At 62.5% G+C, this 54876-nt stretch carries 56 protein-coding genes (2 of these 56 running past the window's edge); 25 read left to right on the top strand and 31 right to left on the bottom strand.

What is annotated here, in order from left to right; all coding sequences use genetic code 11:
- Positions 1-423, top strand: partial view of a DNA-3-methyladenine glycosylase family protein gene (locus KHO53_RS17295; RefSeq protein WP_010223094.1) — the 3' portion only. The gene continues 207 nt to the left of window position 1, outside the view; the window shows 423 of its 630 coding nt (coding positions 208-630); its start codon lies beyond the left edge, outside the window; it ends in the stop codon at positions 421-423.
- Between the two features lie 76 nt (positions 424-499).
- On the top strand, positions 500-1561 hold the full coding sequence (ada, locus tag KHO53_RS17290; protein ID WP_010223095.1) for a bifunctional DNA-binding transcriptional regulator/O6-methylguanine-DNA methyltransferase Ada: 1062 nt from the start codon (positions 500-502) through the stop codon (positions 1559-1561).
- 6 nt (positions 1562-1567) lie between these two features.
- Here the strand turns inward: ada and KHO53_RS17285 are convergent, their stop codons facing one another.
- Both KHO53_RS17285 and KHO53_RS17280 read right to left on the bottom strand, forming a co-directional pair.
- A complete protein-coding gene (locus KHO53_RS17285; protein ID WP_159388241.1) occupies positions 1568-2197 on the bottom strand; it encodes a lytic polysaccharide monooxygenase auxiliary activity family 9 protein in 630 nt (209 codons plus the stop codon).
- A gap of 98 nt (positions 2198-2295) precedes the next feature.
- Complete coding sequence (locus KHO53_RS17280; RefSeq protein WP_010223098.1) at positions 2296-2553, bottom strand: DUF2790 domain-containing protein; 258 nt, start codon at positions 2551-2553, stop codon at positions 2296-2298.
- A 366-nt stretch (positions 2554-2919) separates the two neighbouring features.
- Between KHO53_RS17280 and KHO53_RS17275 the strand changes: the two genes are divergently transcribed.
- Entirely contained in the window at positions 2920-3291 is a 372-nt protein-coding gene (locus KHO53_RS17275; protein WP_081839619.1) for a GNAT family N-acetyltransferase, read from the top strand.
- On the opposite strand, the gene def is transcribed toward KHO53_RS17275, so the two are convergent.
- On the bottom strand, positions 3243-3782 hold the full coding sequence (gene def / locus KHO53_RS17270; protein WP_010223100.1) for a peptide deformylase: 540 nt from the start codon (positions 3780-3782) through the stop codon (positions 3243-3245). The genes KHO53_RS17275 and def overlap by 49 nt on opposite strands.
- Positions 3772-4755 carry a YihY/virulence factor BrkB family protein gene (locus KHO53_RS17265; RefSeq protein ID WP_010223101.1) on the bottom strand — a complete coding sequence of 328 codons (984 nt, stop codon included), beginning with the start codon at positions 4753-4755 and terminating at the stop codon, positions 3772-3774. Before KHO53_RS17265 ends, def begins: the two co-directional genes overlap by 11 nt.
- A 321-nt stretch (positions 4756-5076) precedes the next feature.
- On the opposite strand from KHO53_RS17265, the gene KHO53_RS17260 reads away from it, so the two are divergent.
- Positions 5077-5457 (top strand): hypothetical protein, encoded by a 381-nt coding sequence (locus KHO53_RS17260; protein WP_010223102.1) that lies wholly within the window; start codon positions 5077-5079, stop codon positions 5455-5457.
- Here KHO53_RS17260 and KHO53_RS17255 read toward each other — a convergent pair whose 3' ends face one another.
- The gene (locus tag KHO53_RS17255; protein WP_010223103.1) at positions 5458-6294 is read right to left on the bottom strand and encodes a CvfB family protein; all 837 of its coding nucleotides are present in this window, start codon (positions 6292-6294) and stop codon (positions 5458-5460) included.
- 145 nt (positions 6295-6439) lie between these two features.
- Here KHO53_RS17255 and KHO53_RS17250 point away from each other — a divergent pair, with 145 nt between their 5' ends.
- Positions 6440-7309 carry a DUF6279 family lipoprotein gene (locus tag KHO53_RS17250; RefSeq protein WP_036994197.1) on the top strand — a complete coding sequence of 290 codons (870 nt, stop codon included), beginning with the start codon at positions 6440-6442 and terminating at the stop codon, positions 7307-7309.
- 167 nt (positions 7310-7476) lie between these two features.
- Here the strand turns inward: KHO53_RS17250 and aceK are convergent, their stop codons facing one another.
- The gene (aceK, locus tag KHO53_RS17245; RefSeq protein ID WP_010223105.1) at positions 7477-9198 is read right to left on the bottom strand and encodes a bifunctional isocitrate dehydrogenase kinase/phosphatase; all 1722 of its coding nucleotides are present in this window, start codon (positions 9196-9198) and stop codon (positions 7477-7479) included.
- 186 nt (positions 9199-9384) lie between these two features.
- Here aceK and KHO53_RS17240 point away from each other — a divergent pair, with 186 nt between their 5' ends.
- On the top strand, positions 9385-10287 hold the full coding sequence (locus tag KHO53_RS17240) for a DMT family transporter (protein ID WP_036994194.1): 903 nt from the start codon (positions 9385-9387) through the stop codon (positions 10285-10287).
- A gap of 66 nt (positions 10288-10353) precedes the next feature.
- Here KHO53_RS17240 and KHO53_RS17235 read toward each other — a convergent pair whose 3' ends face one another.
- From KHO53_RS17235 to cysK, 3 genes are all read right to left on the bottom strand, one after another.
- Positions 10354-11244, bottom strand: a complete 891-nt coding sequence (locus KHO53_RS17235) for a DMT family transporter (RefSeq protein ID WP_213570547.1) — start codon at positions 11242-11244, stop codon at positions 10354-10356.
- Positions 11245-11635: 391 nt separating this feature from the next.
- Positions 11636-12571, bottom strand: coding sequence for an aspartyl/asparaginyl beta-hydroxylase domain-containing protein (locus KHO53_RS17230; protein WP_036994191.1), 936 nt, complete (start codon positions 12569-12571; stop codon positions 11636-11638).
- Between the two features lie 161 nt (positions 12572-12732).
- The gene (gene cysK, locus KHO53_RS17225; protein ID WP_213570546.1) at positions 12733-13707 is read right to left on the bottom strand and encodes a cysteine synthase A; all 975 of its coding nucleotides are present in this window, start codon (positions 13705-13707) and stop codon (positions 12733-12735) included.
- Between the two features lie 130 nt (positions 13708-13837).
- Here cysK and KHO53_RS17220 point away from each other — a divergent pair, with 130 nt between their 5' ends.
- The 3 genes from KHO53_RS17220 (at position 13838) to KHO53_RS17210 (ending at position 17090) form a co-directional block, all read left to right on the top strand.
- A complete protein-coding gene (locus KHO53_RS17220) occupies positions 13838-14911 on the top strand; it encodes a DUF748 domain-containing protein (protein ID WP_010223110.1) in 1074 nt (357 codons plus the stop codon).
- 138 nt (positions 14912-15049) lie between these two features.
- Entirely contained in the window at positions 15050-15895 is an 846-nt protein-coding gene (locus tag KHO53_RS17215) for an AAA family ATPase (protein ID WP_010223111.1), read from the top strand.
- Positions 15896-15911: 16 nt separating this feature from the next.
- The gene (locus KHO53_RS17210) at positions 15912-17090 is read left to right on the top strand and encodes a vWA domain-containing protein (RefSeq protein WP_159388239.1); all 1179 of its coding nucleotides are present in this window, start codon (positions 15912-15914) and stop codon (positions 17088-17090) included.
- 99 nt (positions 17091-17189) lie between these two features.
- Here KHO53_RS17210 and KHO53_RS17205 read toward each other — a convergent pair whose 3' ends face one another.
- Genes KHO53_RS17205 through KHO53_RS17190 form a run of 4 tightly spaced genes read right to left on the bottom strand, consistent with a single transcriptional unit; the run spans position 17190 to position 20875 of the window.
- Positions 17190-18113, bottom strand: coding sequence for a 5-oxoprolinase subunit C family protein (locus KHO53_RS17205; protein WP_100783158.1), 924 nt, complete (start codon positions 18111-18113; stop codon positions 17190-17192).
- Positions 18110-18814: a 5-oxoprolinase subunit PxpB gene (gene pxpB, locus KHO53_RS17200; RefSeq protein ID WP_010223114.1), complete on the bottom strand. Its 705-nt coding sequence runs from the start codon at positions 18812-18814 to the stop codon at positions 18110-18112. The genes KHO53_RS17205 and pxpB overlap by 4 nt, the downstream gene beginning before the upstream one ends.
- A complete protein-coding gene (locus tag KHO53_RS17195; RefSeq protein WP_010223115.1) occupies positions 18811-19563 on the bottom strand; it encodes a 5-oxoprolinase subunit PxpA in 753 nt (250 codons plus the stop codon). The genes pxpB and KHO53_RS17195 overlap by 4 nt, the downstream gene beginning before the upstream one ends.
- 25 nt (positions 19564-19588) lie before the next feature.
- Positions 19589-20875, bottom strand: coding sequence for an MFS transporter (locus tag KHO53_RS17190; RefSeq protein WP_010223116.1), 1287 nt, complete (start codon positions 20873-20875; stop codon positions 19589-19591).
- Positions 20876-21017: 142 nt separating this feature from the next.
- Between KHO53_RS17190 and KHO53_RS17185 the strand changes: the two genes are divergently transcribed.
- On the top strand, positions 21018-21929 hold the full coding sequence (locus tag KHO53_RS17185; RefSeq protein ID WP_010223117.1) for a LysR family transcriptional regulator: 912 nt from the start codon (positions 21018-21020) through the stop codon (positions 21927-21929).
- Here KHO53_RS17185 and KHO53_RS17180 read toward each other — a convergent pair.
- Genes KHO53_RS17180 through KHO53_RS17170 form a run of 3 tightly spaced genes read right to left on the bottom strand, consistent with a single transcriptional unit; the run spans position 21926 to position 23749 of the window.
- Positions 21926-22447 carry a DUF2937 family protein gene (locus KHO53_RS17180; RefSeq protein WP_036994182.1) on the bottom strand — a complete coding sequence of 174 codons (522 nt, stop codon included), beginning with the start codon at positions 22445-22447 and terminating at the stop codon, positions 21926-21928. The two genes, KHO53_RS17185 and KHO53_RS17180, sit on opposite strands and share 4 nt — an antisense overlap.
- An 11-nt stretch (positions 22448-22458) precedes the next feature.
- Positions 22459-23235 carry a class II glutamine amidotransferase gene (locus KHO53_RS17175; protein WP_010223119.1) on the bottom strand — a complete coding sequence of 259 codons (777 nt, stop codon included), beginning with the start codon at positions 23233-23235 and terminating at the stop codon, positions 22459-22461.
- A gap of 22 nt (positions 23236-23257) precedes the next feature.
- Positions 23258-23749, bottom strand: a complete 492-nt coding sequence (locus tag KHO53_RS17170) for a hypothetical protein (RefSeq protein ID WP_010223120.1) — start codon at positions 23747-23749, stop codon at positions 23258-23260.
- Positions 23750-23833: 84 nt separating this feature from the next.
- Between KHO53_RS17170 and KHO53_RS17165 the strand changes: the two genes are divergently transcribed.
- Both KHO53_RS17165 and KHO53_RS17160 read left to right on the top strand, forming a co-directional pair.
- Positions 23834-25885: a S9 family peptidase gene (locus tag KHO53_RS17165; protein ID WP_100783161.1), complete on the top strand. Its 2052-nt coding sequence runs from the start codon at positions 23834-23836 to the stop codon at positions 25883-25885.
- 137 nt (positions 25886-26022) lie between these two features.
- The gene (locus KHO53_RS17160) at positions 26023-26496 is read left to right on the top strand and encodes a cyclic nucleotide-binding domain-containing protein (protein WP_100783162.1); all 474 of its coding nucleotides are present in this window, start codon (positions 26023-26025) and stop codon (positions 26494-26496) included.
- On the opposite strand, the gene KHO53_RS17155 is transcribed toward KHO53_RS17160, so the two are convergent.
- Entirely contained in the window at positions 26493-26765 is a 273-nt protein-coding gene (locus tag KHO53_RS17155; RefSeq protein WP_010223123.1) for a hypothetical protein, read from the bottom strand. The two genes, KHO53_RS17160 and KHO53_RS17155, sit on opposite strands and share 4 nt — an antisense overlap.
- A 126-nt stretch (positions 26766-26891) precedes the next feature.
- Here KHO53_RS17155 and KHO53_RS17150 point away from each other — a divergent pair, with 126 nt between their 5' ends.
- The 3 genes from KHO53_RS17150 to KHO53_RS17140 all read left to right on the top strand — a co-directional run bounded on the left by KHO53_RS17150 (position 26892) and on the right by KHO53_RS17140 (position 28238).
- Positions 26892-27263: a YajD family HNH nuclease gene (locus tag KHO53_RS17150; protein ID WP_010223124.1), complete on the top strand. Its 372-nt coding sequence runs from the start codon at positions 26892-26894 to the stop codon at positions 27261-27263.
- A gap of 72 nt (positions 27264-27335) precedes the next feature.
- On the top strand, positions 27336-27806 hold the full coding sequence (locus tag KHO53_RS17145) for an RNA methyltransferase (protein WP_010223125.1): 471 nt from the start codon (positions 27336-27338) through the stop codon (positions 27804-27806).
- A 66-nt stretch (positions 27807-27872) separates the two neighbouring features.
- Positions 27873-28238: a YgaP family membrane protein gene (locus tag KHO53_RS17140; RefSeq protein ID WP_010223126.1), complete on the top strand. Its 366-nt coding sequence runs from the start codon at positions 27873-27875 to the stop codon at positions 28236-28238.
- On the opposite strand, the gene KHO53_RS17135 is transcribed toward KHO53_RS17140, so the two are convergent.
- Entirely contained in the window at positions 28235-29449 is a 1215-nt protein-coding gene (locus tag KHO53_RS17135) for a hypothetical protein (protein WP_036994290.1), read from the bottom strand. The genes KHO53_RS17140 and KHO53_RS17135 overlap by 4 nt on opposite strands.
- Before the next feature lie 56 nt (positions 29450-29505).
- On the bottom strand, positions 29506-29955 hold the full coding sequence (locus tag KHO53_RS17130; RefSeq protein ID WP_010223128.1) for a YcgN family cysteine cluster protein: 450 nt from the start codon (positions 29953-29955) through the stop codon (positions 29506-29508).
- A 148-nt stretch (positions 29956-30103) separates the two neighbouring features.
- On the opposite strand from KHO53_RS17130, the gene KHO53_RS17125 reads away from it, so the two are divergent.
- The gene (locus tag KHO53_RS17125) at positions 30104-30697 is read left to right on the top strand and encodes a nitroreductase family protein (RefSeq protein ID WP_010223129.1); all 594 of its coding nucleotides are present in this window, start codon (positions 30104-30106) and stop codon (positions 30695-30697) included.
- A gap of 91 nt (positions 30698-30788) precedes the next feature.
- Here the strand turns inward: KHO53_RS17125 and KHO53_RS17120 are convergent, their stop codons facing one another.
- The 5 genes from KHO53_RS17120 to KHO53_RS17100 all read right to left on the bottom strand — a co-directional run bounded on the left by KHO53_RS17120 (position 30789) and on the right by KHO53_RS17100 (position 35478).
- The gene (locus KHO53_RS17120; protein ID WP_010223130.1) at positions 30789-31721 is read right to left on the bottom strand and encodes a D-2-hydroxyacid dehydrogenase; all 933 of its coding nucleotides are present in this window, start codon (positions 31719-31721) and stop codon (positions 30789-30791) included.
- Between the two features lie 64 nt (positions 31722-31785).
- On the bottom strand, positions 31786-32079 hold the full coding sequence (locus tag KHO53_RS17115; RefSeq protein ID WP_010223131.1) for a YcgL domain-containing protein: 294 nt from the start codon (positions 32077-32079) through the stop codon (positions 31786-31788).
- Positions 32076-33209, bottom strand: coding sequence for a ribonuclease D (gene rnd, locus KHO53_RS17110; RefSeq protein ID WP_010223132.1), 1134 nt, complete (start codon positions 33207-33209; stop codon positions 32076-32078). The genes KHO53_RS17115 and rnd overlap by 4 nt, the downstream gene beginning before the upstream one ends.
- A gap of 99 nt (positions 33210-33308) precedes the next feature.
- On the bottom strand, positions 33309-34943 hold the full coding sequence (locus tag KHO53_RS17105) for a phosphoethanolamine transferase (RefSeq protein ID WP_213570545.1): 1635 nt from the start codon (positions 34941-34943) through the stop codon (positions 33309-33311).
- Positions 34944-35112: 169 nt separating this feature from the next.
- Complete coding sequence (locus KHO53_RS17100; protein ID WP_010223134.1) at positions 35113-35478, bottom strand: 5-carboxymethyl-2-hydroxymuconate Delta-isomerase; 366 nt, start codon at positions 35476-35478, stop codon at positions 35113-35115.
- A 119-nt stretch (positions 35479-35597) separates the two neighbouring features.
- Between KHO53_RS17100 and KHO53_RS17095 the strand changes: the two genes are divergently transcribed.
- Positions 35598-35822 (top strand): HP1242/YdcH family protein, encoded by a 225-nt coding sequence (locus KHO53_RS17095; RefSeq protein WP_010223135.1) that lies wholly within the window; start codon positions 35598-35600, stop codon positions 35820-35822.
- 84 nt (positions 35823-35906) lie between these two features.
- On the opposite strand, the gene KHO53_RS17090 is transcribed toward KHO53_RS17095, so the two are convergent.
- Positions 35907-36710, bottom strand: coding sequence for a phytanoyl-CoA dioxygenase family protein (locus KHO53_RS17090; protein ID WP_213570544.1), 804 nt, complete (start codon positions 36708-36710; stop codon positions 35907-35909).
- A gap of 204 nt (positions 36711-36914) precedes the next feature.
- Here KHO53_RS17090 and KHO53_RS17085 point away from each other — a divergent pair, with 204 nt between their 5' ends.
- Complete coding sequence (locus KHO53_RS17085; RefSeq protein ID WP_213570543.1) at positions 36915-38312, top strand: L-histidine transporter HutT; 1398 nt, start codon at positions 36915-36917, stop codon at positions 38310-38312.
- Here KHO53_RS17085 and KHO53_RS17080 read toward each other — a convergent pair whose 3' ends face one another.
- The 6 genes from KHO53_RS17080 to KHO53_RS17055 all read right to left on the bottom strand — a co-directional run bounded on the left by KHO53_RS17080 (position 38313) and on the right by KHO53_RS17055 (position 44551).
- Positions 38313-39209, bottom strand: coding sequence for a LysR substrate-binding domain-containing protein (locus KHO53_RS17080; RefSeq protein WP_010223140.1), 897 nt, complete (start codon positions 39207-39209; stop codon positions 38313-38315).
- A gap of 41 nt (positions 39210-39250) precedes the next feature.
- Positions 39251-39904, bottom strand: a complete 654-nt coding sequence (locus KHO53_RS17075) for a DUF1266 domain-containing protein (RefSeq protein WP_010223141.1) — start codon at positions 39902-39904, stop codon at positions 39251-39253.
- Positions 39905-39914: 10 nt separating this feature from the next.
- Complete coding sequence (locus KHO53_RS17070; protein WP_213570542.1) at positions 39915-41135, bottom strand: hypothetical protein; 1221 nt, start codon at positions 41133-41135, stop codon at positions 39915-39917.
- Complete coding sequence (locus tag KHO53_RS17065) at positions 41126-43453, bottom strand: tetratricopeptide repeat protein (RefSeq protein WP_213570541.1); 2328 nt, start codon at positions 43451-43453, stop codon at positions 41126-41128. The genes KHO53_RS17070 and KHO53_RS17065 overlap by 10 nt, the downstream gene beginning before the upstream one ends.
- A 198-nt stretch (positions 43454-43651) precedes the next feature.
- A complete protein-coding gene (locus KHO53_RS17060) occupies positions 43652-44044 on the bottom strand; it encodes an ANTAR domain-containing protein (protein WP_010223145.1) in 393 nt (130 codons plus the stop codon).
- A gap of 129 nt (positions 44045-44173) precedes the next feature.
- Positions 44174-44551: a hypothetical protein gene (locus KHO53_RS17055; protein ID WP_010223146.1), complete on the bottom strand. Its 378-nt coding sequence runs from the start codon at positions 44549-44551 to the stop codon at positions 44174-44176.
- Between the two features lie 210 nt (positions 44552-44761).
- Here KHO53_RS17055 and KHO53_RS17050 point away from each other — a divergent pair, with 210 nt between their 5' ends.
- The 7 genes from KHO53_RS17050 to KHO53_RS17020 all read left to right on the top strand — a co-directional run.
- Positions 44762-47590, top strand: coding sequence for an ATP-binding protein (locus KHO53_RS17050; protein WP_159388229.1), 2829 nt, complete (start codon positions 44762-44764; stop codon positions 47588-47590).
- The gene (gene pvrR / locus KHO53_RS17045; RefSeq protein WP_010223148.1) at positions 47577-48770 is read left to right on the top strand and encodes a response regulator cyclic di-GMP phosphodiesterase PvrR; all 1194 of its coding nucleotides are present in this window, start codon (positions 47577-47579) and stop codon (positions 48768-48770) included. Before KHO53_RS17050 ends, pvrR begins: the two co-directional genes overlap by 14 nt.
- 79 nt (positions 48771-48849) lie before the next feature.
- On the top strand, positions 48850-52080 hold the full coding sequence (locus KHO53_RS17040) for a hybrid sensor histidine kinase/response regulator (protein ID WP_213570540.1): 3231 nt from the start codon (positions 48850-48852) through the stop codon (positions 52078-52080).
- 71 nt (positions 52081-52151) lie between these two features.
- Entirely contained in the window at positions 52152-52799 is a 648-nt protein-coding gene (locus KHO53_RS17035) for a response regulator (RefSeq protein WP_010223150.1), read from the top strand.
- A 171-nt stretch (positions 52800-52970) separates the two neighbouring features.
- Positions 52971-53567: a fimbrial protein gene (locus KHO53_RS17030; protein WP_026001321.1), complete on the top strand. Its 597-nt coding sequence runs from the start codon at positions 52971-52973 to the stop codon at positions 53565-53567.
- 87 nt (positions 53568-53654) lie between these two features.
- Positions 53655-54398 (top strand): fimbrial biogenesis chaperone, encoded by a 744-nt coding sequence (locus KHO53_RS17025; protein WP_026001322.1) that lies wholly within the window; start codon positions 53655-53657, stop codon positions 54396-54398.
- 86 nt (positions 54399-54484) lie between these two features.
- Positions 54485-54876: the start of a fimbria/pilus outer membrane usher protein gene (locus tag KHO53_RS17020; RefSeq protein WP_249684329.1), read on the top strand. The gene runs 2173 nt beyond the window's last position; the window shows 392 of its 2565 coding nt (coding positions 1-392); the start codon lies at positions 54485-54487; its stop codon lies beyond the right edge, outside the window.

The raw sequence follows: 54876 nt of genomic DNA, 5'->3' as shown, positions 1-54876 counted from the left end.
TACCCGGACACCGGGTTTCCCAGCCCCGAGCAGGTGCTGGCAACCACCCCTGAGCAATTGCGCGGTTGCGGCTTCTCGGCGAACAAACTGGCGACCATCCAGGGCATCGCCCGGGCACGGGTCGAAGGGCTGGTGCCGGACTATCAACAAGCCTCGGCACTGGCAGATGAAGCGCTGATCGAGCGCCTGGTCAACCTGCGTGGAGTAGGCCGCTGGACTGTCGAGATGCTGCTGATCTATACCCTGGAACGCATGGACATCCTGCCGGCCGACGACTTCGGCGTGCGCGAGGGCTATCGCCGCTTGCAGGGCCTGGAGAAGCAACCGACGCGCCGGCAGATGATCGATCTGGGCAAGCGCTGGAGCCCTTACCGGACCGTGGCCGCCTGGTACCTGTGGCGGGTACCGGCCAAGCGAGTTTGAACGCAAGACCCGGAGTTCTTCCCGTGAGCCGCAGCCGTAGCCTGAACCCATCGATCAACGCCAGGAGCACCCCGTCATGAGTACAGGCAAACCACGGATCAGCGAATCCGACCCGCGCTGGCAGGCCATACTGGCCCGCGACCCGGCCGCTGACCAGGCCTTTGTCTACGCCGTGCGCACCACCGGTGTGTACTGCCGGCCGAGCAGCACCTCGCGCCTGCCGCGCATCGACAATGTCGAGTTCTTCGACAGCGCCGAACAGGCCGAAGCCGCCGGCTACCGGCCGAGCAAGCGCCGCGGCGCCGACCAGACCCATGTCGCCGAACAGCACCGGGCCCAGGTCACCCGCGCCTGTGCCTTGATCGAAAGCGCCGACCCGGCGCCGAGCCTGAACCAGCTGGCCGAACAGCTGAAGATGAGTCCGTTCCACTTTCACCGGGTGTTCAAGGCGGTGACCGGGCTGACGCCCAAGGCCTACGCCTCGGCCCACCGCGCGCGCAAGGTACGCGTTCAATTGCAGCAGTCGGCAACGGTCACCGACGCCTTGTACGAGGCCGGGTTCAACTCCAACAGCCGCTTCTACGAATCGAGCAATGCCCGCCTGGGCATGACCCCGGGCACCTATCGTGACGGTGGCGCCAACACCGACATCCGCTTTGCCATCGGCCAGTGTTCGTTGGGGGCGATTCTGGTGGCGCAGAGCGAACGGGGGATCTGCGCAATCCTGCTCGGTGACGACCCGCAGGCGCTGCTCAATGACCTGCAAGACAAGTTTCCCAAGGCCAACCTGATCGGTGGCGACGCCGGGTTCGAAACCCTGGTGGCCAGGGTCGTGGGCTTTATCGAGGTGCCGGGCATCGGCCTGGACTTGCCACTGGACCTGCGCGGCACAGCGTTCCAGGAGCGGGTCTGGCAGGCTTTGCGGGCGATCCCGGCCGGCAGCACTGCCAGCTATGCCGAGATCGCCCAGCGGATTGGCTCCCCCAGGGCTGTGCGCGCCGTGGCCCAGGCCTGCGCGGCCAACGCCCTGGCTGTGGCCATCCCGTGTCACCGGGTGGTGCGCAGCGATGGCAACCTCTCGGGCTACCGCTGGGGCGTGGAGCGCAAGCGTGAGCTACTGGCGCGCGAGAGCCAGTGAGGCGGGTTACTGGAAGTTGACGTCGAAGGCCTGGTAGAAGGCGTTGCCGGTATCGGCGACCAGCCACAGCAGGACGATCACATGATGGCCGTGCTTGTTGCTGGGTAGCTTGACCTCATGTTCGACCTTGGCCTTGAGCTTGTCCTTATGCTCGTAATACGGCGTGTAGGGATAGAGGTCTTCGGCAAACGGCGCAGCCTCGAGCTGGGCGCGACTGACGCGCTTGTTCACATCCCAGCCATCTTTGGTAATAAACCAGCGATAGCCCCGGGTGGTATGTGCTGCGGTATATTCCCACTTCACCTGGAAGGTCTGGCCCGGCGTCACATTCAACAACGGCCAGTTAAAGGGCGTGCCGAGTTTGGCGGACATTTCCGCGTTCGTGTAATTGACGACGTCGCGAGCGTCCTGTTTGCCACCACTTAGAATATATCCATCCGCGGGTGGCACGACACTGGGGGCATCCGTCTGGAAGGGCGCAGGCACCGGCCCGGCCACCAAACTTGGGAAGTTTTTACCGCCTTCCATTTCATTGACTTGCCAGTTGCCGAGCAATCCCAGTTCAACGGTCTTGGAACCACGGCTGGCCGGTGAAATAACGCGGCCGTGCCGCAGGTTTTTCTCAGGGCTGTTCATTGCATTCACTCCATGTGAGATAGGAAAACTGTCCACCCTGGACACGATTGACCCTAGCTCAAGCCCTGCAATGCGCAACCCAGAGGTGCCGAACGGTATCAGCCGTTGCTGCAGCCGTCACCCATGGCGCGGTACTCGATGGTGTGGCGCTGCCCCTGGTGGTCTTCGTAGGTCATGGTTGCCGGTACCACTTCACAAACATTGGGAATGGTCGACAAACTGATGACTTTGGCAATATCCAGGTTGCTGCTGTAGTCATACTGTTCAACAACAGGTTGCGCAGCCGCAGTATTGATTTCATCCGCCAGGGCGAACGAAGAAACAGCCACCAGGGCAAGTGCAAATAAACGTTTCATGATAATAGGCCTGCAAAGCAATCAAACTAATCGATTGACTTCATTTACCTTGAACGGCGCGGAGAAGTTGTTATATCAAACAAGGGGACATAACACGAAGTACCGACCCCACTGTAACTTTCTGTGTGGGATGTGGTTAGTCTACAAGGTACTTCGGGCGGTTAAATCACGAAGCCGGACATTCACTGTTACTGCTTTTGCAACAATAGCCTCGGTACAACGCTCTCGACAGTTTTTGCCTTCCAGTGTAAAAGCCCGGTGTAGAGCCTTTGCCAGATCAAACCAGTGACCCGATTACGCTACTGCCGGCTGCTTGCGCCCGAGCGGCCCTTGCTGAATAAATTCTACCGAAACCACGGTTCGCCCATGCGCGCGGCTGCCCAGGGCCAGCTGTGGGTGGCCAGGGCCGAGGAAATCGTCGCGGCGTTGTGCCTGAGTGACGTGCCCGGCGGCCATTGGCTGACCGGCTTGTTCGTCGCCCCCGCGTGGCGCGGCCAGCAGGTCGCCCGCCAACTGATCGAAGCGGCAGCGGCCGAACTGCCAGGGAATATCTGGCTGTTCTGCCACCCGGCCCTGGAGGGCTTCTATGCCCGCCAGGCGTTCAGCAGCACCGGCGCCCTGCCCGCGCCCTTGGCCGAGCGCCTGGCCCGCTACCAGCGCAGCAAGCCCTTGTTGGCAATGCTGCGGGGTCAGTCGTCGCTGGCCGGGTCCAGCCCGGGGAACAGCACCTCGGTATAACCGAAGCGGCTGAAGTCGTGGATGCGCGAGGGATAAAGGCGGCCGATCAGGTGATCGCATTCATGCTGCACCACCCGGGCATGAAAGCCCTCGGCGTTGCGCACAATTGGCTGCCCTTGCGGGTCAACGCCTTCGTAGCGAATCCGCTGGTAGCGCGGCACCACGCCACGCAGCCCCGGCACCGACAGGCAGCCTTCCCAGCCGTCCTCGACCTCGGTGCTCAACGGCGTGATCAGCGGGTTGAGCAGAATGGTCCGCGGCACCGCCTCGGCCTCCGGGTAGCGTTCACTGCGCTCGAAACCGAAGATCACCAATTGCAGGTCGACACCGATCTGCGGCGCGGCCAGGCCCACCCCGCCGACATGTTCCATGGTTTCGAACATATCGGCGATCAGCCGTTCAAGCTCGGCGCTGCCGATCATGTGTTGCGGCACGGGCGGGGCGATGCGCAGCAAGCGCTCATCGCCCATTTTCAGGATGTCATGAATCATGGCTTCGACTCAGGGGTTCGCTGGCAGGTGTGGTTTGATGATCAAGCGAATGATCACGGCCAAGCCCGGAGACATGCTTTTTTTCATGCTCATGGGCGACGCCATCAACGTCTTTTTCGCCGGGCTCTTTGCTTTCCTCCGACATGCGTTCGATCACCGCATTCATTTCAGCCCCCAACAGCAAGACGGCAGCGGAAATATAGAAGTACAACAGCAGGACAATGATCGCTCCGATACTGCCGTACATGGCGTTGTAGTCGGCGAAGGTCTTGACGTAGTAGCCAAAACCCAGCGAAGCGATGATCCACACTACCACCGCCAGCACCGAGCCCGGGGTAATCAAGCGAAACGTCTGCTTCACATCGGGCATGACGTAATAGATCAACGCCACCGCGACCATCATCAGGATGATGATCGCCGGCCAGCGCAGCACGGTCCACAGGGTGACGATGAACTCCTGCATGCCAATCTGCGAGGCAATCCACTCCATCACCTGCGGCCCCAGCACCATCAGCGCGGCGGCAGCCAGGAGCATGCCGGCGATGCCGACGGTGTAGATCACCGACAGCGGAAAGCGCTTCCACACCGGGCGCCCCTCGACCACGTCGTAAGCTGCGTTCATCGCGCTCATCATCAGCCGCACACCGGCCGATGCGGTCCACAGGGCAATGACGATACCCACCGAGAGCAAACCGCCCTTGGACTGCTGCAACTGGTCGATTACCGGGTTGACCTGCTCCAGCGCCTGGGGCGGCAATACCAGTTCCGACTGCAGGCGCAACCAGGAGAAAAAGTCCGGTAAATGCAGGAAGCCGATCAGGGCGATCAGGAACAGCAGGAAGGGAAACAACGAAAACAGCATCTGGTAGGCCAGCGCCGAGGCATAGGTGGACATCTCGTCATCGAGAAATTCCTTGACCGTGCGCACCAGCACACGGTGCAACGGCAAGCCGCGCAGGTCGGGGAAAATCATAGCGTCTCCTTTCGCCGCTCGAGGGTCATTGGCAGGCTCCTCACAGCACTCATCAGGCAGGTACGTCCTGAAGTCTAATCGACGATCGCCTCAAAGTTGCGATTGATTACGGCAGATAGCACAACGGCCACCCGAAGATGGCCGTCGTCCTGTCCGTGTTCTCAGGGTTCAAGGCTTCTGCAGCGCATCCTTGACCTTGCCAACGTTCTCGTTAGCCATGCCTTTGGGGCAATCGATACGCCGGCGAGTAACGTCGCTTTATGTTTCATCGAGTTGCCAGCACAATAAGCGACCTTTCAAGCGTCACCCGTAGGAACCTGCATGAAACTCGACAAACCCACCGCCATTGCCCGCCGCAACCAGGAACTGGAACGACCAGTGCTCAACAGCGACAACACCCTGTTTGCCGTGCTCGACACCAAGCGCAGCCTGTGGTGGTTCGATGTGCCGGTGAAGCTGCTGCGCAAGGGCCAGCCCGACTGGGTCAACCTGCTGCTGCACACCCCGGAAACTGACGAGCTGCAGCATTTGAAGGTGCCGGTGAACTACCTGCAGGCCCATCAGGAAAAAATGGAAATCCGCCACCCGGGCAAGCGCCGCTCGACCATCAGCCTGGCGCTGAGTGCCGATCGCGATTCGCTGCTCAAAGACCTGCGCCCAGGCGGTGAGAACCTGAGTTTCGCAGGCTTCAAGCAGGTCTGATCAGGCCAGTTCGATGCGGTCGGCGTGGATGACGATGCGGCCATCCTTGTACAAGGCGCCGATGGCCTTCTTGAAGTTGCCCTTGCTGACCCCGAACAGGTCGCTGATCAACTGCGGGTCGCTCTTGTCGCTGACCGGCAGCACGCCGTTGGCGTCCTTGAGCTTGGCGAGGATCTTGTCGTGCAGGCTGTTGGCCAGGTCCTGGCCGATGGGCTGCAGGCTCAGGGCGATCTTGCCGTCGCTGCGCAGTTCCTTGATGTAGCCCTTCTCCTGCTTGCCCGAACGCAGGAACTTGAACACTTCATTCTTGTGAATCAGGCCCCAGTGCTTGTTGTTGATGATCGCCTTGAAGCCCATCGGGGTTTCTTCGACCACCAGCAAGTCAACCTCCTGGCCAACCTTGTAGTTCGCCGGCACCTTGTCCAGGTAACGGTCCAGGCGCGCGGTGGCGGTGATGCGGCGGGTGCGCTTATCGAGGTAAGCGTGCACCACGCAGTACTCGCCGGCCTTCATCTGGCGTTTTTCTTCGGAGTACGGCATCAGCAGGTCTTTGGGCAGGCCCCAGTCGAGGAAAATGCCGATACTGTTGATTTCCTTGACCTTGAGGCTGGCGAAGTCACCCACCTGCAACTTGGTCTTTTCCGTGGTGGCGATCAGCTTGTCTTCGCTGTCGAGGTAGACGAAGACGTTCAGCCAGTCTTCAACCTCGGTGGGCGTATCCTTGGGGATGTAACGGTTAGGCAGGAGGATTTCGCCGTCCGCCCCGCCGTCCAGGTACAGACCGAAGTCCGTGTGCTTGACCACTTGCAAAGTGTTGTAACGCCCAACTAAAGCCATTTCCGGAAATCCTCGTTGCGAGCGGGGCATTCTACACCTCACGCGGCGATTGCGCCCGGTTGCCGATGACGGCCCGTCAGCAAAATGAACCGTGAAGGCGCGCCCTGTTCTATAAAGACAAGCAAGCCTTCGCAAGGATCCGCTCATGTACGCCTGCCTGTCCAAGTACCTGCGCACCGTGCTGTTGCTGGTGATATCGGCCTTGCTGGTCATCGCCTGCAACCGTGTCGACCTGGCCTACCGCAACCTCGACATGCTGGTGCCCTGGTCGCTGAACGACTACCTGAGCATGAACCGCCAGCAGAAAACCTGGCTCAACGATCGACTCAAACAGCAACTGGCCTGGCATTGTCGTACGCAATTGCCCGGCTACCTGACCTGGATCGACGAAATCCAGGCGATGGTCGCCAGCAATGCGGTGACCGACCAGCAACTGCAGGTACGCACCCAGGAAGCCCGCCAGGCCATTGCCAAGGTTGCCGAGCAGATCACCCCGTCGGCCGCCGAACTGTTGCGCAGCATGGATGATGAGCAGGTGCGGGAAATGCGCGAAGCCTTTGCCGACGACATCCGCGAGCGCCAGGCCAAATATGTCAATACACCGCTGGCACGGCAAATCGAACGCCGCGCCGAGCGCATGGAAAAACGCCTGAGCACCTGGCTCGGCGAGCTCAGCGCGCAACAGAAACTGCGGGTCATGACCTGGTCACAAAGCCTGGGTGAACAGAACCGCCAGTGGATCGCCAACCGCGCCCATTGGCAGGCGCAGTTCAGCGCGGCCATGGACCAGCGTTACAGCGACAGCTTCGAGCCGCGCCTGGAAATCCTCCTGAAGAAGCGCGAAAGCCTGTGGACACCGGAGTACCGGATCGCCTTCCAGCGCACCGAGCAGGAGGCGCGGCGGTTGCTGGTGGATGTGATGGCACAGAGCAGCGAGCAACAGCGCCAGCACCTGGAGCAGAAGCTTGGGCAGGTGCGGCAGAGTTTCAGCGAGTTGAAGTGCTTGAAGGGGTAGCGGCCGCATTCAGCTGTAGGAGCGGGCTTGACCCGCGATGAGGCCAGTACAGTCAGCAAACCAGGAGTTGCCTGGCATACGACCGCTACGCGCTCGATCGCGGGGCAAGCCCGCTCCCACAGATTCACCCTCATTCCTGTGGGAGCGGGCTTGCCCCGCGATGTTGTTCAGCTCTCCCGGCACTTGCGCCGATACGGGAACACATCGATCACCTTGCCGCCGCGGATCGCCGCCTGCAGGCTTTTCCAGTAGTCGGCATCGTACAACTCACCATGCAACTGGCTGAACAAGCGGCGTTGACCGCTATCGGCAAACAGGAACGGCGGGAACTCCTCGGGAAACACATCCAACGGCCCGATCGAATACCAAGGCTCGGAGGCCATTTCATCCTCGGGGAAACGCGGCGGCGGGATGTAGCGGAAGTTCACCTCGGTGAGAAAGCAGATCTCGTCATAGTCATAGAACACTACGCGCCCGTGGCGGGTGACGCCGAAGTTCTTCAACAGCATGTCACCCGGAAAGATATTCGCCGCGGCCAGTTGCTTGATGGCCAGGCCATAGTCCTCCAGGGCCTCGCGCACCTGGGCGTCGTTGGCGTTTTCCAGGTAGAGGTTGAGCGGGGTCATGCGCCGTTCGGTCCAGCAGTGGCGGATCAGCACCGTGTCACCGTGCACTTCGACGGTGGACGGCGCCACTTCCAGCAGTTCGGCCAGGCACTCAGGCTCGAACTTGCTCAGGGGGAAGCGAAAATCGGCAAACTCCTGGGTATCGGCCATGCGCCCGACGCGGTCGACGCTTTTTACCAGGCGGTACTTTTCGATCACCGTAGCGCGATCGACGCTCTTGGACGGCGAGAAGCGGTCCTTGATGATCTTGAACACGGTGTTGAAGCCCGGCAGGGTAAACACGCTCATGACCATGCCACGCACGCCCGGGGCCATGATGAAACGGTCATCGGTGCCGGCCAGGTGGTTGATCAAGGCCCGGTAGAACTCCGATTTGCCGTGTTTGTAGAACCCGATCGAGGTGTACAGCTCCGCGATGTGCTTGCCCGGCAGGATGCGTTTGAGAAAACCGACAAACTCGGCCGGTACCGGCACATCGACCATGAAGTAGGAACGAGTGAAGGAGAAGATGATCGACACCTCGGCTTCGTCGGTGATCAGCGCGTCGATCTCGATGCCGTGGCCTTCGCGGTGCAACAGCGGGATCACCAGCGGCCATTGCTCGTCCTGGGTGTACAGGCGCCCGACCAGGTAGGCGCCCTTGTTGCGGTACAGCACCGAAGAAAACAGCTCGACGGCCAGGGCCGGGTCCTTGCACACCCAGTCCGGCAGGTTTTCCCGCAGCTGCGCTTCAAGGCGCGCCAGGTCGCCGGCAAGGTCCGCGTACGGCACATCGAAGCGGTAGTCGGCGAAGACCTGCGCCAGCAACGCGCCAAGGCCGCTTTGCGGCCGATAGATTCGGGTTTGCGCCGCCCGCTCGTGACTGCGCAGCGATGGCCGAGTGGTATGGATGAACATGCAGCCATCGCTGATCAGGTCATGGCTGAACAGGCTACAGAAGATCGAGTTGTACCAGGTCTCCGACAGTTCATCGTCCAGGCGCGGATCAATCAGGCCGATATAGGCACTCTTGACCAGCGGCCACAGCGAGACGTCGAGCAGCACCTCGTCCTCGAAACCCTGACGCAGCCAGCCACTGACCTCGCTGACCTTTTCCTCATAGAGGTTGATGCGCGCCGCCGAGGCGCTTTGGGTCTGTTGCCACTGGGCCTGCTCGAACCGCTCGCGGGCGCCGTCGGTGATCTGCCGGAAATGTTCACGATAATCATCGAAGCCATCGAGGATCATCCGGGCGATATCGGCGGCCGGCCATTGCTGGGGCATACGTCAGACCTCTGCGGGAATGTCAAAGCCTGAGCTTAGCCAGTCGCCACGGGCAGGGAAAGCCTGTTGGCGCGGGTGTATCGGCCAATCTCGCCGAACGCGGAATTCAAGCGCAAGAAAGGGAGAGAGCATGGCCCGGTTTGTAACGTAAACTCGCGCCCTGCCCCCAAAGGACCCGGAGAGCCCATGAGCCCTATCGCCATTACCCGCCTGTTGATACTCGCTGCTGTCTGGGGGGCGAGCTTTCTGTTCATGCGCATCATTGCGCCGGTGCTCGGCACCCTGCCCACGGCGTTTTTCCGCGTTTCCATCGCCTGCCTCGGCCTGCTGGTGATTCTTGCCCTGCTGCGGGTGCGCTGGGACTTCAACGGCAAGCTCAGGGCCTGTCTGGTGCTGGGCATGATCAACTCAGGGATTCCAGCCACGCTGTATTCAGTGGCGGCCCAAGTGTTGCCGGCCGGCTACTCGGCAATCTTCAATGCCACCACGCCGTTGATGGGCGTGCTGATTGGCGCGCTGTGCTTTCGTGAACCACTGACCCTGGCCAAGCTCAGCGGCATTTTCCTTGGTTTGTTCGGTGTCGGCATACTCAGTGGCGCGGGCCCGGTGGCGTTTGACGCGAAACTGCTGCAAGGCGCCCTCTCGTGCCTGGCGGCAACCGCCTGTTATGGCCTGGCCGGCTTTCTGGCCCGGCGCTGGCTCGATCACCAGGGCGGCCTCGACAGCCGCTTGTCGGCGCTGGGCAGCATGATGGGCGCGACCTTGCTGTTGTTACCGTTGTTCGGCTACAGCGTGCTGACCCAGCCACCGGCAAGCTGGGGCGGTTGGGAGGTGTGGGGGTCGCTGCTGGGCTTGGGGCTGGTGTGTACCGCCTTTGCCTACATCCTTTACTTTCGCCTGATCAGCGAGATCGGCCCGGTCAAATCCAGCACTGTGACCTTCATGATCCCGGCCTTCGGTGTGCTGTGGGGCGCCTGGCTGCTGGATGAGCCGTTGTCGCTGGCGCATCTGTACGGCGGGCTGTTGATTGCCGTGGCGTTGTGGCTGGTGCTCAAGCCTGCGGCGGTTGGCAAGCCGGTTCGCGCCTGACAGGTTAATCCGTAGCCCTGAGGGCGCAGGTTTGCCGCCCGGCGTTTTGCCGGGCGGCAAGCAGTGCTAGTCAGCTTGCAGTTGCGCCTGCGCGGCAGCGGGCTTGCGGAACACGAACAGCAGGCCAATGACGATCAGCCCCATGCCCAACAAGCTGAGCGCCGCCAGGCGGTTACCGAAGATCAGGTAGTCCATCACCGCAGTGACGGCCGGCACCAGGTAGAACAGGCTGGTGACATTGACCAGGTTGCCCTTGGCGATCAACCGGTACAACAGCAAAGTCGCCAGCAGCGACACCACCAGGCCCATCCACAGCAAGGCGCCGATGAAGCTGTCGGTCAGTTCCACCTGCAGCGGCTGAAACGGCGCAAATACTGCACACATCATCAGCCCGGCAAGGTATTGCAGTGGCAAGGTGCCCATGGGGTTACTGGTGAGGCGCTTTTGCATGATCGAACCAAAGGTCATGCTCATCAGCGCCAGCAAGGCAAACAGCATCCCGGCCAGCGACACACCGCCGAGGTTGATGCCTTGGTAGACCACCATGATCAAGCCGCTCAAGCCCAGGCCCAGGCCGAACAACCGGCTCCAGGAACGCTGGCGTTCCATCAGCACCACGGTGAGGATCGGTTGCACGCCCATGACCGTGGCCATGACCCCGGGCGTGACGTGGGTGTTGAGCGCCAGCAGGTAGAAGATCTGATAAGCGCCCAGCAGCACGCAACCGGTGGCCAGGGCTTGCAACACCGCCGGGCGGGTGCGCGGCCAGTGCAGCTTGAGCAAGGGGCTGAGCAACAGCAGGCCCGCCAGGGCCAGGGCCGAACGCAGCAGCAGGAAGGCAAAGGGGCTGGCGTGAGCCAGGCCAAGCTTGGAGACGATCGCCCCGCTACTCCAGAGCAGGACGAACAGGCTGGTAGTGGCCGCCGAGACCACGGATTGTTTCGATAGAACAGACATGAATGCCACCTGTAATTCGGGCAGATAAGCCGAACGGTGCTACCCGCGAGGGGCAGCCAACCGTATTCAGTAGGGTGCAGGTGTGTGGGGACGCAGCCATTGGCCGCTTAGCCCAGCACTACCACTGCTGGCGGTGCGACGACGCACACGACCACGCTACTGACAGGTGGTGGGTAGTGACTGATCATGGCCGGCTGCTGATTCCCACGCACAACGACAACCGCGTCAGGCGCGGTAGCGAATACGGTGGATGGGCAGGACGCTGGCATGAGCAGGTCTTCGGTGAGGTGAAGTGGGGTGACTATAGACCAGCCTGTTTCAGGCTGGCAAGTCGGTGGTGAATGCAGATGCCGGCCTTGCCGGCGATGGGCCGCAAAGCGGCCCGAAACAATCAGAACAACCAGCGGTACAGCAGATAGGCAACCACCACCGCCAGCACCGGACGCAACACCCGGTAGGCCTTGGGGTTGGCCCGCTTGAACTGCTTGACCCGGTTGCTGATGACGTTGCTGAAGCGCTTGCTCCAGGCATAGGCCTGGTTGATGCCGCCCACGCGTTCGTCATCGGTGTTCTGCGGCGCGGTGGCGCGGCCGAGGAACGCACTGACCTTGCGGTTGATGCGGGTCATCAGCGGGCTGTTGAGCGGCCGCTCGACGTCGCAGAACAGGATCACCCGGGTGGTTTCGGTTTCGTTCTTGACCCAGTGCACATAGGTTTCGTCGAACATCACGTCTTCACCGTCGCGCCAGGCATACACCTGACCATCGACGTAGATCCGGCAATCGTCGGAGTTCGGCGTCGACAGGCCCAGGTGATAACGCAGGGAGCCGGCAAACGGATCGCGGTGCGGATTCAGGTGACTGCCGCCGGGCAGCAAGGCGAACATCGCGCCCTTGACGTTGGGGATGCTGTTGACCAGCTCGACGGTCTTGGGGCACAGCGCCTCGGCCGAGGGCAGCGGCTTGTCGTACCACTTCAGGTAAAAACGCTTCCAGCCCTTCTTGAAGAACGAGCCGAAGCCGGCGTCGTTGTCTTTTTCGGCTGCGCGGATGTAACCCTCGTCGAACAGGTGCATGGCCTCTTCGCGGATGACTTCCCAGTTGTCCTTGAGCACGTCGAGCTCGGGGAAGCGCTTGCGCTCCAGGTAAGGTTTGGACGGCACACCGGAAAACAGGTACATCAGGGCGTTGTAAGGGGCAAACAGCGCCGAATGGTTGACGAACTGGCGCAACAATGGCAAACGCGCCTTGCCGCGCAGGTGCACATACAACGTGCTGCCGAAAAACAGCAGCAATACACCTGCCTTGGCGACAAAGGAAAAAGTCATGCAACACTCCTTGGAATTTCGATCAGGCCATCACTGCCGAATTAATCGAACATATTAACCGATCCGGTCCCAGTGAAAACCTGCGGGACCGGGAATCAGTGTTAAGGATTGTGCAACAAACAGCGGCGCCGGTTATTGCCCGGGATCAGCACCGCCGCGACTTACTGTTGGTTTTCCTGCTCGGTGAACAGGTCGGAAAACAGCATGCTCGACAGGTAACGCTCACCAGAATCCGGCAGAATCACGACGATCGTCTTGCCCTGCATCTCCGGCTTTTCCGCCAGGCGCACCGCCGCAGCCATGGCCGCTCCGGAGGAAATACCGCAGAGGATGCCCTCTTCCTGCATCAGGCGCAGGGCCATGGCCTTGGACTCCTCGTCACTGACCAGCTCGACCTGATCGACCATGCTCAAGTCGAGGTTCTTCGGCACAAAACCGGCACCGATGCCCTGGATCTTGTGCGGGTTGGGCTTGATCTCTTCACCGGCACGGGCCTGGGTGATCACCGGCGAGACGATCGGTTCGACCGCTACCGAGAGAATCGCCTTGCCCTGGGTCTTCTTGATATAGCGCGACACCCCGGTAATGGTGCCGCCGGTGCCGACACCGGCGACCAGCACATCGACCGCGCCGTCGGTATCGTTCCAGATTTCCGGGCCGGTGGTCTTCTCATGGATCGCCGGGTTGGCCGGGTTCTCGAACTGGCCGGGCAGGAAGTAAGCCGACGGATCGCCAGCAACGATTTCATTGGCTTTTTCGATTGCACCTTTCATGCCCTTGGCCGGCTCTGTGAGCACCAACTCCGCACCCAGGGCCTTGAGCACCTTGCGCCGCTCGATGCTCATCGACGCCGGCATGGTCAGCAGCAGCTTGTAACCCCGGGCGGCGGCAACAAAGGCCAGGCCGATGCCGGTGTTGCCCGAGGTCGGTTCGACGATGGTCATGCCCGGTTTGAGCTTGCCGCTGCTTTCAGCGTCCCAGATCATGTTCGCGCCGATCCGGCACTTGACCGAATAACCGGGGTTACGGCCCTCGGTCTTGGCCAGCACGGTGACGCCGCGAGGGGCGATGCGGTTGATCTGCACCAGCGGCGTATTGCCGATGGAATGCGCGTTGTCAGCAAAGATACGGCTCATGGCGGGGTCCTTTTATGCACCGGGCGGAAAACTTCAAGGGTAAGCCTGCAGCGCCAATGCGTCCACAACCGGCGAACCCCTGAAGCTGACGGGGGTCAACCGATCACTACCCTGCCGGAAACCGTCACCGATGAAACGTCGCTACCGCTGGCCCCTGTGGGGGCTGTTGAGCATCGCCCTGTTACTGCTGGCCCTGCACCTGACCCTGCCGCTGCTGGTACGCAATTACCTTAACGACAGGCTCGCCGACATGGGTGAATACCGCGGGCAGATCGCCGACGTCGACCTGGCCCTGTGGCGCGGCGCCTACAAGATCAACGGCCTGAACATCGTCAAGACCAGCGGCAAGGTTCCGGTGCCGTTTCTCGAAGCACCCTTGATCGACCTGTCGGTCAGCTGGCATTCGCTGTGGCACAACCAGGCGGTAGTGGCGCAAGTGACCTTCTTCAAGCCGCAGCTGAACTTCGTCGACGGTGCCAGCAAACAGACCTCGCAGACCGGCCAGGGCACCGACTGGCGTCAGCAACTGGAAAAGCTGCTGCCCATCACCCTCAACGAAGTCCGCATCGACGACGGTATCCTGAGCTTTCGCAACTTCAATTCCACGCCGCCGGTCAACCTCAAGGCCACCCGGCTCGATGCCAGCATCCGCAACCTGACCAACGTCGAGGACCGCAAGGGCCGGCGCGACGCCACGTTCGACGGCAAGGCCCGCCTGCTCGGCGATGCCAGCGTCGAAAGCAGCGCCACCTTCGACCCCTTCAGCGATTTCCAAGACTTCAAGTTTCGCTTGCGCGCCACCGATATCGAGTTGCGCCGGCTTAACGATTTTGCCAGTGCCTATGGCAAGTTCGACTTCAATGCCGGCCATGGCGACCTGGTGATCGAGGCCGAAGCCAGCAACGGCCAGCTCAACGGCTACATCAAGCCGTTGCTGCGCGACGTCGATGTGTTCAACTGGCAACAGGACGTTCAGAGCAAGGACAAGGGCTTTTTCCGCTCGATCTGGGAAGCCCTGGTCGGCGGCAGCGAAACCGCGCTCAAGAACCAGCGCAAGAACCAGTTCGCCACCCGCGTAGCGCTCAGAGGCAGCGTGCATAAACGCGATATCAGCGCCTTCGAGGCGTTTTTGCAGATCCTGCGCAATGGCTTTGTCCAGGCCTTCAACGCCAACTATGAACAAACGCCACCCAAGGTTGACTGAGTCACCGAGTGACGGTCCATTCAGAGACTGAATGGGCCGTCTGCGTTCCCAGTCGCCCGGAGCCCGCGTTATAGTCGTGCATGACAATTTTTCCGCCTGGGGCCATGTCCCCCCGGCGCTACGTTAGAGGATCGGTTCATGAAGTTCGAAGGCACCAGCGCTTATGTCGCAACAGACGACCTGAAACTGGCAGTCAACGCAGCGATCACCCTAGAGCGGCCGCTGCTGGTCAAGGGTGAACCGGGCACCGGCAAGACCATGCTTGCCGAGCAGTTGGCCGAATCCTTTGGCGCCAAGCTGATCACCTGGCACATCAAGTCGACCACCAAGGCCCACCAGGGGCTCTACGAGTACGACGCGGTCAGCCGCCTGCGCGACTCGCAACTGGGCGTCGACAAGGTGCACGACGTGCGCAACTACCTGAAGAAAGGCAAGCTCTGGGAGGCCTTCGAGTCCGACGAGCGGGTCATTCTGCTGATCGACGAAATCGACAAGGCCGACATCGAGTTCCCCAACGACCTGTTGCAGGAACTGGACAGGATGGAGTTCTACGTTTACGAAACCAACGAGACGATCAAGGCCAAGCAGCGCCCGATCATCATCATTACCTCGAACAACGAAAAAGAGCTGCCGGACGCCTTCCTGCGCCGCTGCTTCTTCCACTACATCGCCTTCCCCGACCGCGACACCCTGCAGCAGATCGTCGATGTGCACTACCCGAACATCAAGAAGGACCTGGTCAGCGAAGCGCTGGACGTGTTCTTCGACGTGCGCAAGGTGCCGGGCCTGAAGAAAAAGCCGTCCACCTCCGAACTGGTCGACTGGCTCAAGCTGCTGATGGCCGACAACATCGGCGAAGCGGTGCTGCGCGAACGCGACCCGACCAAGGCCATCCCGCCGCTGGCCGGGGCCCTGGTCAAGAACGAACAGGACGTGCAGTTGCTCGAGCGCCTGGCCTTCATGAGCCGTCGCGGTAACCGCTGAGCCGGGAGCAATAGCCATGCTGCTCAATCTGTTCAATGAAATGCGCGCGGCCAAGGTGCCGGTTTCGGTGCGCGAACTGCTCGACTTGCTCAATGCCCTCAAGCAGCGCGTGAGCTTCGCCGACATGGACGAGTTCTACTACTTGTCGCGGGCCATCCTGGTCAAGGACGAGCGCCATTTCGACAAGTTCGACCGGGCGTTTTCGGCCTACTTCAAAGGCCTGGAGAACCTCGACCGGCACCTGGAAGCGCTGATTCCCGAAGACTGGCTGCGCAAGGAGTTCGAGCGCTCGCTGACTGACGAGGAGCGCGCGCAGATCCAGTCCCTGGGTGGGCTGGACAAGCTGATCGAAGAGTTCAAAAAGCGCCTGGAAGAGCAAAAGGAACGCCACGCCGGCGGCAACAAGTGGATCGGCACTGGCGGCACCAGCCCGTTCGGCTCGGGCGGTTTCAACCCCGAGGGCATCCGCGTCGGCGATGCCGGCAAGCGCCAGGGCAAGGCGGTCAAGGTCTGGGATCAGCGCGAGTACAAGAACCTCGACGACCAGGTCGAACTGGGCACGCGCAACATCAAGCTGGCCTTGCGCCGGCTGCGCAAGTTCGCCCGCCAGGGTGCGGCCGAAGAGCTGGATATCGACGGCACCATCGACCACACCGCCCGCGATGCCGGCCTGCTCAACATCCAGATGCGCCCGGAGCGGCGCAACAGCGTCAAGTTGCTGCTGCTGTTCGACATCGGCGGCTCGATGGACGCCCACGTGAAGATCTGCGAAGAGCTGTTCTCGGCCTGCAAGACCGAGTTCAAGCACCTGGAGTATTACTACTTCCACAACTTCGTCTACGAGTCGGTGTGGAAGAACAACCTGCGCCGTACCTCCGAGCGCACCTCGACCCTGGACCTGCTGCACAAGTACGGCGCCGACTACAAGGTGGTGTTCGTCGGTGACGCGGCCATGGCGCCCTACGAAATCACCCAGCCGGGTGGCAGCGTCGAGCACTGGAACGAGGAAGCCGGTTACGTGTGGATGCAGCGGTTCATGGAGAAGTACAAGAAGCTCATCTGGATCAACCCCTACCCAAAGGACACCTGGGGCTATACGGCATCGACCAACATCGTTCGCGAGCTGGTCGAGGACCGGATGTTCCCGCTGACCTTGCGTGGGTTGGAAGAAGGGATGCGGTTTTTGTCCAAGTAGACACGGGCCGCTACGCGCCCCATCGCCGGCAAGGCCGGCTCCCACAGGATCTGCGGGAAATACAAATCCTGTGGGAGCTGGCTTGCCAGCGATGAGGGCCTATGAGGCAACAAACCGCTGCAGGTAATCCCGCTGCTCAAGCCACGCCATCTCCTGCACCACCGGCCGGAACCGCACCACGCGCCCCGGCAGCATCTGCGCCAGCCGCGCCAGCGCCAGCGGCGTCAACGCTCCCAGCCGTGGATAACCACCAATGGTCTGGCGGTCATTGAGCAGCACGATTGGCTGGCCATCCGGCGGCACCTGCACCGCGCCTAAAGGGATACCTTCAGAGATCATCGCCGGGCCCTGGTACTGCAACACCGGCCCCAACAGGCGAATGCCCATTCGATCGGCACGGCTGTCGAGGGTCCATTCACGGTTGAACGCTTCAAACAGGCTTGTGCCACTAAAATCGCCGATCTGCGCGCCGAGCAACAGATCAAGCGGCGCCCTGTCGGTAAAGTCCGGCCACAACGCCTCCGGCACTTCTTTGAGCGCTTTCGCCACGCCGGCATATTCCAGCGGTTGCCCCTTGGCCAGCGGCGAGCCCAAACCATCCAGCCCGCCGAGCTCTTCACGCACCACGCTGGCACAACTGCCCAGCACCTGCGGCGCCTTGAACCCGCCCGGCGCGGCGATGTATGCGCGGGCCCCGTGCAACGGCGAGTTCAAACGCAGGCGCTGGCCCTTGCTCATGCTGAAACTGCGCCAGGGCTTGAGCGGCTGGCCATCGAGGCGTGCGTCGAGGTCGGCGCCGGCCAGGGCCAGGCAGCAGTCCTGCTCGGCAATCAGGCTGAAACCACCGAGGGTGACCTCGACCACCGCAGCCTCGGGCGCGTTGCCCAGCAGCCAGTTGGCCCAGCGCATCGACACCCAGTCCAGCGCCCCGCCCTGAGTCACGCCCAGGTGGCGCACGCCAAAGCGCCCGGCATCCTGCAACAGGCACAGCGGCGTGCTGGCCTCGATCGACAACCGGCTCATGCCTGTGCCTCCAGCGGCGTATCGTCGCCGCCCAGGTTAAGGAAGGTCGCACGCTCAACCGCCACGAAGCGCACCCGGTCACCCGGCTGCAGCAGGCTGTAGCCCTCGCGCTGACGGTCAAAGAGTTTGCTCGGGGTGCGCCCGATCAGGTTCCAGCCGCCAGGAGAAACCGCTGGATAAGCGGCGGTCTGCCGCTCGGCAATCCCCACGCTGCCGGCCGCCACGCGTTTGCGCGGGGTGGCCAGGCGCGGCGTGGCCAGTGCCTCTTCGACCAGGCCCATGAAGGCGAAGCCGGGGGCAAAGCCAAGGGCGAAGACCTGGTACTCACGCTCGCTGTGACGGCGAATGATGTCTGCCAGCGAGGTCTGGCAACGCTCGGCCAATAATTTCAGTTCCGGGCCGACGCTCAGGTCGTACCACACCGGGATCTCATGCTCACGACCGCCGCTGCCAGCGTCCGCTTGCAGGTCGCTGAGCGCTTCGCGGATGCAGGCCTGAGCCTCGGCTGGCGACATCTGGAGCAAGTCGAACTGCACCATCAGCGTGGTATAGGACGGCACCAGATCAACCAGACATTCGGCAAACGCGCTGCGCAAGCGCCGGCTGGCGGCGAGCATCCACGGCATGTTGCTTTCGTCGATGCGATCGAACAGGCGCACCATCAGGCAGTCGATGGCTACCACTTCAATACGGTAGTTCATGGCACCGCCTGGGCATCGAGGGCCTGACGGATCTGCCGGACGGCGGCAATCGAGCTGTCGTTGTCACCATGCACGCACAAGGTATCGGCCTGCAGCAGCAGCGCGCTGCCATCGCTGGCAATCAGCGGCTCGCCCCGGGCCAAGCGCAAAGCCTGTTCGACGATCAGCGCCGGATCGTGATGCACCGCCCCCGGCAAGCGCCGCGACACCAGGTGGCCGCTGGCGTCATAGGCGCGGTCGGCAAAAGCCTCGAACCACAGGGTCACGCCGTACTCATCACCCAGGGCCTGGGCCGCGCTGTTGTCGGCGGTGGCCATCAGCATCAGCGGCAGTTGCCGGTCATAGGCGGCCACAGCTTCCAGCACGGCACGCAGCTTGAGCGGGTCGGCCATCATGTCGTTGTACAGCGCGCCGTGGGGTTTGACGTAGGCAACCTGCGTCCCCTGGGTGCGGCAAATGCCGTCCAGGGCGCCGATCTGGTAATGCAGCAGGTCGCGAATCTCTTCGGCACTGCAGGCCATGGAGCGACGGCCGAAGCCGACCAGGTCCTGGTAGGCCGGGTGGGCGCCGATGCGCACCTGGTTGGCCACGGCCAGGGCCACGGTCTTGCGCATGATCCCGGGGTCGCCGGCGTGGAAGCCGCAGGCGATGTTGGCGCAATCAACATAGGGCATGACCTGGGCGTCCAGGCCCATGGTCCAGCTGCCAAAACTTTCACCCATATCGCAATTCAGTAACAGGCGGCTCACGAGTGATACTCCTTCAGGCTCGGCCTTAACGGGCTTCAAGTTGTTTGCCGCGGGTTTCCGGCAGGCTCAGTGCTGCCAGAATTACCACTCCGTAGGACACTGCGGCAAATCCGCCGATACCCAGGCCCAGCGGAATCTTCTGGCTGAGCAAACCGATCAGCAGCGGGAAGAACGCCGCCAGGGCGCGGCCGATGTTGTAGCAAAAGCCCTGGCCCGAGCCGCGGATGCGGGTGGGGAACAGTTCGGTAAGAAACGCGCCCATGCCGCTGAAGATCCCCGAGGCGAAGAAGCCCAGGGGGAAGCCCAGCCAGAGCATCACGCCGTCACTGACCGGCATCTGGGTGTAAAGCAGGACAATGATGAACGAGCCGACGGCGAACAGGATGAAGTTCTTTTTCCGGCCCAACAGGTCGGTCAGGTAGGCACTGATCACGTAGCCGATGTAGGAGCCGAAGATCACCATCGCCAGGTAGCCGCCGGTACCCAGCACGCTCAGGCCCCGTTCGTTCTTGAGAAAGGTCGGCAGCCACGAGGTGATGGCGTAGTAACCGCCCAGGGCGCCGGTGGTCAGCAACGAAGCGCGAATAGTGGTGAAGAGCATGCCCGGAGCGAAGATCTCATAAAAATGCGAAGGTGCTTCGGTTTTCTCGGCGGCCCTGGCCTGCTGGTAGATCTCCGGGTCCTTGACCAGGCGCCGGACAAAAATCACGAACACCGCCGGTACGATGCCCAGCAGGAACAGCGCACGCCAGGCGTCTTCCGGCGGCAACAGCGAGAACAGCACGGCATACAGGATCGCCGTCAGCCCCCAGCCAATGGCCCAGCCGGACTGCACCATGCCGACCGCCTTGCCACGGTCCTGAGCGCGGATCACCTCGCCGATCAGCACTGCGCCGGCCGTCCACTCACCGCCAAAGCCAAAGCCCATCAGGGTACGGGCGATCAGCAGTTGTTCGTAGTTCTGGGCAAAGCCGCAGAGGAAGGTAAAAAATGCAAACCACAACACCGTCAGTTGCAGGGTGCGCACGCGGCCGATGCGGTCGGAGAGGATGCCGGCGATCCAGCCGCCCAGGGCCGAGGCGATCAGGGTGCTGGTGTGAATCAGCCCGGCCTCGGCGGTGGTGATGCCCCACAGGGCGATCAGGGTGGGGATGACGAAGCTGAGCATCTGCGTGTCCATGCCATCCAGGCCGTAGCCGATCTTGCAGCTCCAGAAGGTCCGGCGTTCCTGCTTGTTGATGTTGCGGTACCAGTCGAATGGTCCCGCCACTGACCTGGGTTTGACCTGTTGCTGCACGCCCGATGGGTTCATGGTTGCCTCAGCTTGTTGGTATTGTTTTAACGACGACAGCATATGTCGCGGCCTGAGGATCATTTTTCGACGGGCGCAGGTTGTCGTCCAACGAGAAAAACCAGCTGTCTGGCATAAGAAAAACTTGATCAGTGAGCGCGCCATGAACCTCAAATTCCTCGAAACCTTCGTCTGGGTGGCCCGGCTCAAGAGCTTTCGCCTGACCGCCGAAAAGCTTTTCACCACCCAGGCGTCGATCTCCAGCCGTATCGCGGCGCTGGAGGCCGACCTCGGGGTCAGGTTGCTGTTGCGCGACTCACGCGGCGTGAGCCTGACCCCGGAAGGCAGCAAGGTGCTGGAATACGCCGAACAGATGCTCGACACCGCCAAGGCCCTCAAGCAATCGCTGGACAGCGACCGGGCCAAGGTCGGGCGCATTCGCATCGGCGTGATGGACACGGTGATCCACACCTGGATGAGCCCGCTGGTGTCGGAGCTGATGGAGCGCTACCCGCAGGTGGAAATCGAACTGGTCGCCGATACCGCGCTTAACTTGCGCGAACAGCTGCAAAAAGGCTTTCTCGATGTGATTCTGCAAACCGACCTGTTGCGCCAGGAATCGATCCGCAGCCTGGACCTGGCGCGCTATCCCATGGGCTGGATCGTCGCCCGCCAGTCGATCTACAACCGCGACTACGCCTCGCTGGCGGACCTGGCCCGCGAGCGCATCGTCACCTTCTCGAAGAACTCGCGTCCGCACCAGGAAGTGCTCAGCCTGCTACAGGCCGAAGGCGTCGGCGCGCCACGGCTGAACTGCGTGAATTCGGTGGCGGCGATTACCCGCTTGCTGCGTGACGGCTTTGGCATCGGCGCCCTGCCGCCAGCGCTGGTCAGCGAAGAACTGGCCCGTGGCGAACTGATCCTGTTGCCGCTGGCCCAGCAACCACCGAGCCTGGAGCTGGTGGTGGCCTGGCAGACCGGTGTCGAGCTGGTCGATGAGGTGGTGCAACTGTGCCGCAACGTGCTGGAGCGCTACGCCCGCGATGCCGGGCCGCAGCGCATCGTGCTGGTTTAGCGCCAGCTCTCCTGCACCGCCTTGCGCCGCCCGCCAAGTGCGACCCAGCCAAGCAACAGCAGCAGGCTTTCGACCACCAGCGCCAACACCAGCGCGCAGCTCAGGCCCCAGGCCAGGGCCTCGGGATTGAGGAGGATCTGGTAGCGGTAGCCGTTGAGGGTTTCTTCGCGCAGTTGCGGGTTGGCGGTGACCAGCACATGCCAGGTTTTCGCCAGCCACGGGCCTTGCAGAATCTGCCATTCCTGCTCGAACTGGCGGTTGCGGATCAACAGGCTTTCGATGCTGTTGGCATCGCTGGTGAACACCGGGTCGTCGCTGCTGCGGTAATGGCCCAGCAGCGCCTGCAGGTCGCCGTTGAAAAAGCGTTTGGCGGTGTCTTCAAAGCCCTTGAGGCCTTCGCGCGATTCGAGCAGGTGCGCCTCGACCCGCTGGCCATAATCGACGATATAGCCCGGCACTTGCAGGCCAACCAGCAAACCGCAGGTAAACAACAGCAAGCGCAGGTAACTTCTGAACATGGGGCTGATCCTTAGCTGGCCTGACCTTCGGCGATGCACTCGCCACGGCGCCACAAGGCCCACTGGCCAGGCGCGTAGCGGTGCCAGGTTTCGTTCTCGGTGAGGGCCTCGGTGGCGATCACCGTGACCACATCGTTAGGGGTGGTTTCAGCCTGGAAGTCGACGATCATGTCGACGTCCTTCAGCCGTGCCGGGCCGAACGGCGCACGGCGGGTTATGTGCACCAGCTTGGTCGAGCAGAAGCAGAACAGCCAGTCGCCATCGCTGAACAGGCAGTTGAACACGCCCTTGCCACGGTATTCGGCGCAGGCCGCGACCAGTACCGGCAGCAGTTGCTCGACCTCAACCGGCTCGGGGAAGGCTTCGCGCACACGGTTGAGCAGGTCGCAGAACGCCGCTTCGCTGTCAGTGTCGCCGATCGGTCGGTAGAAGCTCGCCTGGCCCTTGAACTCACCGAGCTGGCCGTTGTGCGCAAAGCACCAGTTGCGGCCCCACAGCTCGCGTACGAACGGATGGGTGTTGGACAGGCTGACCTTGCCGACATTGGCCTGGCGAATGTGGCCGATCACCACCTCGCTCTTGATCGGGTAGCGTTGCACCAGGTTGGCGACTTCCGACTCGCAGCTCGCCGCCGGGTCCTGGAACAGGCGCAGGCCACGGCCTTCGTAGAAGGCGATGCCCCAGCCGTCACGGTGCGGGCCGGTGCGCCCGCCACGCTGCATCAGCCCGGTGAAGCTGAAAACGATGTCGGTCGGCACATTGGCGCTCATGCCCAGTAGTTCACACATGCTTGGCTGCTCCGGGCAAATCCTACAGACGCGGCTCGACCCGCGTGCCGCTGCCGCCCAGCGGCGCTGCAGGTGGCGGGTTACGGTAGCGGTCGCTGCGGTCGGCGGCGAACGGCTCATCGCTCACAGGCTCCTGGGCTTCACGCTGGGCGGCCGCTTCGGCCTGCTCACGGCGGGCCTTGGCGCGCCGCTCCAGCGGCCAGCGGATGAACACGAACAGTGCATACAAGGCGAACGCGATCATGCCGTACATGGCCAGGTCGGCTGCGGCGCGCAGGGCGTTGTTGCCGACCTTGAACAGGGTATCGAGGGCGGCAATGGCGATGGCCGGGGCGAATTTTTCCTTGACCGGGTCGACGATGGTCGGGGTCAGCAGCAGTACCGCCATCAGTACCCGCAGCGGTTCACGCAGCCAGCGCCACATCCAGCCAGTCAGGCGAAAGCCCACCAGCAGGCATCCCAAGGCGGCAAGGGCATAGAGGCCCCAGGCGAGCAGATAGTCGTTCTCGGTCATGGTGTCCGTGGCAAGCTAGGCAAATAGACGCTTATGATAAACACTTTTCCGCGCGCAGGCGCCCCCCAGCCAAGAGAACCCCGCATGTCCGCAGACGCCACCGCTCCCCGTGCCCCGATTGCCCGCAAGGCCGAAGGTGCCGATCCCTATGCCTGGCTGCAGCAACGCGACACCCCCGAGGTGCTGGCTTACCTGAACGCCGAGAACGCCTATCAGCAAGCGCAACTGGCCGATCAGGCGCCGCTGCGCGAACAGCTGTTCGAAGAGATCAAGGCGCGCATCCTTGAAACCGACTTGTCGCTGCCTTCGCCCTGGGGCCCGTACCTGTACTACACCCGCACCACCGCCGGTGACGAGTACGCCCGCCATTACCGCTGCCCGCGCCCGGCCGATGATGCCAATACCGTCGATGAAGCGCGCGAGGAGCTGCTGCTCGACCCCAATGCGTTGGCCAAGGGCGGCTTCCTGTCCATGGGCGCCTTCAGCATCAGCCCCGACCACCAGCGCCTGGCCTACAGCCTGGACACCACGGGCGACGAGATCTACACCCTGTACGTCAAGGACCTGGCCAGCGGCGCCATCGAGCAACTGCCGTTCGAGGACTGCGACGGCAGCATGACCTGGGCCAACGACAACCAGACGTTGTTCTTCGCCGAACTGGACGACACCCACCGCCCGCACAAGTTGCTGCGCCATCGCCTGGGCAGCGCCAGTGTCGAAGCAGTCTATGAAGAAACCGATGGTCGTTTCTTCTTGCACTGCTACCGCGCCAGCTCCGAGCGCCAGCTGATCCTGCTGCTCAACAGCAAGACCACCAGCGAAGCCTGGGTGCTCGATGCCGAACACCCCGAGCAGGCCTTTACCTGCCTGGCGCCCCGGGTCGAGGGCCATGAGTACTACCCTGACCACGGCCAGCTCGAAGGCCAGTGGCGCTGGTTTATCCGCACCAACCAGGACGGCATCAACTTCGCCCTGTACCAGGCTGTTGCCGACGTAGTGCCCACCCGCGAGCAATGGCAACTGTTGGTGGCCCATCGCGACACGGTGATGCTCGAGGGCATGACCCTCAACGCCAGCGCCCTGAGCCTGAGCCTGCGCGAAGGCGGCCTGCCGATCATCGAGGTGCACCCGCAGGGCTTGCCGGCCTACCGCGTGGAGCTGCCGGACGCCGCCTACAGCCTGTACGTACAGGACAGCCTGGAGTTCGTCAGCACGCGCATCCGCCTGCGTTACCAGTCGCTCAACCGCCCGGCCCAGGTGCGCCAGCTGGAGCTGGCCAACGGCGCCCAGCAAGTGCTCAAGGAAACCCCGGTGCTCGGCCCGTTCGACCCGGACGCCTATGTCAGCCAGCGCCTGTGGGCAACCGCCGCCGATGGCACCCAGGTACCGATCAGCCTGGTGCAGCGCCGTGCCGACGTTGGCAAGCCGGTGCCGCTGTACCTGTACGGTTACGGCGCCTACGGCGAAAGCCTCGATCCGTGGTTCTCCCACGCCCGCCTGAGCCTGCTCGAGCGCGGCGTGGCCTTTGCCATTGCCCACGTGCGCGGCGGCGGTGAACTGGGTGAAGCCTGGTACCACGCCGGCAAGCAGGCGCACAAGCACAACACCTTCGGCGACTTCATCGCCTGTGCCGAACACCTGATCGCCCAGGGCGTGACCGGCGCCGAGCAGTTGGCGATCAGCGGCGGCAGCGCCGGTGGCCTGCTGATCGGCGCGGTGCTCAACCAGCGCCCGGAGCTGTTCAAGGCCGCAATTGCCGAAGTGCCGTTCGTCGATGTGCTCAACACCATGCTCGACCCCGAGCTGCCGCTGACCGTCACCGAATACGACGAGTGGGGCAACCCCGAAGAGCCCGAGGTGTATGAGCGGATCAAGGCCTACGCCCCCTATGAGAACGTCCGTGCCCAGGCCTACCCTGCCCTGCTGGTGGTTGCCGGTTACAACGACAGCCGCGTGCAGTATTGGGAAGCGGCCAAGTGGGTAGCGCGGCTGCGGGTGACCAAGACCGACGACAATCTGTTGCTGCTCAAGACCGAAATGGGGGCCGGCCACGGCGGCATGAGCGGGCGCTACCAGGGGCTGCGCGACGTGGCGCTGGAGTACGCGTTCGTATTTAACGTGCTGGGCGTGGTGTAAATCGGAAAATTTGTTGTCTGATCAAGCGAATCGCCGGCCAGGCCGGCTGCCACAAATCCTGTGGGAGCTGGCCTTGCCAGCGATGGGCTGCGCAGCAGCCCCAGAACAGACACCACAAAACTAAAAGAACGACGCAAATGCCTGAACCCACCCACCTCAACAACGAAATCCGCGACATGCTCATGGACTGCGGCCTGTTCGACCAGTTGCTGCCCGGCGACTTCCAGGCCGCCGCCGGCTACTTCAGCATCAGCAACATGAGCCAAGGCACCCAGATTTTTCGCGAAGGCGATGCCGGCACCTTCATGTGCATCATCCATCACGGCGTAGTTTCAGTGCGCAAGACCGACGCCGAGCAGCGCCAGGTGGAAATCGCCACCCTGCGCAAGGGCCGCGCCTTCGGCGAAATGGCCGTGCTCGACGGTGAACGGCGCTCGGCCAGCTGCATTGCCGCCAGCGACTGCCAGTTGCTCAACCTGGGCAAGGACTCGCTGGAAAAGATGCTCAACGACGCCCCGAAGATCGCCGCCAAGATCATCCGCGCCCTGGCTGTGGCCCTGTCCCGGCGCTTGCGCATGCAGGACGGTCAGCGCCTGGCCCAACAGGTCTAGTCGCCCTTGGCCTTGCTGTTGTCCGGGTTCAAACCAGGCAATGGCTGATCCTTGGGCGGGTTAGGCACCGGCATCGGCGGCAGCAATGGCGCGCCCGGTTGCGCATCACCGGCGCGCGGCGGCGTACTCGGCGTCACCTGCGGATACGGCGTTGGCGTCGCCGTGCCCGGCGCACCCGGCACCGGGGTGATCAGCCGTGGCTGCAAATCAGCGGCCATGGCAGGTTGCAGGCTGGCACAGATCAATACCGCAATGATCGCGTAACGCATGCACAGGCTCCTTGAGGGTCCTGGCTACAGGCTACTCCCACCGCGCACGGTTTGCCTGTCCGAATTGCCCGCCATCGGGCTAAACTTCAAGGCATAACCGTAACAAGCCCGAGAAAAGGTAATCCCATGAGTTCGTCATCCTCTGCCGCCGCCACCGCACGGCTAGACCGCATCCTCGCCGACGCCAAGCGCGACAAGGAAATGGGCTACCGTGACAAGGCCCTGCGCATGTACCCGCACGTGTGTGGCCGCTGCGCCCGCGAGTTCGCCGGCAAGCGCCTGAGCGAGCTGACCGTGCACCACCGTGACCACAACCACGACAACAACCCCCAGGACGGCTCCAACTGGGAGCTGCTGTGCCTGTACTGTCACGACAACGAACACGCCCGCTACACCGACCAGCAGTACTTCAGCGAAGGCTCGACCAGCAGCCCGACCATCGCCAAGGCCACCCACAACCCGTTCGCGGGCCTGGCCGGCATGCTGAAAAAGGACTGACTGCCCAAGCGCGCCCCCACAGGTGCCGGCAAGCCCGTATAATCGCGTCTTTTTTGCGAAGGGCCCCGGCACGTGGCGAACAAACGGTACAGCTGCATTGGTCTGTTCAACCCCAAGTCAGCAGAGAACGTAGGTTCGGTGATGCGCGCTGCGGGTTGCTACGGCGTCAACTCGGTGTTCTACACCGGCAAGCGCTATGAGCGCGCCCGCGACTTCGTCACCGACACCAAGCGTGTGCACTACGACATCCCGCTGATCGGCATCGACGACCTGCAGAAGATCATCCCCCTGGGCTGCACGCCGGTGGCGGTGGAGCTGGTCGACGGCGCCCGGCCGCTGCCCGAGTACACCCACCCGGACCGCGCGATCTATATCTTCGGCCCTGAAGACGGCTCCCTCGACCCGAGCGTGCGTGCCTGGTGCGAAGAGACCATCTACATCCCGACCAACGGTTGCATGAACCTGGCCGCCACCGTCAACGTGGTGCTCTATGACCGCCTGGCCAAAGGCCTGAACACCCGCTCCGGGCCGAAGTTCAAGTAACTCGACTGAACAGCCCGGCCTGCCCGGCGGTCTGCTGTAGACCATCGCCCCTACTGGAGAATGACCATGTCCGAGAAACAGACGCTTATCCCGGCCAACTCAGCGCAGATGGCCAGTGAACATAACGTCCACGGCTGGGAACGCGCAGGTTCCGTCGCCACCGGGGTAATCATGGTCGGCAAGGGCCTGCGCCGTGGTGGCTTGCTGGGGATGATTCAGGTGGCGGTCGGCGGGGTTGCCCTGGCCCGTGGCATTACCGGCCACAGCTCGGTGAAAAGCCTGATCGAGCGCGGCCGCAGCGATCTGGACAACCTCCGCGCCAAGGTCGAACGCAGCGGTGCCGAGTTGCAAGCACTCAAGGCCAACGCCGCAGCCGCCCCCCGTGGCACCACGGTGACCGGCAACGACGCCCTGAAAGACCCCAGGCCTTAACGCAACAGCGGGCTCTGCAGCACCTCGGAGGATTTGCCCAGCACGCTTTCGCTGAGCTGGATGAACTCCGCGGTGCTAACGCTGTTCAGGCGCATCATCGCCCGGGTGACATCATCCAGTGAACGCTGGTTGTGGGTGTGCAGGCGGATTTCCTGGTCCAGCGCCCGCAACAGCAGCACGCCACGGGCGATCACCGCGCTGTCGACCTGCTCGCCGCGCAAACTGCTGACCTTCTTGCCACTGCGCTCAAGGCTCGCCTGCTGGGCCTGATAGCGCTCCTCGGTCATGCCACCGGCACGGCGCAGCAGTTCGCTGGCGTAATACTCGGCCAGGCTCTCGCCAATCCAGTCGCTGTCCTCGCGGTCGTTGATCTGCGCAAACACATGCACCAGTTCGCGCAGCACCGGGCTTGAGCCGTTCTCGCCAACCAGCGGGCGGCTGCTGTGCAGGTAAATGGAGTGATGCCCGGCGCGGGCGCCACGCCACAGCTCATCCCGGGCGCCGACCAGTAACAGCTTGGGCGGATTGCGCGGGAACACCGCCTGCAGCTGCGGCCAGACAAAGGTCAGCAAGGTCAGGTTGTCCAGGCGGCGCATGGCCTGGCCTTGCGGCGCGGCGACGCTGACGTCGGTTTCGCCCAGGCGCGCGCGGCGGGTACCGATGGTGCCGGCGAGCATCCAGCCGGTCGGGCGGTCGAACAGCCGCGAGACGTTGTCGATGCGAAAACGGTGCTTGCCAATGCGCGGCCACGGCGTCTCGACGCTTTTCCAGCCCTTGGGCAGCTCGAAACTCAGGCGCGCCACCAGTTCGGTGCCGTCGTGCTGGTCCAGGCGCGCCGGCGGCACCAGGTCGTCACCGCGAAACAGCGCCCAGCCCGGGGTCATGCGGGTTTCATAGGCGCCGCCCTTGAGCCGCTGGCTCAGGCGCACCTTATAGCTCAGCTGGCTCTTGCCTGGCGCCGGTTGCCAGTGGCCGCGCTGATCGCCGCCCTGCAGCTGCCATTGGCCGTCGGCCTTGAAGTCGCTGTAGGCGCCGTCCTTGCCCAGGTCGAAGTCCAGGCTGCGCACGCTGGCGCCGTCTGCCAGGGTCAGGCGCACTTCGGCCTGCTCGCTTTGTGGCAGCAAGCGCACGTGGTAATCCAGATCGACTTTTTTCGCCCAGGCCGGCGAACTGGCCAGCAGGCCCAGCACCAGCCACCCATGGCAACGCACACGCATACAGAAACTCCTCGTTCCCCCAAACGCGATCCCCGACAAGCCTCTGCAGCTCAACCGGCGCGGAAAATCAGATAGTCTTCCCAGTCGTCCTCATCGACGCTGTCTTCGCTGAGCATGCGCCCGGATTGTGAAATCCGTTGCTTGTGCACCTGCTCACGGTCACCACACACCAGGTGGTGCCAGTCGGGCAGGTCCTTGCCCTCGCTGACCAGGCGGTAGCCGCAAGTGGTGGGCAGCCATTTGAACTGATCGGCCTTGCCCGGCGTCAGCTGGATGCAGTCAGGCACGATCTGCATCCGCTTCGGGTAGTTGCTGCACTGGCAGGTCTTCATGTCCAGAAGTTTGCAGGCGATACGCGTGTAATAGACGCTGTTGTCGTCTTCATCTTCAAGCTTTTGCAGGCAGCACAAGCCACAGCCGTCACACAGCGACTCCCACTCCTGCGGGTCGAGTTGCTCGAGGGTTTTACGCATCCAGAATGGAGCGGCGTTGGCAGTCATGTAGCGGGTGTCCTGTTTCAATTCGTGCGCGGCGGCGCGGCGGCGCCAGTCTAGGGCCTGTCACCGGCCATTGCCAGACCGCTTGTCAGCGCTCATATGACACAGTAGTTTGACCAGCGGTCACCACCCCAACCCTCAGGAACTCAAGATGAGTGCAAATCCTCGCGTTGCCGATCACGCCATCAACGAACAGTTCATCCAGCGCTGGTCGCCGCGCGCCTTCACCGGCGAGCCGATCGACCAGGCCACCCTGCTGAGCTTCCTTGAAGCCGCACGCTGGGCCCCTTCGGCCTACAACTCGCAGCCCTGGCGCTTTCTCTACGCCCGCCGCGACACGCCGAACTGGGAACGCTTCCTCGGCTTGCTCAACGAATTCAACCGCAGTTGGGCCCAGCACGCTTCGGCGCTGGTGATCATCATGTCCAAGACCACCTTCACCGCGCCTGGTGCCAGCGAAGAAACCCCGGCGTTGTGGCACACCTTCGACACCGGCTCGGCCTGGGGCCACCTGGCGTTGCAGGCCAGCCTGAGCGGCTGGCACACCCACGGCATGGCCGGTTTCGACCAGGAACTGACCCGCAGGGAGCTGAAGATTCCTGAAGGATATGCCCTGCACGCGGCGGTGGCGATCGGCAAGCTGGGCGACAAGTCGACCCTCGCTGAAGGCCTGCAGGCGCGGGAAGTGCCAAGCCCGCGGCGGCCATTGAGCGAGTTGGCGGCTGAGGGTGATTTCAGCCTTTGATTTTCAGGGCTGCTCTGCAGCCCATCGCTGGCAAGGCCAGCTCCCACAGGGTCAGCGGTGCCTACAAAACCTGTGGGAGCCGGCGACGCTTTTAATAGCCGCGCTGAAAGTCCACTTCCCCGCGTAACGCTTCACCCGCCTGATACGCCCGCAGATTCTCGACAAACACGCGCACCATCGCCGCCGGCGAGGTCGGTGCCGAGCTGTGCCCGGTCAACAGCAAGCCCCAGGCGGTCCAGAACGGATGGCGCTGGGGCAACGGTTCCTGGCGGCAGACATCGATCACCGCGCCGGCCAGATGGCCCTTCTTCAAGGCTTCGACCAGGTCGGCATCGACCACCGCGACGCCGCGCCCGGCATTGATGAACAAGGCCTCGGGGTTGAAGCGCTGGAACAGCGCGGCGTCATACAGGTCATGGGTCGCCGGGGTGTCGGGCAGCAGGTTGATGACATAATCGACCTGCCCGACCAGACGGCCAAGGTCCTCAAGGCCTGCCACTTCGATAAACGGCGCCTGCTCGCGCGCTTGGCTGGCAATGCCGTACAACTGTACGCCAAACGGCAGCAGGAACTCCGCCACCCGCTGACCGATATCGCCGGTGCCGACGATCAGCGCCCGGCGCCCTTCCAGGCTGCGCCCGGGGCGGTCATCCCACTTGCGCTCGACCTGGCTGACCAGCCGTGCCAGCACCTCGCGCTCGTGGCCAAGCATGTAGGTAAGCACGTACTCGGCCATGACCTGGCCAAAGATCCCCACCGCCCGGGTCAGGCGATAATTGCGCTGCAGGCCGTCAGCCAGCAACGGCGTGATCCCGGCCCAGGTCGATTGCAACCACTGGGGCTGATGGCCCTGGCGCAACAAGGTCGCCAAGAGGTCCGGCTGGCCCAGCCATACCGGGCTGTCAGCGGCCAGCCGCGCAAGTTCCGCCGAGTCGCCACTGTTCAGGACCTCCAGGTCCGGTGCCGCTTCGCGCAACAGGCGAGCGTAGAGGGCATGATCCTGTTCAGCGATCAAAACACGCATGTTCATAACAACCTTGGGTAACGGCGAAAGCCGCCAGGGGCTGGCGGCGTATCAGATAGGGAGGTCAGACCGGATCGTTGCGGCGCAGCAGCTCTTCGGGCAGGTGCTCGATGTACTCGTCCTCGGCGGGCGGCATCTGCAGGTGGTAACCCTGCTGCTCGAGGTTTTCCAGAACCTTGGCGATATCTTCGCGGGCCAGCTTGCGCTCCGGGCTCAGCACCAGGTCGAAGGCATGCACTGGGGTACCGAAGAACGGCAGCAGGCCTTCGGGCACACGCTCCAGGCCGTCAGCCTTGAGCACGTACAGATACATTTCGTTCTTGCGGGGGCTCTTGTAGATCGAGCAGATACGTTTCATGAAGGGTCTCCGGCGCCCGCCAGGCAATCGAGCAGCGCCTGCCCCATGCGCTCACGGCGCCAGCCGCGCAGCGACTCGGGGAGTTGATAGGGTCCGTTGGGGTAACCGCTCTTGAGCAGCAGTTCCAGGGGTTTCTTGCGCAGCATCAGCTCGGGGGCGATGCTCAGGCGTTCGGCCTCGGCCTGGCCGATGGCGCGCAGTTGCTTGAGCAGCACCGAGGCTTCGATCGGCAGCGGCTCGGGCACCGCTGGCGGCCATTGCTCCGGCGGCAGGCTGGCAGCCTGCTTGATCAGGCCGAGCAGGAACTCGCCATCCTGACGGATGGTGCGCGGGTGCATGTCTTCGATCTTGGCCAGCGCCGACAGCGAATCCGGCTGGGTGCGGGCCATGGGCCACAAGGCGTTTTCGCGGACGATGCGGTTACGCGGCAGGTCGCGGGCACGGGCTTCGCGTTCGCGCCAGGCGCACAGCTCGCGCAGTACCGCCAGTTGCGCGCGCGACAGCTTCCAGGCCAGCTTGGCCTCGCGGTACAGCTCGTACGGGTCGGTTTCGCGGCGCAACTGGGCAACCAGCTCGGCACCGTCCTCGAGGACCCAGGCGTGTTTGTCGGCGGACAGCTGCGGGCGCAGGCGCTCGTACAGTTCGGCCAGGTGCACGGCGTCTTCGGCAGCGTAGCTGACCTGGGTTTCCGACAACGGGCGTTGCAGCCAGTCGGAACGGGTTTCGCCCTTGGGCAGGTCGATGCCGAGCACCTCCTGAACCAGGCGCGAATAGCCCATGGAGAAACCCAGGTTGAGGTAACCGGCGGCCAGCTGGGTGTCGAACAATGGCGCCGGCAGGCTGCCGGTCAGGCGCGACAGCACTTCGAGGTCTTCGCTGCAGGCATGCAGGACCTTGATCACCTGCGGATCTTCAAGCAGTCCGGCCAGCGGCTGCCAGTCGCCGATCCGCAGCGGGTCGATCAGGTAGGCCCGCGCCCCGTCACCGACCTGGATCAAACCGGCTTTCGGATAGAAGGTATCGACCCGCATGAACTCGGTGTCGAGTGCCACGAAGGGCAGCGTGCGCCACTGCTGGCAATGCTCTGCCAGGCTGCGGTCGTCACAAATCCAGTGAATATCGATGGCCACAAGGCTCTCCCACAAACAATGGCGCGCAGTATATACGGCGCAGGCCATCGTCGGGAAACCACTCGACCGCTATCCCTGCCGCCGTTACCGCGCCTGTGATCAGTGTCTGGCCAGCATTGGCCGACAGCTGGCGAACAGGTCCAGCTGCGGCTTGTACAGGGCGGTGTGCACCTGCAGCAGGCCGAGCATGGAGTGGAACAGGTTGTCCTGGCTCAACGGCGCATTGCGGGCCTTTTGCAGGCAGTCGCTATCGACGCCGAAGCTGGCCTTGTAGCTGTCGGAAAACCACGCCAGCAGCGGCACGTGCTTCTGCTGCTCCGGTGCCAGCATGTAGGGCGTGCCGTGCAGGAACAGGTTGTAATCCCCAAGGGATTCGCCATGGTCGGACAGGTACAGCATGGCGGTGTCGACCTTGTCCTGCTTGCTGCGCAGGATGTCGATCAGCGACGCCAGGACATGGTCGGTGTACACCAGGGTGTTGTCGTAGGCATTGACGATGCTGTCCTGGCTGCACTGGTTCAGGGCATTGCTGCGGCATACCGGGGTGAAGCGCTCGTATTCTTTCGGGTAACGCTTGTAGTAGTCCGGGCCGTGGCTGCCCATCTGGTGCAGCACCAGCACGGTGTCCTGTTGCAGGTTGTCGATGAAGCTGTCCAGGCCCTTGAGGAGGATGTCGTCGCGGCACTCGTCATCGGCGCACAGTGCCGGGTCCTTGACGTTGCTGACATTCTCGAACACCACCCGGTCGCAAGTGCCCTTGCAGCCGGACTGGTTGTCGCGCCAGCGCACCGCCAGCCCGGCCCGCTGCAGCACATCGAGCAGGCCTTCCTGGTTTTTGGCGGTGCTGGCGTCGTAATCCTTGCGGGTGAAGCCAGAGAACATGCACGGCACCGACACGGCGGTTTCGGTGCCACAGGAGTGCACGTCGGTGAAGGCGATCAGGCCCTTTTCCTTGCTCAGCTGTGGGGTGGTATCGCGCCCGTAGCCCAGCACCCCGAAGTTCTGTGCCCGGGCACTCTCGCCGACCACCAGCACGGTCAGCGACTTGCGCGTGCGTTGTTGCCAGGCCACGTCCAGTTTCGCGTCCTCGCCGATCTTGCGAAACGGCTTGGCGGCGCTGCCGACCCGCTCGCCCACATACCCCAGGGAGGCGCCGACGACATTGCTCGGCACCAGCAACAGGCGGATTTCATGGTGGTTGCGAAACAGCGAAGCCAAGCCTTGATAGTTCACCAACGCCACCGCCGCCAACACGACAATGCAGGCAACGCTGACGAGCAACTTGCCGACTAACTCACGCACCCAGTTACGGTACAGCACCGGGGTGCTATACAACAATAAAGAAGGCAATACACCTAACACTACGATATATAAAAAAAGTTTCATCGAGAGCAGGTCACGTACTTCCGTGGCATTGGTCTCCATGGCATTACGGAGCATGCCCACATCAACCATCACGCCGTACTGGCTCATGAAGTAAGCCACCCCGGCGCTGACCATGAACAGGCTGATCAACAGCGGTTTGAGCACGGGCCTGAAGGCCAGCAGGGTCAACACCAGGTTGAACGCACAGAGGATCATCACGCCAAACGCCACGCGCAGCAGCAGGCCATGGCCATCGCTGGAAAGCACCGACGCCAGGTGTTGCCACAATAATGAGTTGAAGCCGATCAACAGGTACAGGCTGGCAATCAACGTGACCCATTCGGCCCGCAGGGGTTTGACCTTGAACATGATAATTCGCTTAGTTAAACGTCGGGAACAGTGCCCTTGCGGCACGGCCTGGAAACTGCCCGAACTGTAAGTAGCGAGTCATCAATTTTTTGTGAAAAAGACGCCAACAATTAGTCGACTGGCGTCTATTTAATACGCCTGTTCAGCCTGTGTTCAGCCCGGCGTCTGTTTACCCCGGCAGATGCACTTTTGAATAAGAATCGCGATCAATATCGATCACCTCGACGCACAGCTGGATGTCCAGCCCCGGGGCGCCCGGCAGCGCGTCCTTGAGCACCTCCAGCAGGCTCGCCGACAACTGGCGTTTGATCTCGGCCGAGCGGCCGCTGAGGATCGCCAGCTTGATGTGGGCGAACCCGCGTTCCACCGGCGCCACGCCGACGCGAAAGCTGGCCAGGGCCACGGCGCGGCTCTTGATGTCGAGCTCTTCAGCAAACTGGCCGCTGCCCACCAGGGCATGGTTAAGACGCAGCAGCAGGCGATCGACCTCAAGGTTTTTCAGGTTGTCGCTGTATTCCACATGAAGGTGAGGCATTGCACAAAGTCCTGGGGTGGGCAAATGTTGCAACAGACTACCCCAGCCGCGAAACCCGGCAAAGACGACTATCCTCTAAGTTCATGACTTCCACCCCACACCCCCGGAGAGGTGAAGAAATGCCGGTCAAGCACGATTTACTCGCAGACCTGAATCTGACCAAGGATCAATTTCTCGCGAAGAAACAAAGTGACCCGCGGCTGAGTCAGCTGCATGAAGAGTACAACCGCAAAGACGCCGAAGTCGTCGATGCCGAGAACAAAAGCGCCGCCGATGACACGGTCACCCGGCTACGCAAGGAACGCCTGAAGATCAAGGACGAGATCGTCGCCCACCTGAAGTAGCCCCTGTGGGAGCGGGCTTGACCCGCGATTGCGATCTACCTGCCCCATCGCATCGCGAGGCAAGCTCGCTCCTACGGGCAGCCCTTATGGCTGCGCCCACACCACCGGAAACCAGTCCTCGCGCATGCGATCGCCGGTCTTCAGGTCAATCCCCGGAAACGGCGGCGAGGTCCGCCCAGGGCGCTGGATATAGCGCACATCATCGCCCATGAAACGGGTCGAGAAGGCTCGCCGGCGATTGCTGCCGATGTTGCCGGCGGCGCCATGCACGGTACGAAAATCGAACACCACCGCATCCCCTGGCTCAAGCTCCGGCGAGAGGATCTGGTACTCGCCGTTCTCCACGTCCGGCATGTCCATGAACAGACTTTCGCCGGAGCCTGCATCGGTGGCGCCATAAAAATCCTTGTTGCTGGCCCAGCTCTTGGGCCGCACCGGCTTGGGCCAGCGATGGGAGCCGAGCACCACGCTCAAGGTATTGTGGCGGCTGACCGGATCCAGCGGTATCCAGTAGCTGGCGGTCTGCAGGCCATCGACACAGTAGTACGGCAGGTCCTGGTGCCAGGGCGTGGGTTTGGAGGTGCCGGGTTCCTTGACCAGGATATGTTCATGGAACACCTGCACTTGCCGTGACTGCATCAACGCTCCGGCAATCGCCGCCGCCGGCGAATTGAGCACGAAATCCTTGAACGCCGGGATGCGCTGCCAGTTGCAGTAATCCTCGAAGAAGCGCCCGCCTTCGCCGCTGCCGACGTTCTCGATGGCAAAGGCGCTGGGCGCGGCCAGGTTCTGTTCAAAACCTTCGCGCAGCGGTTCGATCCAGTCACGGAACACACCACGCAGCACCACGGCACCCTCACGCTGGAACTGTTCGATATCGGCCTTCATCGCGATCACCCGCTCTTGTTGTAATGAACAAAAGTATTGGGCGGCCCCGCGCAGCCGGTAAACCACAGATTACCTATTCGCCACTATAGGCAATCTGTATGGCGCGCGGGTTGTCAGCCTCCTGCCTTTGGCCGGTTAATGGCCCTGCCTGTGTCCTACGGCGCCTTGCTATCCAAGAATAAGAACAACGAGGAGTTACCTGGGATGAACGAAAACAGCACCGCCATGCGGCGCGGTCTGAGTACCCGCCACATTCGCTTCATGGCGCTCGGTTCTGCCATCGGCACCGGGCTTTTCTATGGTTCGGCAGCGGCCATCAAACTGGCCGGCCCGTCGGTGTTACTCGCCTACCTGATCGGTGGCGCGGCGATCTACATGATGATGCGCGCCCTGGGTGAAATGGCCGTGCGCAACCCGGTGTCCGGCTCCTTCGGGCAATACGCCAGCCAGTACCTGGGGCGCTTCGCCGGTTTTCTCACCGGCTGGAGCTACGCCTTCTCGATGCTGGTGGTGTGCCTGGCGGATGTCACCGCCTTCGGCGTCTACATGAGCTTCTGGTTCCCCGACACGCCGCGCTGGATCTGGGTGCTGGGCATCGTCTTCTTCATTGGCGCCCTGAACCTGTGCAGCGTGCGGGTGTTTGGCGAACTGGAGTTCTGGCTGTCGCTGCTGAAAGTCACCGCCATCGTCTCGATGATCCTCGCAGGTGCCGCCGTGCTGATGTTCGGTATCCAGCTGGGCGGCGCCGGCGAGCCGCTGGCGGCAGTGAGCAACCTGTGGAGCCATGGCGGCTTCTTCCCCAATGGCGTGGGCGGCATGATCGCTTCGTTCACCGTGGTGATGTTCGCCTTCGGCGGCGTCGAGATGATCGGTATCACCGCCGGCGAAGCCAAGGACCCGCAACGGGTGATTCCCCGGGCGATCAACTCGGTGCCGCTGCGCATCCTGCTGTTCTATGTGTTCACCCTGTTGGTGCTGATGTCGATCTATCCCTGGACGAAGATCGGCAGCGAAGGCAGCCCCTTCGTGCAGATCTTCAGCGGCCTGGGGATCGGCTCGGCAGCCACGCTGCTGAACATCGTGGTGATCTCGGCGGCCGTGTCGGCGATCAACAGTGACATCTTCAGTGCCGGGCGGATGATGTACGGCATGGCCCACAACGGCCAGGCGCCCGCCAGCTTTGCCCAGCTGTCGCGCTTTGGCGTGCCGTGGATGACTGTAGTGGTAATGGCCGTCGCCCTGCTGCTGGGGGTGGTGCTCAACTACCTGGCCCCGGACAACCTGTTCCTGATCCTCGCCGCCGTGGTGACCTTCTCGATCGTCTGGGTGTGGCTGATGATCCTTCTGTCGCAGATCGTCATGCGCCGTGGCATGAGCGCCGACGAGGTCGCCAGGCTGCACTTCCCGGTACCGTTCTGGCCGGTCGGCCCGGCGTGTGCGGTGGTGTTCATGCTGTTCATCTTCGGCGTGCTGGCCTGGTTCCCGGACACACGCATGGCCCTGTACGTGGGCATCGGCTGGCTGGCCTTGCTGTCGTTGGGCTACTGGCTGTTCGTCGCCCGCCAACCGCTGGCAACCCAGGCAGATCCGGTCAGCCGCTGATCAGGCCGGAAACTGCTCGCTGGCCCAATCGAGGAACGCCTGCGCCGCAGGCGACGGGCGCATGGCGCTGGACTGGGCCAGCACCACCGGCTGCGGGCTGACCGTTTCCAGCAGCGGCCTGCAAGCCAGGGGTTGGCCGTCGTAGCTGCAATCGGCCACCGGCCGGGTACAGGACAGCGCCACGCCATAGCCATGGGCGACCAGCCCGCGCTGCATCTCGAAGGTCTGGGTCAGTTGCAGGCTTGCCGGTTGCAGGTCATGGGCCCAGAACAACGACAGGAAGTATTCGCGGGTCCGGGCGATGTCTTCGAGGATCAGGCATTCATTGGCCAGGTCCACCAGTGAGACCCGCTCCTGCAGCGCCAGTGGATGGTCGGCCGGCAGCAAGGCATAAGGCGTCAACTGCGCCAGCACGCGTTTTTCGATCGGCGCATCGAGCCCCACGTCATAGGTCAGCGCCAACTCTGCCTTGCCATCGGCCAGACGTCGATTGACCTCGGCTAGATCGGCCTCGAACAGGGTGATGGTGACTTCCGGATGGCGCCGGCGAAAGCCGCTCAGCAGCCGTGGCGCGTAATACGGCCCCAGGTCCTGGAAGCAGATCAGGCTCAAGGCCCCGCGCACCACCTGTTGCTCTTCGCCCTTGCCGCTGATTGCCGAGGCCAGGTTGAGCATCTCCCGCGCCTGCTCCAGCAAGGTGCGCCCTGCCGGGGTCAGCTCCAGGCCACGGCTGACCTGGCGATGAAAGAGCTTCTCGCCCAGACTCGCCTCCAGCTGCGACAGCGCCAGCGATACCGACGGCTGGGAAATATGCTTGGTGCGCGCCGCCGCACTGACGCTGCCCTGCTCGGCGGCAGCGACGAAATACTCCAACTGGCGAAAGGTGAAGCCGATCATCGCAATGCCCCTCTGGGATGCTGAAACCAACAGTCGCGCAGTTACCCCGCCAGCGCCGGGCTCAACGCCGCGGGCGTATGCCAGGGGATATCGGCCCAGGCACCGCTGCCGGGGGCCAGCAACTGGCGCAGATGCTGCTCATGGAACGCTTCGCCCAGCGAGTCGACGCGAAACGCCGCGACCCACTGCTCGCGCCCCAGCTTATAGGCTTTGCCGAAATCTTCCCAACTGTCGAAACAGTCTTGCGCCCGCTGCGCATTGAGCAGCAGCACACGCCAGGCAAGATCAGGTTCGAGCCAACGCATCAGCAGCGCGCAACGGGCCACAAACGCCACCCGCGCACAGGCAAAGGCCATCGCCGCACGCGGCTCATCGCTGGCCGTCAGCGCCTGCAGGTCGAGGCTGTACCATTGCTGTTCGAGGGTCGCGCTGAAGTGCGCGCGCACCGCCTCGTCATCGCAGTTGCTGCGAACCCCGGCCTGGTGCAGCAACGCTGCCCGCACGATCTTCTGCGCTTGCTCGTTGAAGTGATCGCAGGCCGGCGAGTAGAAGCCCTCGACGCCCATCGCATCGGCCATGGGCCTGGCCAGCAACAGCGACCAGTGCTTGCGCTGGCTGAACAACGGCGCGGCGCGCGGTCGCAACGCCCGCCACAGCAACCAGGCTGAAACAACCGCCGCGATCAGTAAAAACATGCGCTTCTCCTTACCTTGCCCGGGCTTGCCAGGCCTGGATTTCCTCGCCCTCGGCCGGCGTCATGTCCGGCCACGGCACACCTTCGGTCTGATACAGAGGATCATTGAGCTGACGCTCAGCGCGCTTGCTGAGGATATGCCGGGTGGCGTACTTGACCGACACCGCTTGCGGGGCAGCCTGCAAGAACTGCTGCGGCTGACGCCCGGCCACCAGCCACTCGACCATGGCCGAAGGTGCATCGAGGCGCTCGTACAGTTGCGGGTAGCGGGCTACCAGACGGGTCTGGGCGGTAGCATCAGTGACCTCTTCGATACGCAGCCAGGCGGACTCGGTGCGCACGATGCCGATGGCGAGACAGTCAGCGGGGGTCTGCTGGTCGGTGCCCAGAGCATTCAGGCACTGCAGCAGGTCCTGGTAGTAACGCTCGACCGGCGGCCGGTTCTGCTTGCCCTTGACCTGCTCGACCGTCAAGGTGCCGTCGGCCTGGACAATCAGGCTGATGGTGATGTGCGGCTGGCCCTGGCCGTCGCGAAAACTGAGCACACGCATGCGCCGCTGTTCCACCGCTTCGGCATAGCGCTCGCCGTAGCCACCGCTCAGGGCGCGGCGGTCGGCGAACTGGCCGAGGCAATGGCGCATCACATAGCTTTCAAAGGCCATTTCGGCGCGCAACAACGGGCTGTCGGGCCGCAGCTCCTGCAATACATGTTCGCCGGTAGTCACGACCGTGGCCAAGGCCTCGGGCTGGCTCTGACGCCAGCCCTGGTCAACCCGCGCGGCCATCTGCGCGTGTTCTTTTTCCCACAGCGCCAGCGCCTGCGGGCAGTTGATCCGATCAAGCTTGCCGGCCAGCGCAGTGCCCTGGCGCGAGGTGAGAAACTCCACCAGCAAGGCCTCCTGCGCCAGCAGTGAGGCTTGCTCCGGGTCGACCCATACCAGGGGCGCAAGCACCTGCTGCGACGCTTTACCGACGTCGCTCAAGTGCCTGGCCACCCATGGCGGTGGCTCCGTTCCCAGTACCTCGACGGCCTGCTCCAGGGCCAGGATCCGGCGCGCCGGCTCGAAGTTGCCGACCAGATGACGGTAGAAATGGTTGAGCAACCATTTACTCACCTCTGGGGCATCACTGCGGGCCTTGCTGCGCTCGGCAATACCGCGTTTGAGCTGATCGGCATTGAGCACATTGCGCGGGGCGTAACCGGACTGTCGCAGCTCCGGTGTCACGTCCATATCTGCCACCAGGCCTTGCTTGCCGGTTTTTGCGGTGCCTGCAGCTCGGCGATCATCTCGTTGAAGACTTTATTGTTTCTCTGGTCGACGGCGTTGTCCGGATCGCTGCGCAGGATGGCGCGCTGATAATAGGCCAGGGCCTCTTCCTTGCGCCCGAGGTCCTTGAGCACATCGCCAGCACAGCCCAGCAGCGAGCTTTCGTCCCTTTCGTTGACCTGCGACGCGTAACGCTGCCACAGGCCGGTGGCCGCCTCAGGCAGGCTGTGAGCCAGGTACATGGCGACTTTCAGCCGGGCGAACAGCGGCGAGTATTCCAGGTCCTTGTCACTGACCCCGCGCTCTTCCTGCCACTTCAAGATACGTTCCAGCCAGATCAACATTTCCCGGTCGCGATCCAGGCGATACAGCGCAAACGTGACGTCTTGCAGGTAGTCATCCGGCTCATGGCGGCTGTAGCCGTAATCCGCCGCGTAGTGCCAGAGTTGCTCCGCCGCCTCAGCGATAGCCGCGTAATCCTTCTGGCAGATACGTGCATTGAGCACGCCGTGATAGTGCTCGGCAAACGAACTGGCGGCGATGCCGCAAGCGTGCAGTTCAAGGGCCTGGTCATACATCTGCTGGTCGTTGTAGCAGCGGTAGTTGATTGCCAGGTTGTTGCACAGCATCGAGTACAGGTGGGCGCAGCCGTCATACCGGTGGCCGCTGCCGCTGGCAAAGCACTGTTCCATGCGCACCCGGCCCTGCTCGTAGGCAGCCCGCTGCAGGAAGCGCAGCAGCGACCAGGCTTCGTTCGTGGTGGCTTCATCGAGGCTTTTGACCTGCTCTTCCACCTTGTCCTCGACATACCCGGCGTACTCGTAACAGTACATGCCACTGGCCAGTTGCGGCATCGGCTGCTTGAGGGCATCGATGACGCCGAAGGCTTTGACGTGCGCGCAGAACACACTGTAGGCACTACGTCGATCCTGCAGGCCGCCGGCTTTTACGGCGTCCTGCAACATGGCCAGCTCAGTCTTGGCGTCGATCAGCCCGGCATCGCCCTCTCGCACCGCAACCAGGCGGGTGATCCATGGGTGATTCGGCGCACGGCGCTGGGCTTCTTCGCGCGCCTGGGCAAACAGCGCGTCGCGCAGTTCGGGGTTCTCCCGGGTCGCGTGCAGCGCTTCGAGCAACGGGTTGAAGGCCGGTGTCGCCTCGCTGCGCTCGGGCAGGCAGGCAACAAAGCGCTCCAGCAAAGCGGCGTTGTCGCAGGCGCGCATCACGCACAGCGGCCACCACACCGAGTTGTCCTCGGCCTCGAGCAACCGATCGTGAATCCAGAATGGCGTGCCGGGCCACATCTGCTCGAGCATTTCATAGACATCCATGAACGCCCGTTGCCCAGCCTCCTCGATCCGCCCGCTTTCGAGCAACCAGGGCAATTCGAAATTAATGAAGTTATCGCCACCATCCGAGTCCAGGCTGCGGCTCGCCACTTCACAGATCTTCAGGGCCCCGGGCAGGTCGCCCTGGGCCTGCAATGCACGGGCGGCCAGCCGCGCCAGGCGCACTTCCCACTCGCGGCGCCGGGGCAGCGACAACTCGGCGATCGACTGCACGACGGGCTGCTCGAACATCGCCAGGCGCAGCGGCACGATTTCGATCAGCGCGTCGCCCAGCCACAGCCAGTCGTTAGCGTCGACGTCCTGATCCTCGCCTGCGGTGCGCAAGGCGGCAATCGCACTCAAGGCGGCCTCGCGGGCCTGCTCGTCTTGCTCGTGGGCGGCCAGCACCCGGGCCCGGCGCCGGTGCTGGTCGGCATCGTCCCAGGCCCGCAGGGCGTGGCGCCCGGGGTTGATCAGCGCCAGGGTGTGGCGCACCTCGATGGCCTTGAGCGCGACGTCGAGCGTGGTGTGTTCGAGCTCGTCGAAGATGCGATAGCGCCGGTATTGCTCGACGTCGAAATCGAGCCGCTCGTTGCTCAGTTGCTGCAGGCTGTCGAGCCCCTGCAGCAGGCCCTCCTCGTCTTTGAGGTAGTTGGCCAGGCGCATCTGGTAAACCAGCAGGTTGAGTTTGAGTTCGTTGCGCGCGTCGTCAGCGCAGGCCTCGAGCAGCGCCTGACCGTCTTCGGCCAGTACCGCCCTGGCGGCATCGACGTCACCGGCGTTGACCCACAGCACGTGCAGGCGGTCGATCGATTCCAGCGAAGCAGCCTTCAGCGGCTGGCCGCGCAGCTGGCTCAGCAGGTAATCGGCACCGTGTTCCTGATGCTCGACCTCAAGACGGTCCATGAATTGATCCAGCTGAATGCCGGACAGCACGGTGCTGTTTTGCGTCATTGTGAACTCCCTTTGCGAATGACTGTGCATCGCCCGATGCGTCCTGCGCCGGCGCCCTTGATGGGCCAACGGATACCCGCGTACGTCTGCCCTGGGCAGGCAACGATGGCGAAAGGGATCGGGCAATACAGCGAGGTGCTGCACGCTACCAGTTGGCGTTTGAAAAAAAAAGGGCGTGCGGGGGAGCGGGATCAGTGATTAACGTGCAAACAGCGGATCGACACTGTGCAGGCATCGTTTGATGGAATCGAAGTCCGGTGCCTGTGACAGGCACAGTTGAATCCTGCCATTGACGGGCACCGACACCTGCGAAGAGTCGGCGCGCTGCCCTTCATAGATAAGCGCATGACGGATGCGCGGGTTGTCGTGGCAGAACTTCAACAGGTTGAACTGCCGGGAAGGCACCAGCACCGTGTTGACGATCAACAGGTCGAAGGGGGTGCCCTGCGTCCGGGTAGCCGCCTGCAACGCTTGAAAGCTACTCAAGTGGGCAACGCGGCAATACCCCAGGCGGTTGAGCATGTTCTCTATCTTGCTGCGCTGATCCTGCTGCCGATCAGCGATGACGATGCGCAATGCTGTGTTTGACATTCGGTAAACCTGACAGATGGGCTCCGCGAGTCTTTATAGACACTGCGACTCGCTGAAGTATTGGCAAGGTTACCGTTGGTCGTGGGCGCAGACTCTAAGACAATTCTCAAACGCCCTTACGCCGAAGGCTTAAGGCGTGGTCAGGGTGATCAGGTAGGCGCCGGAACTGACCGCCTTGCCGGCAGCATCCACCAGCGCGTACTGCTGGTGATAATAGCGCCCGGCCTTGCCGCTATCGGCCACCAGCCTGACGTTGACCGGGGTTTGATCGGGCGCACTGACCGACGCTTGCGAGTCAACCCGCTGCAGGCCGATACGGGTACCCCGCACCTGCGCCGGGCAATCGTTGAGGTTGAAGGCACCGGCCTGGGTCGAAGGCGTGCACGGCGACTCGACAATACTGCCGGTGAAATTGATCACCCCTTGGGCGACCGGCGTGGCGGCCACACAGGCCCCGTTCAGGCCGAACAGCAACCCTGCAGCGATAGCAACATACTTCCCGTTCATGCCGACACTCCTGCGATAGCGGTTGATACCTTGAGTGTCGACCAGACGGCGCATTGTTTAAGGATTGTCTGATAGGCAAAGCCGCACTTTGCCAAGCAGGTCGCAGAACCGGGTAAATGAGCGGCGCCTGGCTGGCCAACAGGGTCGACAACGCCTATGTTTAAGGATCGTCTGATGTCTGTAGCGCACGCGACTCACTAGAGTCCGCGGATGAGATTAAAAAGCTACCTGCTGCAAATCAGCCCCCTTCTTTCCAGCCCCGAAGCCGCCCGCCGCTTGCTGCGCTTGTTCGCCGTGGTGTTGCTGATCGGTATTCTCAGCGGCGTGTACAACTTTCTGTTGTTCACCTTCAACAACGACATCTCCCAGCGTCGCGGCTACATGAGCAGCGCGATTGCCGAAGCGCACACCTTCTTCACCAATCGCGAAGCCTTGCTGGAAAGCCTGAGCCTGTCGGCGGTGCGCAAGTCGAAGCAGGCCAAGCCCCTGGTCTACCTGCCATCGACCGAAGAAGTGCACCTGCAACTGGGCAGCACCACCGACAACCGTTGGAGCATCTGGCTGACCCAGCGCATGCGCGACTACATGAAGGACAAGCAGGTCAGCCTGCTGTATGTCGACACCGGGCCGAACGCGCAAGTCAGGCGCTTGTACAACTCCGCCCCCGGCGTACCCGGGTTCTCGCCGCGCATGCTCGAACAGTTGCAGGCGCTCAAGGACAACAACCCGTCACCCAGCGCCGAGCTGTGGCTGACCGACCAGACCGAGCAACGTTCGTACCTGTACATCTTCATCCGGCTTGATGAACGTGACGTCGAGTCGGGCTGGCTGGGCCTGGAGATGGACAGCCGCGAAGTGTCCACTGCGCTCAGTGACCAGAGCGCCGGCGAGTTCATGATGCTCAACTCCGAAGGCATGCTGGTGTTCACCAACAGCCACGACACACGATTGGGACAGATGCTGCTCAACTCGAAGGGCGAAAACTTTTTCGGCTTTGTCGGCGACGGCTGGATACCCGACCACCTGGTGATCCGCAAACACCTGCAATCGTCGGACTGGCAATTGGTGTACTCGATTGACCTGCTGGCAGTGATGACCGGGCTGTGGCAGCAACTGGTCGGCTCGCTGCTGTTCTGCCTGTTCACCGTGACCCTGGTCCTGCTGTTGATGCGCCGCATCGAGCATCGTTTCATTGCCCCGGCGATCAACCGCATCCAGGCCCTGATCGAAAGCGAGGCGTTCAGCCGCGATGTCATCCAGACCGCGCCCGTGGCCTTGTGCGTACTGCGCCGTACGGACGGCAAGGTGGTGCTGGAAAACACCCTGGCACAACAATGGCTGGGGGACGGCCTGGAGCGCGATGTGCTGTGTGCCGGTTGGATCAACCAGGCCTTCGCCAGCCAGCAACCTGAACGCACTGACTACTTTGCCACCGCCGATGGCCGTCACTTGTACCTGAGCAGCGCCCCAACCCGCTACAACGGTGAAGACGTGCTGTTTTGCGCCTTCAGCGACATCAGTGCACGCAAGCAGGTGGAAGCGGCGCTGGAAGAGGCGCGGCAATCGGCCGATGCCGCCAACGAGGCCAAGACCCTGTTCCTGGCGACCATGAGCCATGAGATCCGCACCCCGCTGTACGGCGTACTGGGCACCCTGGAACTGTTGGCGCGGACCCAGCTCGATGCCCAGCAGCGCGACTACCTGCATGCCATTGAGGGCTCCTCGGCGACCCTGTTGCAGTTGATCTGCGACGTACTGGATGTGTCGAAGATCGAAGCCGGGCAACTGGCGCTGGAACTGAGCGAATTCTCGCCGCTGGAGCTGGTTCACGAAGTCATCCAGGGCTACAGCGCCGCAGCATTGGGCAAAGACCTGCAACTGTATGCCTGCTTCGATCCACAACTGCCGGAACGGCTGATCGGCGATGTGACGCGGATCCGGCAGATTCTCAACAACCTGCTGAGCAACGCGGTCAAGTTCACCGACAGTGGCCGGGTGGTGCTGCGGGTCAAGCTGATCAACCGTGATGGCGAACGCTCGAGCCTGATGTGGCAAGTGTCGGACACCGGCAAGGGCATCGCCGAAGAAGACCATGCGTACATTTTCGAGCCGTTCTACCAGACCGAAGGCAACACCAATGTGGTGGCCGGTACCGGCCTGGGCCTGCCCATCTGCCAGCGCCTGACCCAATTGATGAACGGCCAGTTGCGCATGGTCAGTGAATTGGGCCTGGGCAGCAGCTTCACCCTGACCCTGCCGCTGGAAGAAGCGTCGGCCAGCACCGACCTGCCCGCCCAGGGCGGCCTGTTGCCCGAGACGATCTATGTGCTCTCGCCGATTCGCGAACTGGCGCAGTCGATCAGCGGCTGGCTGCGCCGCTGGGGCGCACGTGCCCAGGTCGGGCGGCCGACGCCCGCGGACTCAGCCAGCGGCTGCCTGCTGCTGGAGCTGCACCCTGGCAGCGCCGAACAGCCGCTGGTGGCCGACTGGAGCGGCCCGCTGATCCTGGCCAGCGCCCACGGTTGCTGCGAGCCACAGCTCGAAGACGGTCGCTGGCAGGTCAATCTCAACCACCTGAGCGCCTTATACCAGGCCGTCAGACAAGCCCAGGGACTGTGGATCGCCCGCACCGATAACCCGCAAAAGCGCGAAATACAGAAGCTCGACCTGCACATCCTGGTGGCCGAAGACAACATCATCAACCAACTCATCCTGCGTGATCAGCTTGAGGAGCTCGGCTGCACCGTCGAGTTGGCGGGGGACGGCAACGAAGCCCTGCAGTTGTGGAAAAACGGGCACTTCGATGTGGTCCTGACCGATGTGAACATGCCCAAACTCAATGGCTATGAACTGGCCAGAGAGCTGCGCCGCCAAGGCTGTTCGATCCCGATCATCGGGGCGACGGCCAATGCCATGCGCGGCGAAGCAGAACTGTGCCTTGCTGCCGGAATGAACCATTGCCTGGTCAAACCTTTCGCGTTGCGGGCCCTGTTCAACTATCTGGCGCCTTATCAAGAGACCTCCCATGAAGCCCTATAACATCTTGATCGTCGAGGACCACCCGTTCCAGCACATGTACCTGCAGCACCTGTTCAGCGAATTGGGCGATTTCCATTTCGAAGCGGCCCAGGACGGCAAGGAAGCGCTGGAACACCTGCAGCGGCGTGACTTCGACCTGGTGCTCACCGACCTGCTGATGCCGGGCATGGACGGCGTGCAATTCATCCAGGGCCTGGCCAGGCTGCGCAGCAAGCCGGACCTGGCGATCATGAGCGCCGCCTCCAAGCGCATGCTGATGGCCGCAAGCCTGGTGGCCAAGAACCTCGGCGTAGAAGTGATCGGTTTGATCTCCAAGCCGGTCAAGCCGGCCGCCCTGCGCAACCTCACCGAACAGCTCGGCGGCAAGAACCGCAGTGCGCCGCAGGTACCGCCGGCAGTGGCGCAGTTCGACTACCAGGCGCTGATTCACGGCCTGAGCAACGGCCAGTTCCAGGCCTGGTTCCAGCCGAAAAAATCCCTCAGCAATGGCCGCATCGTCGCCGCCGAAGCCCTGGTGCGCTGGATGCACCCCGAGCAAGGCGTGCTGTTGCCTGGCTCGTTCCTGCCGGCCTTCAAGACCTTCGAGCTGGAAGAGCGCCTGTTGTGGCTGATGCTCAAGCAGGCCATCCACGCCCAGGCGCGCTGGCGCCAGCAGGGTTACGACATTCCGGTATCGATCAACCTGCCAACCCACCTGCTCAACAGCCATGACCTGGCTGACCGCCTGCTGGAGTTCGTCCTGCATCACCAGGGCATCCCGGGCAAGATCTGCTTCGAGCTGATGGAGTGCTCGGTGCCCCAGGACATCAGCAACTTCTACGCCGGTGCCTGCCGCCTGCGCATCAAGGGCTTCGGCCTGTCGCAGGATGATTTCGGCAAGGGCTACAGCTCGTACATGAACCTGGTCTCCACGCCCTTCACAGAACTGAAGATCGACCGCGCCCTGGTTCAGGGCTGCCATGAAAACGAAGGCATGACCTCGGCGCTGACCAGCATCGTCGCCCTGGGCCGCAAGCTGGGGCTGACCGTGGTCGCCGAAGGCGTCGAGACGCCCCAGGAGCTTGCCCTGTTGCGCAAGATCGACTGTACCCAGGCCCAGGGCTTTCTGATTTCACATGCGGTGTCGTCCGAGCAGTTCCAGCAACTGCTGAACCATGACGGGCCGGCAACCTTCTATTGATGTGCCGCGCAGCCTTTAATTGCCAGCAGAGGTAAACTCCATCCAGCCACCTACATTACCGTTATTGCGGAAGTTCCTGATGAAGCACGACAACGCCCTGCTGGACAAACTCACCCGCAGCTCGTTGCGCCTGAACAAAGGGATGATGGTGCTGCTCGGGCTGGCGTTGTTGTTGGTGGGCACCAGCTATTGGTCGTTTCAGCGCCTGGTCGAAGAGGAGCACGACACCGTGCGCTTTCATTTTGCCCGGCTGATGGAAAACATCCGCGAGCAGGAAGTGTTCTTGCGCAACCTGGCGCAACGCAGCCACCAGGGCGAGTTGCTCAAGGGCGAGAATGCCGAAGTTCGCTTGTTGAAAGCCTTGCCGGAAGAAGGCCCGAATATTTATCAGGGCCAGGCGTTTTCTTACTCCATGCCCTTCAGCGCAAAAATCGACCCGCAAAAAATCGCCGCCAGCGAACATGCCAAGATCTTTTCCCTCGGCGTGCACCTGGCGACGTTCTACAGTGCCTTCTGGTCGACTTCACATTACCAGTCGCCGCATGTATTTCTGTTCAACCAGCACGGCAACTTCGACATTACCGTGCCGGCCGCCGGCCATTCACGGACCAAGACCGTACCGCTCAATGAAACCTTCATCGACATGGTCAAGACCGTGGTCGACCGCCTGCCGCGCGATCATCAGTTGCTCAACGAGGGGGAGGTCTGCTGGCAGCATTATGGCCCGAGCGCCGAGAGCCCTGGCCCGGCGCGCCTGCTGGCGTATATCGGCATCGAGCTGGCCGCAGACGAGATACACATCAAAGGCGCCGACACCCAGGTGATGATCGCCAGCGTGCTAGACCTGTCCCAGGCCAATGATTACGAACGCACCATGGAATGGTCGATCTATGACCACTTCACCCTGGTGGCGCCTTCCGGCCAGGTGCTGATTGGATCGCTGTGGCCGCAATCGCCGCTGCATGAAGGGATCAACTTCAAGCCCGAAGGCCTGGTGTTCAAGCTGGTCAACCACGCGGGCCCGGGCTGGACCGCCATTTATGCCCTCAACTACAGCAGCTTTTTCCGCTATGCCCTGTGGCCACTGGCAAGCCTTGGTGCCTTGTTGTTCGGGGTCATCGCCATGGGCTGGGGTGCCAACCGCTGGTACCGCCGGCAAGTGATCCTGCCGGCCCGCCAGGCCCATGCCAGTATCGCCGAAAGCGAAGCCTTCAGCCGCGTGGTCATCGATACCGCGCCCACCGGATTATGCGTGGTGCGCCGCACCGATAACCAGGTACTGGTGGAAAACCAGCGTGCCCAGCAATCGCCGGGCAGCGCCAAGCTGATCAATGCCCTGGAACACCGCCACGACCAGGGTGAAACGGGCGAAACCCACCTGGAAATCGACGGCCGTCACCTGCAGGTGGGCTTTGTCTCGACCCGCTACCAGGGCCAGGACGTACGCCTGTACGCCTTCAACGACATCACTCGGCACATCGAGGATGCCACCGCACTGGAAGAAGCCCGACGCGCCGCCGATGCCGCCAACGAAGCCAAGACCCTGTTCCTGGCGACCATGAGCCATGAAATCCGCACCCCGCTGTACGGCGTACTCGGGACCCTCGAACTGCTCGGCCTGACCCGCCTGGAGCCACGCCAGCAGGAATACCTGCAGACCATCCAGCGCTCCTCGGCGACCCTGTTCCAACTGATCAGCGACGTACTTGACGTGTCGAAGATCGAGTCCGGGCAGATGGCCATCGAGGCCATCGAGTTCTGCCCCCTGGACCTGATCGAAGATACCCTGCACACCTATGCCGCCTTCGCCCAGCGCAAGGGCCTGCAGCTCTATGCCTGCACCGACGCCACCCTGCCCGAGCGCCTGCTGGGCGACCCGATGCGCATCCGCCAGATCCTCAACAACCTGGTGAGCAATGCCATCAAGTTCACCGACACCGGGCGCGTGGTGTTGCGCACCCGGGTGCTGGCCCACGAAGACGCCAGTGTCAGCCTGGAGTGGCAGGTCACCGATACCGGCATCGGCATCTCCACGGCGCAGCAGGCCAAGCTGTTCGAGCTGTTCTATCAGGTCCAGGATGCCTGCAGCGAAGGCGGTGCCGGGCTGGGCCTGCCGATTTGCTGGTGGCTCAGCGAAATGATGGGCGGGCAGTTGAAAGTGGTCAGCGAACCCGGGTTGGGCAGCAGTTTTGCCCTGCGCATGAGCTTGCCGGTGCTGCCAGCCGAAGCGACCGCCAGTACGCCAGGCGTCACCTACACAGTGCCGGTATATGTGCGCGCGCCGGTACAGGAACTGGCGCAATCATTGCTCGACTGGCTTGTCCGCCTGGGCGTCCCTGCCACGCTGGCGCCGCAGCCGCTGGAAGCCAAACATGCGCCGGCAATTCTGGTCGATGCACTGCCGGCCGCCGCCGAGCAGGCCTGGCCCGGGCCACGGGTGCTGTGCACTGCGGGCGGGCGCAACCCGCCTGAATACAGCGCGCAGGGCTGGGACGTCGACCTGCACAGCGTGCACGCAATCGCCGCGGCGGTCGCCCTGGCCCGGCAAGGCAAGCCGCTGGCTGAGCAGCAAACCCCGGAGCAACCGGCCGACAACCTGCAACTGCGCATCCTGGTGGCCGAAGACAACCCGATCAACCAGGCCATCATCAAGGAGCAACTCGAGGCCCTGGGCTGCACCGCGGTGGTGGCCAGCAATGGTGAACAGGCGCTGCACCTGTGGCAACCCGAGGTCTTTGACCTGGTGCTGACTGACGTCAACATGCCCGTCATGAACGGCTATGAACTGGCCCGCACCCTGCGCGAGCATGACCCGCAATTGCCGATTGTCGGTGTTACCGCCAATGCCATGCGCGAAGAAGGCATGCGCTGCATTGCCGTGGGCATGAACGCCTGGATCGTCAAACCGCTGAGCCTGCAAACCCTGCGCGGCCATCTGCTCAAGCTCTGTCGCCCTGCCTTGCACAGCGCCGCCGCGAGGGTCGAGCCGGATACCCTCACCGCCCCCGCAGCCGTCCAGGCCAGTGATAACCTGCAGCTTTCCGAGAAGATGCGCCCGCTGTTTATCAGCACCATGCGCGATGACTTGCAACTGATCCGCTGCGCGCTGGAACAAAGTGACGGTAGAATCGTTGCCCAAAGGCTGCACAGCATCGCCGGTGCCCTGGGCGCGGTACAGGCCATCAACCTGGCCGAACACTGCACGGCGCTGGAGTGTCAGCTGGCAGGCGGGGCGCTCGATGCATCCCTGAACCTGAAAGTGCAGCAGATACTGAGCCGACTTGCCGCTGTTGTGGATGCGCTCGAGTAACAACAATCAGGCTTACCTGCGGCCGTATGGACACCCTCTAACCCTCTATACCGGTACTACGGACGGCCTTTATGGACAAACTCAAAGTCATCATCGCGGACGATCACCCTATCGTGCTGCTTGGCGTGCGCGAACTGGTAGAACGTGACGAACGTTTTTGCGTGGTCGGCGAGGCCGTGTGCTCGAAAGGGCTGATCGAACTGCTTGAGCAACAACCGGTGGACCTGGTGATCACTGACTACAACATGCCGGCCGATTCACCTTACGGCGACGGCCTGAAGTTGGTCGATTACCTGAAACGGCACTTTCCGCAGTTGCAGGTGCTGATTCTGACGATGATCTCCAACCACCTGATTCTCACCCGCCTGCATGAGCTGGGCGTGGTCGGGGTAATCCAGAAGAGCCAGCTGCACACGGAAATCCAGCTGGCACTCAAGGCCGTTGCCCAACAGAGCCAGTATCGCAGCCTGGAGCCGGCGAAAACCTCGGTCATCGAAACCACGGCGGCGATCGAGGATCGGTTCGCCACCCTGTCACCCAAGGAGTTCGAAATACTGCGCCTGTTTGTTGCCGGTAAAAGTGTTAGCGATATTGCCCGCAGCCAGAACCGAAGTGCCAAAACCATCAGCGCGCAAAAGATTTCGGCCATGCGCAAACTGGAGGTTAATAGTGATCAGGATTTACTGACTTATTGTTTGGAGCGCAGCATCTTCAACTAACCGGTATGGCAACAACGTCATCCGTCGACAATGGCTTTGTTGCGCAAGTAGCCGCCACTTCTTCAGCACAGACCTTATAAGAATCGTCTGATGTTCGGCAAACACCCCGCGGCCTATTGTGTATTGGCATTTTCATGCAGCACTTTCCAACCAATACAAATGGACATCACCATGAAGAAGTTCTCACTGGCCCTTATCACCCTGTCCGTCATTGCCGCCTCCGGCAGTGCCCTGGCTGCCGATCCGACCCCTGTTCAAGGTGGCAGCGGCAAGATCACCTTCACCGGCGTGATCAACAACGACGCCTGCTCGGTTGACGGCGCCAACGCCGACCGAGTGATTTCCGTCGATATGGGCACTGTGTCGATCAAGGACATGGGCACCGCCGAAAGCCCATCCTCGGGCCGTGTGACCGGTAAAGACTTCAACCTCAACGTCAACTGCAACCTGGGCACCAAAGTCTCGATGATCTTTGACGCTGCCAGCGGCGGTTCGGGCCTGGTCACCGGCAAGAAAGTCCTGGCCCTGACCAAAGGCACCGGCACTGCAGCCAACGTCGGTATCGCCCTGCTCGACAGCAACGGCGCGCTGATCGACCTGAGCTCGAAAACCACCGCCAAGATCCAGAGCGACATGCACGGTACCAGTGCTGCCGGTGGCGACGCGATCCTCAACTTCTCCGCCGCCTACGTCACCACTGGCGCAGCCGGCACCGCCACTGCCGGTCGCGGTGACGCCACCCTGCCGTTCATCCTGCAATACGAATAACGCGTAGCGCCTGAACTGCTATGTGCGAGGCCGCCCGGCCTCGCCATTGACGCTGAATCAAAAGCCCTGAATCAAACGGTACACACCATGTTGCGTCGTTCTATTCCCGCATGCCTGGGGTTGCTCGGCATGCTCATGGCCGGCCAGGCCATGGCCAGTATTTCATTGAGTGCCACGCGTATTGTCTTTGATGGCAACCACAAGGAAGCCAACGTCACCGTGCGCAATGGCAACCAGGATGTGCTGATTCAATCCTGGGTCGACGACAACGATACCCAGCGCAGCGTGCCCTTTGCCGTCACCCCGCCACTGGCACGGGTGTTCGCCCGTGAACAGCAATTGCTGCGGGTGTTGTACGAAGGCACGGGCATGCCCGCCGACAAAGAGTCGGTGGTCTGGCTCAACGTACAGGAAATCCCTCAGGCTGCGGCAGCGGCCAACACCTTGCAGTTGGCTGTGCGCCAGCGCATCAAGATTTTCTTCCGCCCCGCCGGCTTGCCAGGCAATGCCCTGCTGGCGCCGACCGAACTGCAATGGCAACTGCTTCGCCAAAGCGGCAAGACCCTGTTGCAGGTCAATAATCCGAGCCTGTATCACGTGTCGATGGCGGATATAAAACTTGAGGCGGGCAAACACAGCGAGCTGGCCGTGGATTCGACCATGGTGGCGCCCGGTGAAGTAAAAACGTTCCCGGTTAAATCGCTAAGCGCCGACAACAACGTGCGCCTGATGTTCTCCAGCATCAATGACTACGGTGCGCAAAGTCAGTACACCGCGACACTGTCCAGCGGCCACGCAAGTACTGCTGCCGAAGCGCCGACGAAACAATAACGATTGAGGCCAAGGCTTTAATCCTGCGCGTGATTGCGCCCCTCGCCGCGCCCAGTCGTCATTGACGATGATACAGGTTCCTTTGCATGTCTTTTTCTTCCGGTAACAGGCCAACTCATTGCGCCGGCCAACGCCTGCGCGCCCACACTGCAACTGCCAGCCTGTTGAAGTTGAGCGCCCTGTCGCTGGCGGTAGTTGCCGCGCTGCCGGCCCTGGCCGAACAGCACGCCAGCGATGCACAACAACTGGAAGCCTTCAACACCACCTTTTTGCAAGGCGCGCCGTCGTCGGTTGACCTGCAACTGTTGCTGTCGGCCAACAGCGTACTGCCGGGCAATTACCGGGTTGACCTGTACAGCAACGAAGTGCTGGTGGGCCGGCGTGACGTCGACTTCAACCGCAACCCGGCCACCGGCCGCGTCGAGCCCTGCCTGACCCTGGAACTGCTGCAACAGCTGGGCATCGACATGAACAAGCT

The sequence above is a fragment of the Pseudomonas sp. RC2C2 genome (assembly GCF_018390435.1).
Taxonomy (GTDB): domain Bacteria; phylum Pseudomonadota; class Gammaproteobacteria; order Pseudomonadales; family Pseudomonadaceae; genus Aquipseudomonas; species Aquipseudomonas donghuensis.
The sequence above is the reverse complement of the archived record's forward strand: the minus strand, read 5'-3'. Positions and strand labels throughout refer to the sequence as shown.

Excerpts from the sequence above, each read along its gene's own strand:
- KHO53_RS17235 (WP_213570547.1), bottom strand. The coding sequence starts at position 11,244 with ATGTCTGTTCTATCGAAACAATCCGTGGTCTCGGCGGCCACTACCAGC.
- KHO53_RS17060 (WP_010223145.1), bottom strand. The coding sequence starts at position 44,044 with ATGTCAAACACAGCATTGCGCATCGTCATCGCTGATCGGCAGCAGGAT.
- KHO53_RS17085 (WP_213570543.1), top strand. The coding sequence starts at position 36,915 with ATGAACGAAAACAGCACCGCCATGCGGCGCGGTCTGAGTACCCGCCAC.
- KHO53_RS17170 (WP_010223120.1), bottom strand. The coding sequence starts at position 23,749 with ATGACCGAGAACGACTATCTGCTCGCCTGGGGCCTCTATGCCCTTGCC.
- KHO53_RS17075 (WP_010223141.1), bottom strand. The coding sequence starts at position 39,904 with ATGTTTTTACTGATCGCGGCGGTTGTTTCAGCCTGGTTGCTGTGGCGG.
- KHO53_RS17155 (WP_010223123.1), bottom strand. The coding sequence starts at position 26,765 with ATGCGTTACGCGATCATTGCGGTATTGATCTGTGCCAGCCTGCAACCT.
- KHO53_RS17140 (WP_010223126.1), top strand. The coding sequence starts at position 27,873 with ATGTCCGAGAAACAGACGCTTATCCCGGCCAACTCAGCGCAGATGGCC.
- KHO53_RS17240 (WP_036994194.1), top strand. The coding sequence starts at position 9,385 with ATGAGCCCTATCGCCATTACCCGCCTGTTGATACTCGCTGCTGTCTGG.
- KHO53_RS17260 (WP_010223102.1), top strand. The coding sequence starts at position 5,077 with ATGAAACTCGACAAACCCACCGCCATTGCCCGCCGCAACCAGGAACTG.
- KHO53_RS17080 (WP_010223140.1), bottom strand. The coding sequence starts at position 39,209 with ATGATCGGCTTCACCTTTCGCCAGTTGGAGTATTTCGTCGCTGCCGCC.
- KHO53_RS17130 (WP_010223128.1), bottom strand. The coding sequence starts at position 29,955 with ATGACTGCCAACGCCGCTCCATTCTGGATGCGTAAAACCCTCGAGCAA.
- KHO53_RS17180 (WP_036994182.1), bottom strand. The coding sequence starts at position 22,447 with ATGTTCAGAAGTTACCTGCGCTTGCTGTTGTTTACCTGCGGTTTGCTG.
- KHO53_RS17255 (WP_010223103.1), bottom strand. The coding sequence starts at position 6,294 with ATGGCTTTAGTTGGGCGTTACAACACTTTGCAAGTGGTCAAGCACACG.
- KHO53_RS17220 (WP_010223110.1), top strand. The coding sequence starts at position 13,838 with ATGAAACGTCGCTACCGCTGGCCCCTGTGGGGGCTGTTGAGCATCGCC.
- KHO53_RS17055 (WP_010223146.1), bottom strand. The coding sequence starts at position 44,551 with ATGAACGGGAAGTATGTTGCTATCGCTGCAGGGTTGCTGTTCGGCCTG.
- KHO53_RS17215 (WP_010223111.1), top strand. The coding sequence starts at position 15,050 with ATGAAGTTCGAAGGCACCAGCGCTTATGTCGCAACAGACGACCTGAAA.
- KHO53_RS17065 (WP_213570541.1), bottom strand. The coding sequence starts at position 43,453 with ATGACGCAAAACAGCACCGTGCTGTCCGGCATTCAGCTGGATCAATTC.
- KHO53_RS17210 (WP_159388239.1), top strand. The coding sequence starts at position 15,912 with ATGCTGCTCAATCTGTTCAATGAAATGCGCGCGGCCAAGGTGCCGGTT.
- cysK (WP_213570546.1), bottom strand. The coding sequence starts at position 13,707 with ATGAGCCGTATCTTTGCTGACAACGCGCATTCCATCGGCAATACGCCG.
- KHO53_RS17185 (WP_010223117.1), top strand. The coding sequence starts at position 21,018 with ATGAACCTCAAATTCCTCGAAACCTTCGTCTGGGTGGCCCGGCTCAAG.
- KHO53_RS17035 (WP_010223150.1), top strand. The coding sequence starts at position 52,152 with ATGGACAAACTCAAAGTCATCATCGCGGACGATCACCCTATCGTGCTG.
- KHO53_RS17265 (WP_010223101.1), bottom strand. The coding sequence starts at position 4,755 with ATGATTTTCCCCGACCTGCGCGGCTTGCCGTTGCACCGTGTGCTGGTG.
- KHO53_RS17230 (WP_036994191.1), bottom strand. The coding sequence starts at position 12,571 with ATGACTTTTTCCTTTGTCGCCAAGGCAGGTGTATTGCTGCTGTTTTTC.
- aceK (WP_010223105.1), bottom strand. The coding sequence starts at position 9,198 with ATGCCCCAGCAATGGCCGGCCGCCGATATCGCCCGGATGATCCTCGAT.
- KHO53_RS17280 (WP_010223098.1), bottom strand. The coding sequence starts at position 2,553 with ATGAAACGTTTATTTGCACTTGCCCTGGTGGCTGTTTCTTCGTTCGCC.
- KHO53_RS17205 (WP_100783158.1), bottom strand. The coding sequence starts at position 18,113 with ATGAGCCGGTTGTCGATCGAGGCCAGCACGCCGCTGTGCCTGTTGCAG.
- KHO53_RS17040 (WP_213570540.1), top strand. The coding sequence starts at position 48,850 with ATGAAGCACGACAACGCCCTGCTGGACAAACTCACCCGCAGCTCGTTG.
- KHO53_RS17150 (WP_010223124.1), top strand. The coding sequence starts at position 26,892 with ATGAGTTCGTCATCCTCTGCCGCCGCCACCGCACGGCTAGACCGCATC.
- pvrR (WP_010223148.1), top strand. The coding sequence starts at position 47,577 with ATGAAGCCCTATAACATCTTGATCGTCGAGGACCACCCGTTCCAGCAC.
- KHO53_RS17070 (WP_213570542.1), bottom strand. The coding sequence starts at position 41,135 with ATGGACGTGACACCGGAGCTGCGACAGTCCGGTTACGCCCCGCGCAAT.
- pxpB (WP_010223114.1), bottom strand. The coding sequence starts at position 18,814 with ATGAACTACCGTATTGAAGTGGTAGCCATCGACTGCCTGATGGTGCGC.
- KHO53_RS17115 (WP_010223131.1), bottom strand. The coding sequence starts at position 32,079 with ATGAAACGTATCTGCTCGATCTACAAGAGCCCCCGCAAGAACGAAATG.
- ada (WP_010223095.1), top strand. The coding sequence starts at position 500 with ATGAGTACAGGCAAACCACGGATCAGCGAATCCGACCCGCGCTGGCAG.
- KHO53_RS17030 (WP_026001321.1), top strand. The coding sequence starts at position 52,971 with ATGAAGAAGTTCTCACTGGCCCTTATCACCCTGTCCGTCATTGCCGCC.
- KHO53_RS17175 (WP_010223119.1), bottom strand. The coding sequence starts at position 23,235 with ATGTGTGAACTACTGGGCATGAGCGCCAATGTGCCGACCGACATCGTT.
- KHO53_RS17250 (WP_036994197.1), top strand. The coding sequence starts at position 6,440 with ATGTACGCCTGCCTGTCCAAGTACCTGCGCACCGTGCTGTTGCTGGTG.
- def (WP_010223100.1), bottom strand. The coding sequence starts at position 3,782 with ATGATTCATGACATCCTGAAAATGGGCGATGAGCGCTTGCTGCGCATC.
- KHO53_RS17120 (WP_010223130.1), bottom strand. The coding sequence starts at position 31,721 with ATGCGTGTTTTGATCGCTGAACAGGATCATGCCCTCTACGCTCGCCTG.
- KHO53_RS17165 (WP_100783161.1), top strand. The coding sequence starts at position 23,834 with ATGTCCGCAGACGCCACCGCTCCCCGTGCCCCGATTGCCCGCAAGGCC.
- KHO53_RS17095 (WP_010223135.1), top strand. The coding sequence starts at position 35,598 with ATGCCGGTCAAGCACGATTTACTCGCAGACCTGAATCTGACCAAGGAT.
- KHO53_RS17285 (WP_159388241.1), bottom strand. The coding sequence starts at position 2,197 with ATGAACAGCCCTGAGAAAAACCTGCGGCACGGCCGCGTTATTTCACCG.
- KHO53_RS17090 (WP_213570544.1), bottom strand. The coding sequence starts at position 36,710 with ATGAAGGCCGATATCGAACAGTTCCAGCGTGAGGGTGCCGTGGTGCTG.
- KHO53_RS17025 (WP_026001322.1), top strand. The coding sequence starts at position 53,655 with ATGTTGCGTCGTTCTATTCCCGCATGCCTGGGGTTGCTCGGCATGCTC.
- KHO53_RS17050 (WP_159388229.1), top strand. The coding sequence starts at position 44,762 with ATGAGATTAAAAAGCTACCTGCTGCAAATCAGCCCCCTTCTTTCCAGC.
- KHO53_RS17190 (WP_010223116.1), bottom strand. The coding sequence starts at position 20,875 with ATGAACCCATCGGGCGTGCAGCAACAGGTCAAACCCAGGTCAGTGGCG.
- KHO53_RS17275 (WP_081839619.1), top strand. The coding sequence starts at position 2,920 with ATGCGCGCGGCTGCCCAGGGCCAGCTGTGGGTGGCCAGGGCCGAGGAA.
- KHO53_RS17100 (WP_010223134.1), bottom strand. The coding sequence starts at position 35,478 with ATGCCTCACCTTCATGTGGAATACAGCGACAACCTGAAAAACCTTGAG.
- KHO53_RS17105 (WP_213570545.1), bottom strand. The coding sequence starts at position 34,943 with ATGTTCAAGGTCAAACCCCTGCGGGCCGAATGGGTCACGTTGATTGCC.
- KHO53_RS17125 (WP_010223129.1), top strand. The coding sequence starts at position 30,104 with ATGAGTGCAAATCCTCGCGTTGCCGATCACGCCATCAACGAACAGTTC.
- KHO53_RS17160 (WP_100783162.1), top strand. The coding sequence starts at position 26,023 with ATGCCTGAACCCACCCACCTCAACAACGAAATCCGCGACATGCTCATG.